43 protein-coding genes and 1 pseudogene are annotated in these 55,089 nt (G+C 43.0%); 20 read left to right on the top strand and 24 right to left on the bottom strand.

Translation table 11 applies throughout. The features are described from left to right. Positions 1 to 161: 161 nt before the first annotated feature. Both VB836_RS26370 and VB836_RS26365 read right to left on the bottom strand, forming a co-directional pair. Positions 162 to 1,688, bottom strand: coding sequence for a hypothetical protein (locus VB836_RS26370; RefSeq protein WP_323223993.1), 1,527 nt, complete (start codon positions 1,686 to 1,688; stop codon positions 162 to 164). Between the two features lie 205 nt (positions 1,689 to 1,893). Further along, complete coding sequence (locus VB836_RS26365) at positions 1,894 to 5,148, bottom strand: BamA/TamA family outer membrane protein (protein WP_323223991.1); 3,255 nt, start codon at positions 5,146 to 5,148, stop codon at positions 1,894 to 1,896. Between the two features lie 495 nt (positions 5,149 to 5,643). On the opposite strand from VB836_RS26365, the pseudogene VB836_RS30420 reads away from it, so the two are divergent. From VB836_RS30420 to VB836_RS26350, 4 genes and pseudogenes are all read left to right on the top strand, one after another. Then, positions 5,644 to 5,745: pseudogene (locus VB836_RS30420) on the top strand (BsuBI/PstI family type II restriction endonuclease); the annotation flags it as partial. A gap of 100 nt (positions 5,746 to 5,845) precedes the next feature. Further along, positions 5,846 to 6,640 (top strand): hypothetical protein, encoded by a 795-nt coding sequence (locus VB836_RS26360; protein ID WP_323223989.1) that lies wholly within the window; start codon positions 5,846 to 5,848, stop codon positions 6,638 to 6,640. Positions 6,641 to 6,644: 4 nt separating this feature from the next. Further along, positions 6,645 to 7,874, top strand: a complete 1,230-nt coding sequence (locus tag VB836_RS26355) for a TRM11 family methyltransferase (protein ID WP_323223987.1) — start codon at positions 6,645 to 6,647, stop codon at positions 7,872 to 7,874. A gap of 228 nt (positions 7,875 to 8,102) precedes the next feature. Further along, complete coding sequence (locus VB836_RS26350; RefSeq protein WP_323223985.1) at positions 8,103 to 10,178, top strand: hypothetical protein; 2,076 nt, start codon at positions 8,103 to 8,105, stop codon at positions 10,176 to 10,178. A 269-nt stretch (positions 10,179 to 10,447) separates the two neighbouring features. Here the strand turns inward: VB836_RS26350 and VB836_RS26345 are convergent, their stop codons facing one another. From VB836_RS26345 to VB836_RS26330, 4 genes are all read right to left on the bottom strand, one after another. Next, entirely contained in the window at positions 10,448 to 11,053 is a 606-nt protein-coding gene (locus VB836_RS26345; RefSeq protein ID WP_323223983.1) for a hypothetical protein, read from the bottom strand. 18 nt (positions 11,054 to 11,071) lie between these two features. Further along, positions 11,072 to 11,806 carry a phosphoribosylaminoimidazolesuccinocarboxamide synthase gene (purC, locus tag VB836_RS26340; protein ID WP_323223981.1) on the bottom strand — a complete coding sequence of 245 codons (735 nt, stop codon included), beginning with the start codon at positions 11,804 to 11,806 and terminating at the stop codon, positions 11,072 to 11,074. Between the two features lie 119 nt (positions 11,807 to 11,925). After that, the gene (glgX, locus tag VB836_RS26335; protein WP_323223979.1) at positions 11,926 to 13,983 is read right to left on the bottom strand and encodes a glycogen debranching protein GlgX; all 2,058 of its coding nucleotides are present in this window, start codon (positions 13,981 to 13,983) and stop codon (positions 11,926 to 11,928) included. A gap of 130 nt (positions 13,984 to 14,113) precedes the next feature. Continuing rightward, complete coding sequence (locus tag VB836_RS26330; RefSeq protein ID WP_323223977.1) at positions 14,114 to 14,536, bottom strand: NUDIX hydrolase; 423 nt, start codon at positions 14,534 to 14,536, stop codon at positions 14,114 to 14,116. A 56-nt stretch (positions 14,537 to 14,592) separates the two neighbouring features. Between VB836_RS26330 and VB836_RS26325 the strand changes: the two genes are divergently transcribed. Together VB836_RS26325 and VB836_RS26320 are read left to right on the top strand one after the other, a co-directional pair. Beyond that, positions 14,593 to 16,287: an FHA domain-containing protein gene (locus VB836_RS26325; RefSeq protein ID WP_323223976.1), complete on the top strand. Its 1,695-nt coding sequence runs from the start codon at positions 14,593 to 14,595 to the stop codon at positions 16,285 to 16,287. Between the two features lie 337 nt (positions 16,288 to 16,624). Beyond that, positions 16,625 to 17,209 carry a hypothetical protein gene (locus VB836_RS26320; RefSeq protein WP_323223974.1) on the top strand — a complete coding sequence of 195 codons (585 nt, stop codon included), beginning with the start codon at positions 16,625 to 16,627 and terminating at the stop codon, positions 17,207 to 17,209. A gap of 126 nt (positions 17,210 to 17,335) precedes the next feature. Here the strand turns inward: VB836_RS26320 and tnpA are convergent, their stop codons facing one another. Continuing rightward, on the bottom strand, positions 17,336 to 17,746 hold the full coding sequence (gene tnpA / locus VB836_RS26315; protein WP_323223972.1) for an IS200/IS605 family transposase: 411 nt from the start codon (positions 17,744 to 17,746) through the stop codon (positions 17,336 to 17,338). 29 nt (positions 17,747 to 17,775) lie between these two features. On the opposite strand from tnpA, the gene VB836_RS26310 reads away from it, so the two are divergent. The 4 genes from VB836_RS26310 to VB836_RS26295 all read left to right on the top strand — a co-directional run bounded on the left by VB836_RS26310 (position 17,776) and on the right by VB836_RS26295 (position 22,307). Beyond that, the gene (locus VB836_RS26310) at positions 17,776 to 19,038 is read left to right on the top strand and encodes an RNA-guided endonuclease InsQ/TnpB family protein (RefSeq protein WP_323223970.1); all 1,263 of its coding nucleotides are present in this window, start codon (positions 17,776 to 17,778) and stop codon (positions 19,036 to 19,038) included. 377 nt (positions 19,039 to 19,415) lie between these two features. Continuing rightward, positions 19,416 to 20,615: a sigma-70 family RNA polymerase sigma factor gene (locus VB836_RS26305; protein WP_323223968.1), complete on the top strand. Its 1,200-nt coding sequence runs from the start codon at positions 19,416 to 19,418 to the stop codon at positions 20,613 to 20,615. A 46-nt stretch (positions 20,616 to 20,661) separates the two neighbouring features. After that, positions 20,662 to 22,113, top strand: a complete 1,452-nt coding sequence (locus VB836_RS26300) for a glycoside hydrolase family 13 protein (protein WP_323223966.1) — start codon at positions 20,662 to 20,664, stop codon at positions 22,111 to 22,113. Beyond that, a complete protein-coding gene (locus VB836_RS26295) occupies positions 22,110 to 22,307 on the top strand; it encodes a hypothetical protein (protein ID WP_323223964.1) in 198 nt (65 codons plus the stop codon). The genes VB836_RS26300 and VB836_RS26295 overlap by 4 nt, the downstream gene beginning before the upstream one ends. A gap of 26 nt (positions 22,308 to 22,333) precedes the next feature. Here VB836_RS26295 and VB836_RS26290 read toward each other — a convergent pair whose 3' ends face one another. Beyond that, positions 22,334 to 24,013: an alkaline phosphatase family protein gene (locus VB836_RS26290; protein WP_046281034.1), complete on the bottom strand. Its 1,680-nt coding sequence runs from the start codon at positions 24,011 to 24,013 to the stop codon at positions 22,334 to 22,336. A 758-nt stretch (positions 24,014 to 24,771) separates the two neighbouring features. Here VB836_RS26290 and VB836_RS26285 point away from each other — a divergent pair. After that, a complete protein-coding gene (locus VB836_RS26285; protein ID WP_323223996.1) occupies positions 24,772 to 25,761 on the top strand; it encodes a glycosyltransferase in 990 nt (329 codons plus the stop codon). Between the two features lie 76 nt (positions 25,762 to 25,837). Then, positions 25,838 to 26,425 carry a serine acetyltransferase gene (locus VB836_RS26280; protein ID WP_323223961.1) on the top strand — a complete coding sequence of 196 codons (588 nt, stop codon included), beginning with the start codon at positions 25,838 to 25,840 and terminating at the stop codon, positions 26,423 to 26,425. Between the two features lie 44 nt (positions 26,426 to 26,469). Here the strand turns inward: VB836_RS26280 and VB836_RS26275 are convergent, their stop codons facing one another. Continuing rightward, a complete protein-coding gene (locus tag VB836_RS26275) occupies positions 26,470 to 28,110 on the bottom strand; it encodes a serine/threonine-protein kinase (protein WP_323223959.1) in 1,641 nt (546 codons plus the stop codon). 408 nt (positions 28,111 to 28,518) lie between these two features. Between VB836_RS26275 and pheT the strand changes: the two genes are divergently transcribed. From pheT to VB836_RS26260, 3 genes are all read left to right on the top strand, one after another. Further along, the gene (gene pheT / locus VB836_RS26270; RefSeq protein WP_323223958.1) at positions 28,519 to 30,975 is read left to right on the top strand and encodes a phenylalanine--tRNA ligase subunit beta; all 2,457 of its coding nucleotides are present in this window, start codon (positions 28,519 to 28,521) and stop codon (positions 30,973 to 30,975) included. A gap of 354 nt (positions 30,976 to 31,329) precedes the next feature. Continuing rightward, complete coding sequence (locus tag VB836_RS26265; RefSeq protein ID WP_323223956.1) at positions 31,330 to 31,689, top strand: hypothetical protein; 360 nt, start codon at positions 31,330 to 31,332, stop codon at positions 31,687 to 31,689. A 76-nt stretch (positions 31,690 to 31,765) separates the two neighbouring features. Next, positions 31,766 to 32,155, top strand: coding sequence for a DUF2780 domain-containing protein (locus tag VB836_RS26260; protein WP_323223955.1), 390 nt, complete (start codon positions 31,766 to 31,768; stop codon positions 32,153 to 32,155). Positions 32,156 to 32,407: 252 nt separating this feature from the next. Here the strand turns inward: VB836_RS26260 and pip are convergent, their stop codons facing one another. The 7 genes from pip to VB836_RS26225 all read right to left on the bottom strand — a co-directional run bounded on the left by pip (position 32,408) and on the right by VB836_RS26225 (position 41,760). Further along, positions 32,408 to 33,358: a prolyl aminopeptidase gene (gene pip / locus VB836_RS26255; RefSeq protein WP_323223953.1), complete on the bottom strand. Its 951-nt coding sequence runs from the start codon at positions 33,356 to 33,358 to the stop codon at positions 32,408 to 32,410. Positions 33,359 to 33,551: 193 nt separating this feature from the next. Beyond that, complete coding sequence (gene argH / locus VB836_RS26250; RefSeq protein WP_323223951.1) at positions 33,552 to 34,943, bottom strand: argininosuccinate lyase; 1,392 nt, start codon at positions 34,941 to 34,943, stop codon at positions 33,552 to 33,554. Positions 34,944 to 35,016: 73 nt separating this feature from the next. Then, positions 35,017 to 35,241 carry a hypothetical protein gene (locus tag VB836_RS26245; RefSeq protein ID WP_323223949.1) on the bottom strand — a complete coding sequence of 75 codons (225 nt, stop codon included), beginning with the start codon at positions 35,239 to 35,241 and terminating at the stop codon, positions 35,017 to 35,019. Then, positions 35,228 to 36,706: a GAF domain-containing SpoIIE family protein phosphatase gene (locus VB836_RS26240; protein ID WP_323223947.1), complete on the bottom strand. Its 1,479-nt coding sequence runs from the start codon at positions 36,704 to 36,706 to the stop codon at positions 35,228 to 35,230. Before VB836_RS26240 ends, VB836_RS26245 begins: the two co-directional genes overlap by 14 nt. A gap of 172 nt (positions 36,707 to 36,878) precedes the next feature. Continuing rightward, the gene (locus VB836_RS30530; protein WP_323223945.1) at positions 36,879 to 37,028 is read right to left on the bottom strand and encodes a zinc ribbon domain-containing protein; all 150 of its coding nucleotides are present in this window, start codon (positions 37,026 to 37,028) and stop codon (positions 36,879 to 36,881) included. Between the two features lie 21 nt (positions 37,029 to 37,049). Next, positions 37,050 to 38,630: a signal recognition particle-docking protein FtsY gene (gene ftsY, locus VB836_RS26230; protein ID WP_323223943.1), complete on the bottom strand. Its 1,581-nt coding sequence runs from the start codon at positions 38,628 to 38,630 to the stop codon at positions 37,050 to 37,052. A gap of 322 nt (positions 38,631 to 38,952) precedes the next feature. Beyond that, the gene (locus tag VB836_RS26225) at positions 38,953 to 41,760 is read right to left on the bottom strand and encodes a GAF domain-containing protein (protein ID WP_323223941.1); all 2,808 of its coding nucleotides are present in this window, start codon (positions 41,758 to 41,760) and stop codon (positions 38,953 to 38,955) included. Between the two features lie 155 nt (positions 41,761 to 41,915). Here VB836_RS26225 and VB836_RS26220 point away from each other — a divergent pair, with 155 nt between their 5' ends. Then, on the top strand, positions 41,916 to 43,046 hold the full coding sequence (locus VB836_RS26220) for a quinone-dependent dihydroorotate dehydrogenase (RefSeq protein WP_323223940.1): 1,131 nt from the start codon (positions 41,916 to 41,918) through the stop codon (positions 43,044 to 43,046). 8 nt (positions 43,047 to 43,054) lie between these two features. Here the strand turns inward: VB836_RS26220 and VB836_RS26215 are convergent, their stop codons facing one another. Further along, positions 43,055 to 43,393 (bottom strand): hypothetical protein, encoded by a 339-nt coding sequence (locus VB836_RS26215; RefSeq protein WP_046278377.1) that lies wholly within the window; start codon positions 43,391 to 43,393, stop codon positions 43,055 to 43,057. 199 nt (positions 43,394 to 43,592) lie between these two features. Between VB836_RS26215 and VB836_RS26210 the strand changes: the two genes are divergently transcribed. The 3 genes from VB836_RS26210 (at position 43,593) to VB836_RS26200 (ending at position 45,563) form a co-directional block, all read left to right on the top strand. Continuing rightward, a complete protein-coding gene (locus tag VB836_RS26210; protein ID WP_323223938.1) occupies positions 43,593 to 43,994 on the top strand; it encodes a COG3650 family protein in 402 nt (133 codons plus the stop codon). 162 nt (positions 43,995 to 44,156) lie between these two features. Continuing rightward, the gene (locus VB836_RS26205) at positions 44,157 to 44,528 is read left to right on the top strand and encodes a hypothetical protein (RefSeq protein ID WP_046278378.1); all 372 of its coding nucleotides are present in this window, start codon (positions 44,157 to 44,159) and stop codon (positions 44,526 to 44,528) included. A gap of 318 nt (positions 44,529 to 44,846) precedes the next feature. Further along, on the top strand, positions 44,847 to 45,563 hold the full coding sequence (locus VB836_RS26200) for a hypothetical protein (protein WP_323223936.1): 717 nt from the start codon (positions 44,847 to 44,849) through the stop codon (positions 45,561 to 45,563). Positions 45,564 to 45,649: 86 nt separating this feature from the next. Here VB836_RS26200 and VB836_RS26195 read toward each other — a convergent pair whose 3' ends face one another. Further along, positions 45,650 to 45,952 (bottom strand): RNA recognition motif domain-containing protein, encoded by a 303-nt coding sequence (locus tag VB836_RS26195; RefSeq protein WP_323223932.1) that lies wholly within the window; start codon positions 45,950 to 45,952, stop codon positions 45,650 to 45,652. A 304-nt stretch (positions 45,953 to 46,256) separates the two neighbouring features. On the opposite strand from VB836_RS26195, the gene VB836_RS26190 reads away from it, so the two are divergent. Beyond that, complete coding sequence (locus VB836_RS26190) at positions 46,257 to 47,537, top strand: NAD(P)/FAD-dependent oxidoreductase (RefSeq protein ID WP_323223929.1); 1,281 nt, start codon at positions 46,257 to 46,259, stop codon at positions 47,535 to 47,537. A gap of 336 nt (positions 47,538 to 47,873) precedes the next feature. Here the strand turns inward: VB836_RS26190 and VB836_RS26185 are convergent, their stop codons facing one another. The 6 genes from VB836_RS26185 to VB836_RS26160 form a co-directional block, all read right to left on the bottom strand. Next, the gene (locus VB836_RS26185) at positions 47,874 to 48,692 is read right to left on the bottom strand and encodes a tryptophan-rich sensory protein (RefSeq protein WP_046278381.1); all 819 of its coding nucleotides are present in this window, start codon (positions 48,690 to 48,692) and stop codon (positions 47,874 to 47,876) included. A gap of 165 nt (positions 48,693 to 48,857) precedes the next feature. Next, complete coding sequence (locus tag VB836_RS26180; protein WP_323223927.1) at positions 48,858 to 50,276, bottom strand: DEAD/DEAH box helicase; 1,419 nt, start codon at positions 50,274 to 50,276, stop codon at positions 48,858 to 48,860. Between the two features lie 396 nt (positions 50,277 to 50,672). Continuing rightward, positions 50,673 to 51,467 (bottom strand): CYTH domain-containing protein, encoded by a 795-nt coding sequence (locus tag VB836_RS26175; protein WP_323223925.1) that lies wholly within the window; start codon positions 51,465 to 51,467, stop codon positions 50,673 to 50,675. A gap of 192 nt (positions 51,468 to 51,659) precedes the next feature. Beyond that, the gene (gene rimO, locus VB836_RS26170; RefSeq protein ID WP_323223923.1) at positions 51,660 to 52,982 is read right to left on the bottom strand and encodes a 30S ribosomal protein S12 methylthiotransferase RimO; all 1,323 of its coding nucleotides are present in this window, start codon (positions 52,980 to 52,982) and stop codon (positions 51,660 to 51,662) included. A 53-nt stretch (positions 52,983 to 53,035) separates the two neighbouring features. Beyond that, positions 53,036 to 53,428, bottom strand: coding sequence for a ribosomal maturation YjgA family protein (locus VB836_RS26165; RefSeq protein WP_323223921.1), 393 nt, complete (start codon positions 53,426 to 53,428; stop codon positions 53,036 to 53,038). Positions 53,429 to 53,608: 180 nt separating this feature from the next. Next, positions 53,609 to 55,089, bottom strand: a 1,481-nt coding sequence (locus VB836_RS26160; protein ID WP_323223920.1) for a putative Ig domain-containing protein, incomplete at its 5' end; no start/stop codon positions are given.

The following is a 55,089-nucleotide window of genomic DNA, read 5'->3' as shown; positions in this document are numbered from 1 at the left end:
CGCCTCCCGAGAGACTGATCTCTGCTTAAGTGGGGAAACCCAGTTGAGTAAGTCAACTCATAGAAAGAGGAAACCCAAACAGTGATGTTTGGAATCTCCGTCGTTTACGGCGGAGAGGATGTCAAACGAACTAGATGAGTCAAAACAGAAGATTCCAATCATTATGTTTGGTTAGTCTTACGCTTTAAGGCAGAGACTAAGCCAAACACAGCAAAAATAACGATGCTTGACGTTGAGGCAGGTTCTGGAACCGATTTAATTGATGAATTACTTAGCTCAGTTAATCGATAAAAATCTCCAGTCGTTTCTAGCAAAACACCTGCGGTTCCATCAGAAAAGTTGAAGAAACGCGGATCAGCTCGTCCGCCTGCCAACTCTAATAAGGATGTTTGATTTAACATCGAATCGAAAAGATTGACCCGAAAAACCGGAACGTTCTTCTCTGTTAGTGATGCAGTTGTGGCAAATACTTCACTCCTGGAGAGATCGCCGAAGAGTGAAGAGATCACATTAAAAGATAATGAACTCACTACAGGACCACTAACAGCAGAAAAGTTTGCCCCTTCTCGGCTGTATTGAGCCAATGGTTGTATAAAACCTGATTCTGGCTCGGGAGCATTTCCAACAGCCATCGGCCCGGCGAGATCGAGAGCAACACCTGAGCCGATGTAGAAAGTACCTTCACGGGCTAACCCATCAGAATTGCGTCCCCAACCAAAATTCTCAATTTCGTCTGTATTGTACAAGTCCAACAAAGAGACAAAGTTAACTTCCTCAGCAGTAAAGCTGCCGATATCAGCAAAGCCAAGTAAATTGAGTTCATCTGACATCGAATCAACAATTTGGAAGTGCTGGACATTCCTCACACCTTTTGCCGCCACCTCAAACGATCCGTTGTCAGGATTTACAATCAGAATTTTGCTCAGGTGAGAGTTATCATCTTGTGGGGCGAATCTCCCATCCAAACCAAAGGGAAGCGCATCTCCAGTCGCAAACAACAAACGACCGTCAGGCAATACTTCCAATGCTCCCCCAATGTGACCGCCGATGATTTGCGTTTCAAAGGCAGCAATCGCTTTCGGGTTCAAAAGCTTCTCGCCGTCAAAATTGTATTCGTACATCACCTGGAAATGGCTCGGCATGAGCCGATACACATCAGGTACAGGCCCGTCAGGTGTTTCCCCTGGAAGCGGGTCTGGGAGGGTGTATGTAGAATTTTGGCCGACTAATTCGGCGGGGACCGTAGAGGATGTATAGACTACAAAAACTTTGTTACCTGCGGCATTGGAAGCGACGTTGAGAATTGATTGTCGATTATCGAGTGTTAATCCTGCTGGCGCGTCATCAATTGTAATAACCTCAGAGATGCTATTGTTATCAAAGCGATAAATGGCATTGTTCTGATCCAGCAAGAATAGCTGATCTCCCACCGATACTGGCGATCCTAAATTTGGAGCATCCCCAAAGAAACCAGGCCCAAGCACAAATGGCATCCTGCCGACATAATCTATTTTAACGTTCAATTGTGAGTCACGAACCGAGTCTGGAGCTAATTCCTGACCAATGGCTGCCGTACCTGAAACTAAAAAAGCCCCCGCAATGGCTAACGCATTCGGAAGAAATCTTTTGAGCATAGGAAACCTGAGAATTAATAACAAACATTTCAATTTTGTTAGATTGTTGCTCACCTCCTATTTCTGTGTCAATAATAAATAGTCAACTTCATCGAATCTTCATATATGATTGAATAATTACTGCTAAGTAATCCCTAGAGTACCTTAGTTATGAAAGACTCGGGCTTCTTTAATAAAGTCTAATTCGGCGCCGATTTTTTACCCGGCTCCTATACTCCAAAAACCCGGTTTCTTATGAGTTACCGGGTTTTTATGAATCTTAGAACCGTTCACCCACCCCAAAGTGAATCCGTCCTTCGCCTTCATCACTCACCCCGTAGTCAATCCGAATCGGCCCCAAGGGAGACTGAATTCTCAAACCCGCACCTACACCCAAACCACTTCCGGGTTTACCCCGAATTCCCCCAGGGTTTCCAGGAACGGTACTTTGAGTGCCTAAAGCGCTCGCCCCATCAATAAATACAGCTCCCCCAACGATGAAGTTACTAATTGCCAATACGGGGAAGCGATACTCAATAGACGCCAGCACAAAGCTCCGAGCCGCCCCTAAATGACCTTCACGCCAACCTCGGACTGTATTTGCACCCCCCAAAGCAAAGGCTTCATAGGGCGGAAAATCTCCGATCATCGTTCCGGCTTGGAAGTTGAATGCAATGGTTTGAGGTCCACCAGGAACTAATTCTAGAAACTGCACCGGGAGATAGTAGCTATAAGTCGCCCGCAGACGATTAAAGGAAATACTACCCGAACCAACGGGAACCGCTTGCTCAGTTCCAAATCGAAACGCATAGCCAGAGGTGGGAAATTGCTGATTATTCCGGCGATCTCGAGCAATTCCAAATTGTACAGTCAACAGATCATCCTCACCCGAGGAGCTTTCACTCAGCAGTTTTCCTGCGTCATCTCGAGGGGTTGTGGTTAAGTCTGCATCCGCAATTTGAACGTGTTGGTACTGAAGACCGACCGAAGCCACCCAGTCTGGGTTTGTAAAGACATTTTCCGCAAAGGGACGTGTAAATGTAATTCCGCCCCCTGTCCTCACAACCCGAGGGCGATCGCCATTCGGTAGTCGAACGTTATCATCCTCGTCATCTTGTTCAAAAATAACCGAAATGGCTTGACGTCGGAAAATATTAGCAGTGTAGGAAGTCCGATAAGGATCTCCATCAATCCAAGGATCAGTAAAGCTAATATCGAGCAGAACAATCCGTTCACCGAGTTGAACTTCTGATCCTAAGCGTTGATTTCTACCGTTAATATTGAGTTCTTGATAACTCACCGTACCAAACAAACCTGTCGCCGAACTTACCCCACCCCCAAGAACTAGAGAACCTGTACTGCGTTCAACAACATTAACAATCATCACCGCTTTTCGGGGGTCTTCTTCTCCCGGTTCGAGTTGGAGTCGTACATCTTCAAAAATACCTAAACCGAAGACACGAGATAAATCTTGTTGAGCAGTTCTTTGATTAAAAACATCTCCCGCTTCTAACTCAATTTCACGAGTGATAATGTAATCTTGAGTTTTACCTTCTATCGGGTTTCCTTCTTCGTCTGTTTGTTCTCCCTCACTACTTAAAAACCTCACCCGAATATTTTCAATTTCTCCTTCAGCAACAACCAGTGTAACTGTTCCATCGGGTGTTACTTCTGGTGCTTCGATGACTTGAGCCAATACATAACCATTCTCTTGATACCAGGTATTAATTTTTTGAATGGCTTCTTCAATTTCATTCAGGTTAATCGTTCTGTTAAACTGACCTGCGAAGCTTTCCTCGACAACAGTCGGCGGTAATACACTATCGCCTTCAATAATAATGGCTTCTAAAGATGGGTTAGCTTCGACTTCAAAGGTAATTCGTACACCTAACGGAGTATCTTCTGGAATTGCACGAACGTTTCTGAAAAAGCCTAACGCGAAAATCGCATTAATATCTTGTTGGAGTTGAGAACGAGTTGTTGTGCGTCCGGGTACGGTTGAAATCGCATTATAAACTCTTTCCTCCAAAACCGGATCATCGGTTCCTTCAATTACCACTTCAGCAACCAAAACTTGAGCTTCAGGTTGGGCGTTTTGAGAAGGTCTTGGCGTTGGAGAAGGTGGCGGTGGAACAGGAACTACTGGTTCTGGAACGCTTGTAGGAGGCGGTTCGGGTATGGTGTTTTCGGGTGCAATTTCCGGTTCTATTTCCGGTGTCATTTCCGGTTGGGGTTCACCTTCTGGGGATGCTTGAGCGAGTTCCAAGGATTGTTGTTCTAAAGGTTCTCCTAACTGACTAGATTGAGTTTGAGTTGAATCAGAAACGGCTTGAATTTCTGAGTCAAATAAGACGGGTTCTGTTTGTTCTGCTTCTATTTTGTATAAAGTAATTTCTGAGTTGCTTTCTAGAGCAGATTTTGACTTGTTTAAAGCCAATTCTTCGGCAGATTCAACAAACTCCAGCTTCTCTTCTTCTAACTTATTGAGAGCCATTTCATCGGAGAATTCCTCAGATTTTGACTTATTTAAAGCCAATTCTTCGGCGGGTTCAACAAACTCCGGCTTCTCTTCTTCTAACTTATTGAGAGCCATTTCATCGGAGAATTCCTCAGATTTTGACTTGGTTAAAGCCAATTCTTCGGCGGGTTCAACGAACTCCGGCTTCTCTTCTTCTAACTTATTGAGAGCCATTTCATCGGAGAATTCCTCAGATTTTGACTTATTTAAAGCCAATTCTTCGGCAGATTCAACGAACTCCGGCTTCTCTTCTTCTAACTTATTGAGAGCCATTTCATCGGAGAATTCCTCAGATTTTGACTTATTTAAAGCCAATTCTTCGGCGGGTTCAACGAACTCCGGTTTCTCCTCTTCTAACTTATTGAGAGCCATTTCATCGGAGAATTCCTCAGATTTTGACTTGGTTAAAGCCAATTCTTCGGCGAGTTCAACGAACTCCGGTTTCTCCTCTTCTAACTTATTGAGAGCCATTTCATCGGAGAATTCCTCAGATTTTGACTTGGTTAAAGCCAATTCTTCAGAATTTTCTAAACCAGCAAAAACAGACTCAAATTGAACAGACTGTAAATCTTGTGTATCTAAAGAAAAAAGTTTGAGCTGCAAAAAATCAGATTGATTAAAAGAAACCGGAAAAAGAGACGGAAAACTTGGCTTAATCTTGTTAAAGATAAGATATTCGGAAACTTCTTGTCCAACAAAGAGTGATTTAGGTTGAGTAACCTCAGCTTTGTTTAAAGAAATTTCTAGAGAAGTTTGTAGTGTAGGATTAATAGCACTAAAAAACCTATTCTCACAAAAGGTTATCTCCCCTTCAGTCTCGCTTAAACCTAAAACGGGAGAAAAGTTAGCCTGAGTTGCAGACTGCGGTAACAGCCAATCTAAATGGAAATCATATGATATGTTTAATGGTTCTTGAGAATTAGCACAAACGGGAGACGTTTGAGCATTTGCAGAATTAGATAGCCCCACAGTTGCAGTCAACCCAAAAACTGCAACGAAAACAGGAGATAAGCGCATGTTGTTCACACTTTTGGACATCCACACACCGGAAAATCACTCATCAGTCATCAGCCATTGGCCAAAAGCAAGGAGATTCAGGAATCTCCACTCTTTGACACCCGACATCTGACAAACTGTGAAATTTTACCATTATGTGGGTACCCTAAAATCGGGAATTCGCAAACAGTACCCTCAAACCCTTGCTAGTACAGTCGGTTCAGCGACTTCGTGTTACCCGAAAATTAACCCAAACCCTCGCTGTTTTCAGGCTTTTTCCCGATCAAGGTTGAACCCCTGGCACCCCTAACGCTTTGAGGATGCTGCCATGCAATCAACTGACTCATCTCCTACTGTGGCTATTAATAGCTGATTTACCCTCAGTTTGGCCGTTCCTCACGAACAGTTTGTCCAGTTAGCGATCAGTGATACAGTAAACCAGAACTCTGACATTTGGGGACAACTTTACTTCTGGAACCGTCAAACTCAACAAAGAAATGACCGTTATCTGGCAGTTGGGAAACAGAAGTCTGGATATCCGATCAACCTGATCACATGATTCATTTCAACGGTGAAAGATTTCTTGGCCCGTATGAAGATCTAAAAACCCATTCTTAAAACTCTAAATCAGCAAATTTTACAGCATTTACAATTTTAAAATATTTCTGTGTTTACAATTATATTATAATAAGTTAGCTGAAATTATCAATAATTAATTGTGGTAGACGAACAGTTATATCTCAATAAATTTCTTAATCCTCTGAATATCTGTAAACGATATAAACCTAAATTGGGTCAAGGCAATAAACAGGAAGGATTAAATCTCACCCAGTTTCTATCACTTTATGGAGCTGATCCATTTTACTCATGGATTGGTCTTGACTCAGATTTAATGTATGCGGCTCATAAAGCTGCGGGTGGTATGACTTCTATTTATCGTCAGATTGGTCGAGGATGTGAAAACTTATTTAGGCAAATATTAATGGACTCTACAGGTTATGAAGATATAAAATATTCTACGTGGTCTTATACAACAAAAACGAAAACTAATAAAGATAAAGTGTTAACATTGGATGGTCGATTGGAACTTGCCAAAATTCAGAATTTAGAGATTAAAGCAAAAGTTTTTCAATGGATCGTCGATTATAGTCGTTTTCTAAATGTTCCTGTTCCAGCAAATGGAGCAGTCTTTGAGGTTCGCCAGGGATACAAAAGCAAAGATAGCAAGAGACAAAATGCTGATATAGATAATGTTGCTGTTGCTTGGGCTAATGGATATTTACCTGTTTTTGCAATATTCTCTTCTCAAATTGATGCTGATCTAGTGTTACGTTATCGCAATAGCCGAGGTGGAGTAATTATTGGAAACGTCTCCGGTAGTAGTATAACCTCTCTTTTTGTTTTTTGTAAAGATGTTTTAGATTATGATTTAGCAGACTTCTTCCAGAGAAACTCTGAATTAATCAAGAAAGAAATGTTAACGACACTAGAAATTTTATTGAGTGCAAAGTAAATTGATGTCACCGACTCTCAAGCAACGAGCAGATTATACTTTCAAATACAACTGTAGTTATGGGCGACATGGATGGCTGCGCTTGACTCCAGCTTATAGCGTGAAACTGGTTGAAAAACTATTAATGAGTGCGGAGCAAAACTTAATTATTCTTGATCCTTTTTCTGGAACAGCAACAACTGCACTTGTTGCGGCTGAAAACGCATATAAAGCTTTTACTTTTGACATCAATCCCTTTTTAGTTTGGCTGGGAAATATTAAATGCAAAAATTATTCTGAGGAGCAAATCATAAAGATTCGTCATAGTGTTAATAATGCTATCGTTGAATTTCAAGGCTGTATAGGAGAAAAGCACTGGATACCTAACATATTTAATATTGAACGCTGGTGGTCTATTCAAACATTGAAAATTATTTCTGCACTCAGATATACTTTGGTTAAACAATTTGGTGAACCTGAAAATAGTGCAGATAATGGAATTGTTTGGATTGCCTTTTGTCGGCTAGTCATTGAGACTTCATCGGCAGCATTTAATCATGTTTCAATGTCATTTAGTGAAACAGTAAACTCTTTTGAAGTTGAGCAGATTGAACAACTTTTTATTAATATCCTTGATTTGATATTGAAGTCTACTTCAAAACCTATTAAAGGTAGTGCGAAGGTAATTAGGGCAGATTCTCGTTGTGTGATTAATCTAAATGGAGTAAAAGTAGATCGGGTAATTACTTCACCACCTTATCCAAATCGAATCAGTTATATTCGTGAACTACGTCCCTATATGTACTGGACTAAATTTCTAAATGAAGCAAAAGAAGCGGGTGAAATAGATTGGATGGCAATTGGTGGAACTTGGGGAATTGCAACCAGTAGACTAAAATCTTGGCAGATAGATGAAGTTAATTTACTACCAGAATCGGTTTATAATGCGGTAGAAAATATTAGAAAATCAGAGGGTAAAAATGCCCATATTTTATCAATTTATGTGTTAAAATACTTTTATGATATGCACCTACATTTAAGCTCGCTTCGATATCTTCTCAAGGATGGTGCTAAGATTGATTATATCGTTGGCAATTCGACCTTCTTTGGTAATAGAGTTGATACGGCTAGTCTACTTGCTGAGTCTATGAAAATGCTAGGCTATAAAAAAATTAGCTTTGAAATCATTAGGAAACGAAATTGTAAAAAGGAATTATACGAGTATTGTGTCTCTGCAACTTGGGAAGAAGCTTAATATTTTGTTATGAGTTAAAGACGAATTACTTGTATAATATTGTCCGTGAGATTATTCAGTTGATTTATATAAAAATGTAACAAATTTATTTGATATATTTGTCCGCGCCAAATTAATCTCAGTTTCAACTAGGGCAAAGAAGCAACAACCATGATAAACTAGATTTGGGAATCAAACTTTCACTCTCAATATTCCAATTTGCAGAACTAAATCTAGGAAGATTTAATCATGGATCAACCTCGTATTTTTACTCAGAGCCGTCGTCATTTTCTGGGTAGTCTAGCTTTGGGTACTCTTGGCTTGATGGCGAAGGACTGGCTTTATCCCTCCCGTGCATTTGCAGATTCTTCAGCTTCAGCAAATAACACTTCAACTCGCGAAATTTATCACATTTTTGTTCCCTATACTGAAGCTCGTAGCGGGGGACAACAGATCATTACCTTACGTTCAGGAGAGACTCAACTAATATCAATTCCAGCAAAACTTCAAGACAATGACGAGAAAATGATTTCCAGGGTTGGTTTAGAAGGTGAAGATATTGTCGTCGTTTTCCATACTTTGTATGATAAGATTACAAGAATAGACTCTAAAATTTATGAAGAAATTGAAAAGACAAAATTCATAGAACAATCAAGTCAAGAAAAATGTAAGTCCGTTTACGAAGACATTGAAGATTCTAAATATATCAGCGATATAGAAGCGCTGGAATTACTCGATTATATGATTTATTCTTCATCAAAGCTAGATCCTCAGATTCAACAACGGTATGAAATCGCCAGCAAAAACTCCCGTTTAGTTGGAATTGAACAAGCGATCGCATCTGCGCTAGCCGAATCAAATTTAACGCAGAAAGAGAAGAAAACAATACGAGGAACCTGGGAATACGTCCGAGCGGGTGAACCCGTTCCCGATTTTAAAGCCCTGACCGATCTTGATACGATTATTACCAACTCTACCCTTCCTCTCACGATTCAACAAATTTACTCTCTTTCCAGCGCTACTTCCAGGGCTTTAACAGTTGACTTTATTTTAGTTAATTTCATCAAAGAAAGTCAAAAATTGAGTCCGGGTCGCCAGGAAGAATATCTGGCAGTTTACGATCAAGTTCGTGATGGTGGAACGATATCTGAATCCGATGTGGCGACTTTAACATCTTTAGACTCATTTATTGAAAAAGCCAATATTCCAGAAAATGCTAAAGTTGTTTATTTCCTCACCAGACAGCAAGATTCCAACACGGAAGTAAACTTTACAGAAAAAGTAAATGCTTTTATCCAAGATGCGGATGCACTTCAAGATCAATTGGACGCTGCTAAAAGCAGAGGAGGTGCAGTTGTACCCCAAGCAACTAGACTGCTAACAACAATCGGAGCAGAAACCGCAACAGGAGTCAGTATCAGCAGTTTGTCGGGAGCCGCAGCAACGAACGCGACATTAGCTTTCCTCGGCGGAGGTTCCGTCGCCGCAGGGGGTTTGGGAATGTTGGGGGGGTTGGTCGTCGCAACCGGAGGCGCCGCGTTAATTGGTGCCGCAGGACTGGTCTCGGTGGCGTTAGTCTCGCAAATGGATAGCCAAGACTTGACCAATTTGGGAGTTGCAGTCACGACAGGAACTCTGGCGGGTGCGGCGACTGTGTTTGCGGCTTGGACTGCGGCGAGCGCTTTGGGCGTTGCAGGTTCATTATCGGGCGCTGCGGCTATCACTGCAACGATGTCCGCTCTAGGTGGGCTGAGTGTAATGACAGGCGGCGCCGCTCTGGTTGCTTCTGGAACTGCCTTTTTAATTTGGTCATTTTTGGAGGGAGGAAAGAAACGAGATGGAAATATACTGCACCAGTTGGAAACTCGTATCTACACTTTAACAAAAGATCCAACACCTGCTTCTTTAGCAGCATTTTTGCAAGGAAAGGTTCGGCAAAAATATGGTTTAGACGAAGGGTTTTCTGCTCCGAACATCCCCCTGGATAAGCTGTCAAATGCTTTGTCTAGCTGGCTATCTCTCAACTTTAATGAACAAGTCATCGCACTGATCGATACCAGCGTGTGGGATGATGCTAAAGCGGGGGTTGCGTTTACCGATCAAAGAATTGTCTGGAAAGGTCAATTGGTAGACACTCACTCGATTGAATATCCAGATTTAGCCAAATTTTTCAATATGGATTTAGCGCAAGCATTATCTAATGAGGATAAGAGAGAGCATCTAGCTCAACTGGAGGAGTTGGCAAAAATCTTGTACGAGGATAAATATGAGAATGATTGGGTTCAGGTACTCAAAGAGGTTGGTCAAAGATACAGTTTAGCTTAGGATATTGTTCCTGACAAATCTCGCGATCGCCTCTTTCAAAATACTCTATTAATTAAGTTATTCTAGAGTGCGATCGCGTAGCCTCTTTCAATAAAAATTCCTTTTTTTAAACTGTTCCACTCCAATTTATCATATGATATCCGGTTGATTAATGCCTGTTATGGTGGGGGTGGGGCGGGTTTAACTCAATCTCGGAGTGGTCGCCCTCGATCTTCGGCTGAGGAGCGCCCCTACATCACAATCATTGATTAGTCGGATATCATATCACTTTAACCTAACAGAGAAACACCCTGAACTAAAATCCCCATAATTTTTGTTAAATCTCGCAAATAATACTCAACTAAATCAATACTAATTACCTGTTGATTTAGCTTGAGAAACTTCCAAATATTACCCGAAGTCACCACACCATAAATACTTTGAATTTGATTTCCTTCTCGTTCATTAAACAGTTGAGCCGCGATCATTTCAGCAATACATTGACCCAAACCACTGTTAATATTTTCTTTCTTGGCTTCTACCAACGTCACAACGGGCGATCGCACAAACAAAATTTCTCGCTCTCGACTGATGAGAAAATCACAAGTTCCGTTTAAACCCAATTCAGGAGCGACATTAAATTCCGTTCCCGAAAATAAGCTGATTTGGTCTTGCAATTGTCGTCTGAGTTCGAGTAAAATGGGAGCAATAATCAACTCAGAACGAGCTTTTTCTGTGCTAATTGCCAGAGCGAGAGGAACATTGTATTCTAAAGTTTGCAGTAGAAAAGAACTACATTCAACTTCGGGAATCTCTACAAACAAGTTAACCTGTTCTGATAGGGTTAAGTTAAATGTTTTGACGACTCGCTCTAGAGTAAATTCACTGTAAGACATCGCTCCCTATGTTCTATTTTAACTCATTTTTGTTTGGGCTAACACTCGTTCTAGAACTTGTTGATAAGCCGACTCCACATTTCCTAAATCGTGGCGAAATCTATCTTTATCCATCACCCTTAAATTGGGGTCTGTTTCGCCTTTATTCCACAAACGGCAGGTATCTGGACTAATTTCATCGGCGAGTACGAGTTGACCCTCTGACGTGTAACCAAATTCCAGTTTAAAGTCTACTAACGTAATCCCACATTGATCAAAAAACTCCGACAAAACTTGATTGATTTTCAGCGATAATGTTTTAATTTCGTCGAGTTGTTCGGGTGTGGCTAACTTCAGTAAAAATAAGCGATCGCCTGTTAGTAACGGATCACCCAATTCATCATTTTTGTAGCAATATTCGACTAAAGTGGGTTCTAAAACAGTCCCCACTGCAATTCCCGTTTGTTTACATAAACTTCCGGCGGCGATATTACGAACAATCACCTCTATCGGTACAATTTTAACTCGTTTGACTCTCATTTCATTCGGAGCAACCGTATCAATAAAATGAGTCGGAACTCCTTCAGCTTCTAAGAGTTTAAACAAGTGAGTCGAGATGGTATTGTTAATTTCACCCTTGCCTTGAATTGTCCCTCGTTTTTGAGCATTAAAAGCTGTCGCGTCATCTTTAAAATAGGCAAGCAATATTTCGGGATCATCTGTTGTGTAGACAATCTTCGCTTTCCCTTCGTATAGTTTTTGAGGAGCAGACATAGAAATTGATTAACTCTAGAGATGTGTTTACTGTTGAAATTATAAACAGAGAGAGGCTCCAATGGAACATCCAATTTGATTGGAGTTTGTCAACTGAGTTTTCACGGACAAACCCTTGTCTATTTTGCCATTAAAACAACCGATGAACGAGGATTAACTCGATAGCGAAGGGCTTTAACAGCCGGCGCCACTTTCACATCATAAAGATCATGGGGGGCTGCTAGCCCTGTATCGACAATTCTGTGCCAATATTGTCCAGAGGGCAAGTTAGGTAGCTCAAATGTTAAAGGTTCCCAATAAGAACTCAACATAATATGAAGATATTCTCCTGTATCGGGATGACGCAAACTAAAGGCTAAATAACGAGAACTTTCTCCCCAATTCGGTTTATCTAAACGCAGTCCATGCCAAGTAATATAGGGTAAATGTTTACCTTCAGCTTGCAAAATGGTGTTAATCCGGAACATATGTCGTTCTTGAGTAAAACGAATAATTCCCTTCATAAAACGCAGAATGTCAGCTTGTTTACCAATATCACTCCAGTCAAACCAACTCAGTTCATTATCTTGACAATAGGCGTTATTATTTCCGTGCTGGGTGCGTCGAACTTCATCTCCCATTAAAATCATCGGTGTTCCTTGAGAGACAAATAAAATTGTAAGAAAATTCTTAATTTGTTGTAGACGTAAAGCTTCTACCACTGGATTATCGCTTAACCCCTCTTCTCCACAGTTCCAACTCACATTATAATTACATCCATCCCGATTTTTTTCTCCGTTTGCTTCATTATGTTTCCCATTATAAGATACCAAATCATTAATCGTAAATCCATCATGGCAGGTAATAAAATTAATACTACAATGGGGTTCACGATCCGGTTGAGGATAAATATCAGGACTCCCCATGATTCTCGCCGCAAGCTGTTGAACTTTGCCTGGATCACTTTTAACAAAACTACGAACATCATCCCGATATTTTCCATTCCATTCGGTAAAGCGATCGCCTGCAAAAGAACCAACTTGATACAATCCTCCCGCATCCCAAGCTTCTGCAATCAGTTTCGTTCCGGCTAAAACGGGATCGGATTTAATAATCCATAAAATCGGTGCATCATCTATCGGATAACCATTTTTATCACGAGAAAAAATTGATGCCAAATCAAACCGAAAGCCATCGACGTGCATTTCTGAAACCCAATACCGCAAGCAATCTACAATCAACTGACCCGCAATTTCATAGTTAGCTTTAACTGTATTTCCACAACCACTATAGTTGCTATAATACTGCCCATCGTATTCCTCTAAAATATAATACAAGGCATTATCTAAGCCTCTAAAAGATAGCGTCGGGCCGTTGTGATTTCCTTCGGCTGTATGGTTAAATACAACATCCAGAATCACTTCTAATCCCGCTTTATGAAATGCTTTGACCATATCTTTAAATTCTTCGACTGGCCCAAGCGGATCACGACGGGAACTGTAACCCCGATGGGGAGCAAAAAAGGCAACAGTGCTATACCCCCAATAGTTTCTTAAAGGAAGAACAGCATCCTGTTCATCAAATTGGTGAACGGGCATTAATTCAACCGCCGTAATTCCTAAGTCTTTTAAATAAGGAATTTTTTCGACTAAACCTGCATAAGTGCCTCGTTTTTCTGGGGGAAGTCCCGAACTCGGATGGCGAGTAAAACCTCCAACATGAAGTTCATAAATAATCGTTTCTGAGTAGGGAATTCTTAGCGGTAAATCCCCTTCCCAGTCGTAAGCTTTCGGATCAACAACGACACTTTTAAACGCTTTAGCACAATTATCTCCGGGTTGCGATGCGGCACCCCGACTATAATTTTCATCATTAACAACAGCTTTAGCGTAGGGGTCAACTAATACTTTATCGGGATCAAAACGATACCCAGCTTCTGGAAAGAATAAGCCATCAGCCCGATATCCATAAATTTGTCCAGCTTGCATCCCCTCAATAAAAACGTGCCAATAATAAAACGTTCGATTAATATTGGGATCTAGGGGAATAACCTTATAAGGTTGAGCTGCATCTGGGGTATCAAATAGAAGTAACTCTAGAGATTTACAAGTTTTAGAGAAAATGCAAAAATTAACTCCATCCGGGTAAACTGTTGCACCCAAAGGATAGCTCATACCAGTCAGAACATTCATACTCATAAGCGTAGACTCCGTGATTAATTCTTGATTTCGATGACTCAACTGTTGTCTCAAAATAACCCTATTATAAAATGATCAATAAAAATAGACGATATTCAATTTTCCCGAAACTCAATGAACTGCTAACGCTCTAAAAATTGGCATCAAGGTTAGCCACCCGAACCTCAGCCTGAAAAAAATCTTCTAAAATTTGATTACACTCAAATGCTAGCTGAGTCTGCTGAATTTGAGAGCGACTAAAATAAGCCAAGCGTTGTCCTTCATTCAGTTTAACTTGATTTAGGTCTAAATTTAGAGATTGCCAAAAAACATATTCATCACAATCAACCCAGTGATATTTTCGCCAAAAGTAGACTTCCCCCACATCAACTTCTATTTCTTCTAACAGTTCTCGATGAATACAGTCTTTTGGAGATTCGCCATCTTCCTTAAATCCCCCTAACAAATTCCATGTATTGGGAAAGGGAATAGCACTTTTTTGATCCCGCAAAACCAGTAGAACTTGATGCAGATCGTTGAGTATAATGATTACACAACCAATCGGCTTTTTCATGTTAGACTAACAAAGAAATTCACTTTGCCTCTTAATTGAACATTGGTTTAAACTGAATGTCGCGTTCTGACAGTCCCTGCCTCAGTCTTGCAATCGCTCGCCTAAACACACGTGAAGCCAACCATTTCGCCACCTGGGTTGTACAGTCACCCTACCCGAGTGGGTATGTTCATCACGACTGCATTTTGCCAGAAACCCTCTCCCAGGCTTGGCAAGCTTGGTTAGAGATGTTTTCCCCCCAAAGTTTAGCGCAGATTTCCCCCCTTTCTTCTCCTCAACCGATGATTTCCCTGGCCTCCACAGACTCCAGCCAAAAGTTGAGTTACAGCAGTCGCCTGATGCAACATTTAGGCATTCATCTGTGGCAGTGGTTGTTCCAAGGCGCAATACAAAACAGTCTGCATCGCAGTCAAGGCATTGCCATCGGACAAGATCAACCCTTGCGAGTTCGACTCGATGTGCGAGAAGCTGACCTGATCCCTTTACCTTGGGAAATTATGCAACCCCAAGCAGGTCAACCCGCTATTTCTCTGAGTCAACAACTCCTGTTTAGCCGAACAACCAGTGATGTTAATCCTTTACCACAATATCAACCCGCTCAGTTGTTAAATATTTTACTGGTATTAGGACAGCCAGAAGCTGAAAGCAAAAACAGTCCAGGCTTACAACCCCTAGAAAAATCTTCTCAAATTCAACAATTGCAGTTAGAACAAGAAGCCCAACAATTAAGTCAAATTTTCACCACCTGTAGTTCCTCAACAGAAGACCCCTACCCAGACAACCCCGCCCCCTGTCGCGTCACCACCTTAATACAACCCAGCATCTCCCAACTGATCGCCCAACTGGAAACCGGAGAACATAACGTTTTATTTTACGGAGGTCACTGCATCCCCGCTCCCGATGGCGGCTTGTTATTTTTGCAACCCGATGTCACCCTCAACGGGACTGAACTCGCTCAAGTCCTCGTGCGCTGCGGTGTGGTCATGGCCGTGTTTAACGCCTGTTGGGGCGCTCATCCAGCCTTCGATCTGACACCCTCCCCAGAAGCCATTTTCCAAGCCATCCCCAGTAGCAGTTTAGCCAAAGTCTTAATTCATCATGGGGTTCCGGCTGTCTTGGGAATGCGAGACTCGATCACCGATCAAGAAGCCCTCAGCTTCATTCAAGCCTTCGCTCAAGCCCTCGTCGCCCGTAAACCCATCGATCAAGCCGTTGCGATCGCCAGACAGCATTTATTAACCCTTTATAAATTTAATCAACCCGCCTGGACGCTTCCGGTGTTGTATATGCACCCGGAATTTAGCGGAGAATTAATGCAACCCCTCGAAGAAATCAGAACAGAACTCCCCGTCAATTCTCCCACTTGGTTGGGCTATGTCTCTCCAAGGGCTTGGTTACGTCTACCCAGTCGCTTAGACAACGGGGAGACAGTCGCCCCGCAAATCTGGCCGCTCGAAGCCGGAAGTGTTCGAGTCGGGCGAGGAGAAGATAATGATATCGTGATTTCTGAACAATGGGTATCGAGTAAACACGCAGAAATCTTTTCTCGCAATAGTAACGATGATCGCAGCCAACCCAGCTTCTTTCTGCGCGATTTTTCCCGCTATGGCACCCTAGTCTTAGCAGAAACCGGATGGCTGCGAGTTCATCACCAAGAAGTTGCCTTAAAATCAGGAACTCAGTTAAAATTCGGCAGCTCCCAAGGTCAAGCATTAGAGTTTATGATCGACCCAGCCCAGCCCTCAATATAAGTCCAGCCAGATTCCGTAATCTGAGAAAATGTTATTGTAGCTAGGGAAGTAATTTTTCATCAAGCTGGAAAACTTGCTAAAGACAATGGAGAGTTAGCCGAAGAACCGATTAAACTGACGCTGAGGATCAACAAATCTATATAGCCCAGAAGAAAGTAAATCTGTGCCGGGTAATATCTGTTTGAACATTGACTCATCTGACGCTCTCAATTTTAAATATTGACTAAACCGGGGTAAACTAGAGACTTTCATCCAGTGGATATCCAAACGTTCTCAGCCCCATCTATTCCCAAAATCATCAAGACGACTCTCATTTGAACATCAAGGACAAAGACTCATGAAAAACTCTTCCCCCTCCCCCAAAATTCAAGCTGAGATGGATTTACTGGATGCACTGTTTGATAGCGATCAGCCCTATGCTTGGAACTTCTCTGAATTTGACTCAGAACTCGATCTTTGTGAACTCGACGAACAACTCGCCCTCTGTGATTGTTTAACCGACGAAGATGTACAACAGAGGTTACAAACCCTACTGACTCAAGTCGAAGATTTATGGTCTGTCACCACTCTAGAAAAATCTCTCCTGCGAAAATTTGCTGACTGCGTTCCTCAACAGCTACTCCAACAACTCGCGAAAAACGCTATCCGCCTCAAGCAACAAGTCGGTCATGTGTCAGCTAGCTTCGCCGAGCAACTGGTACAGTGTACCCAAGAGATCTTACCGCACTGGCAAGAAGAAGACTTACAGGTTTTAGCCCGTCCCTTTGCCTACGCGATGCGGGGAGGAGAAACCGAACGACTGGAATCTACCCTAAATACTGCAACCGTAGTACAATGGCAAGACTTATCTGACCTCGAACAAGCAAGAATGGGTTTAGCGATCGCCCGTTATGCCTTAGCAGAATTAGAACAAAATTCTTAACCGTCTTCAGCATCACAACAGTCAACTCCAGAATCTTTGAAGTCGAGCAAGCCCATCGGAATCTGTCCAACTTTCTGCCGATAAGGGGTCGCCCGTTATAATGGGAAGCATTTAGCGGGTGGGGAATTATCGGATAGGGTCTTGGTTTTCCACATACTTTTTTAACTGTTCGACAGTCACGCCCCCACAAGAAGCGAGGAAATAAGAGCCAGTCCAGAACGTAGGCTTACTATAATATTTAGCTAGATATTCAGAATACTCTTTTCTGATTAACCGACTAGATACTGTTTTCAGATTGGCAATCAATTTACTGAGTTGAACTTGTGGAGGATAGGCAAACAGCAAATGAACATGATCGCTCTCTCCATTGAACTCGACAAGCTTACAATTCCACTTGTGACAGGTTTCATCAAATATCGTTCCTAGTCTATCTAGCATCTGTTTAGATATGATCTTTTTACGATATTTCGTTACCAGTACCAGGTGAGCAGTAAGTGAGTAAACAGATCTAAAACCCTTCTCATAAGTGCTTGTCATAAAAAGCGGTAAGTGATATAATCAGACCTATGATAATCACTCATTGCTATAAAATCAAGCCAAGTCAACAGCAGATAGCCCAAATGGAGGACTGGTTGGATCTGTTAAGACGACACTGGAATTATGCACTCGGTCAACGTCTCGACTGGTTAATGAGAACTCGTTGTTATATTGACCGATGTTCGTTAATTTCATGCCCGATTGGTGAAATACCTGCAAAAGTTGATTATTACTCACAACAATCAGAACTTAAGGAAACCAAGCGATTATTTCCCAATTATAAAGAGATTTATTCAGAAGTTCAGCAGATTAATTTGCAACGACTAAAGATCGCTTGGGAGCGTTGGCTAATTCCCGAGCAATCAGGTAAACGTTGCGGAAAGCCAAGATTCAAAAAAGTTGGGTCTTTAAGGTCTTTCAGTTTCAGTCGAGTTAATCACCCGAAAGCAGCTATCAAATTTGATGGTAAAAACATCATTACAACTCGAATTGGTATTATTCCTGTTGTTGTTCATCGTCCTATCCCTGATGGATTTGTAATTCAGACAGCAACAATCGTTAAAAAAGCCGATGGGTGGTATGTTTGCTTTAGCTTAAAAGATGATTCTGTGCCGGAATTATTGCCCGTTTATCGGATAAAAACTGGTGTAGGCGTCGATGTTGGACTGAAAGAGCTTTGTGTTACTTCAACGGGTGAAACCTTTCCGTTTAAACGCTTCTACCGAAAAGCTCAAACTCAATTAGCTAGAGGGCAACGGAAATTATCAAGAAAGCAAAAACGGTCTAATAACTACCTGAAACAACTCAATCGAGTTCAACGAATTCACCAGAAAATACAACGACAACGTAAACAGCAACATTATAAAATTGCTCACTCACTGGTCAACCGATATGACCTGATTGCTGTAGAGGATTTAAACATTAAAGGATTAGCTCGGACACCTTTAAGCAAGTCGATTCTTGATGCGGGTTGGGGTGGGTTTTTAACAAGATTGGAAGCAGTAGCGGTAAAACGCGGCATTCAATTTGTTAAAGTTTCAGCCTATGGGACAACTCAAGAATGCTCTAGTTGTGGTACGAATGTACCAAAAGATTTGTCTGTTAGAACCCATGAATGTCCGAAATGTCAGGTGGTTTTAGATCGCGATGAAAATGCTGCGCTTAACATTTTCAACCGAGCATTAAACGAGGTGGGTATCATCTTGTCTGCCTGTGCAGGCTTAGTCAGTAGACAGCCTTTGAAGCAGGAAACTTCTAGAACAGAGGAATACATTCAACTTTCTGTATCTTAGAAGCCCCCGTTATAATCCGCAGGATTTAACGGAGGGAGAACTTCACTATCTTGGCTCTCACACCGAACTCAGACCCGCTCATCAAGCTCGAAGTCTGAATTCTTCCTGAAATACAAGCCTCTAAAACGCCTGTCTCACTCCTCAAGCGCAATGCTTGACCGTTTTCTCGAAAAAACTTCTCCTCCATTCCTGACATCTTACTCAAAAGGTTGAAGTTAAACCTGATACCGATTGAATGTCAGATTTTTTCTAGATAGACCGTTAGGATAGAAAGATAGCTAAAACCCTCGCTAAAATGAATAGAGCTAGCGTTCTAGCGTGCATCTGGCTCCTTGTTTGAGGAAAAATCCAGTTGTACATCTTTTCAAACCCCCGAAATGGATGGATTCATGCGTCCTCGTCAAGGCTTGATTGAGACTTTTTCCACGTTCGTACAGTTTACAGAGGATTATTTTAACAGTTGGGTGACTGACCCTAAACTGCGTCGCAGTATGGATCGCTGTCTAAAGACACAGCCCCAATCTCCCGGATCAGAAAAGTTTTGGGTGCATTACTGGCATAAACAGTGGCAAACGGCATCCTCAACCGCCCAAGCCCATTTACTGGCTTACCTGCAAGAAGCTTGCTATTGGAGCGCTCGTAAAACGGTGAAAGCCGGCTTTGCCGGGATGAATTTGAGTATCGCTGATTTATTTCAAATCGCCCTCACCCAAGCTGAACGCATTCTCAATGGATTTAACCCTGATCGCGGTTCAACGCTCAAAGATTACGCCAGCGTTGCTTTTAAGTCAATCATTCGCGATATTCTTCGCCAACGCCGAGAAACCGATATTTGTAGCGACTGGGCGCTCTTACGAAAACTTAGTCAGAAGCGACTGCGAGAATCTCTACAAAACGCCGGAATTAGCTCTGAAAATCAACTAGAAGAGTATATTTTGGCTTGGACTTGCTTCAAAACCCTCTATGTCCCCGCTCAAGCCACTGGAAGCCGTCAACTGACGAAACCTGATCCGGCAACCTGGGAAGCGATCGCCCAACTGTATAATCAACACAAACAAACGCAATTATCGCAACACATCCCATCCGGTTCTCCCGCCACTCTCGAACGTTTGCTGACTCAATCAGCAAAATGGGCCAGACTCTATCTTTATCCGGCTGTCAGTTCCTTGAATATGCCCAAAGCAGAGGGAGAAACGCGAGAAATTGTTGAGGACATCCCCGATCCCAGTCAGCCCATGTTAGCGGAATTAATCGCCCAAGAAGAAGCCCAAGATCGACAAACCCAACAAACCCAACTCAAGCAAATTCTAACGGACGCTCTCGAACGCCTCAAGCCTGACGTTTTACAAATTCTGCAACTTTACTACGCTCAAGAGTTAACCCAGCAGCAAATCGCCCAACAACTGGAGATCCAGCAATATACTGTTTCCAGGCGCCTCAGCAAAGCCAGAGAAGCCCTCCTCAAAGCCCTCGCCCAATGGAAACAAAACACTTTAGGCGGAGATTTAACCTCAGAAGCGATCGCTGAGATTAGTATACTTCTAGAAGAATGGTTACACAGTTACTCGTGGGAATAGCCGCTTCCTCGATTACCATAAAAACTGAAAATTATCAAGGTGATTAATGAATATTCAAACTCCAGATTGGGTTAAACAGGCCGTATTCTACCAAATATTCCCTGATCGTTTTGCCAAAAGTGAAAAATCCCGCTCTGAATTTCTAATGATGCCCAACTGGGAAGAATGGGATACACCCCCCACTGTCCAGGGCTACAAAGGCGGTGACTTGTGGGCTGTTATCGAAAAATTAGATTATATCCAAGATCTCGGCATTAATGCCATCTACTTTACACCGATTTTTCAGTCAGCTTGCAATCACCGTTATCATACTCACGACTACTATCAAGTTGACCCAATTTTAGGCGGAAATAAAGCGCTCAAAGCACTCCTTGATGCGGCTCACGAACGCCATATTAAAATAGTCTTAGATGGAGTCTTTAACCACGCTAGTCGCGGTTTTTTCTTCTTTAACGATATCTTAGAAAACGGTCCTTATTCTCCTTGGTTAAATTGGTTTAAAATCGAAGGCTGGCCTTTATCGCCCTATGATGGCAGCCAACCTGCAAATTATGTTGGTTGGGCAGGAAATCGGGCTTTACCTGCATTTAACCATGATAATCCCGAAGTGCGAGAATATATCATGCGGATTGCAGAATATTGGCTGGAATTTGGCATTGATGGTTGGCGGCTAGATGTTCCCTTTGAAATCAAAACTCCGGGTTTTTGGCAAGAATTTCGTCAACGAGTCAAAGCCGTTAACCCGGAAGCTTATATTGTCGGGGAAGTATGGATAGACTCTCGTCCTTGGTTGGATGGAACCCAATTTGACGGTGTGATGAATTATTTATTTACAGCACCCACAATTGCGTTTACAGCCGGAGAACGAGTCCGAATGGATTTAGTAGAAGGGCTTTCTTATTATCCCTATCCAGCGCTTTCTGCGGCTGAATATGCGGTCAAAATTAACGAGTTGTTAAACCTTTATCCTTGGGAAATTCAACTCACCCAATTGAACCTACTCGATAGCCATGATACTGCTCGTTTACTCTCTGTTGCTAATGGAGATAAAGCTAGTGTAGAACTCGCGACTTTATTATTACTGACATTTCCCGGTGCGCCGAGCATTTATTATGGAGATGAAGTGGGTTTAGCCGGAGAACTTGATCCAGACAGTCGGCGAGGATTTCCTTTTCAAAAGGCGTGGGATGAACACACGCTGAATTATCATAAACAATTAATTGCTCTTCGTCATCAATATCGGGCTTTAAAAATCGGCGGTTATCAAATCTTGTTTGCTGAAGGTTTAGTTTATGGGTTTGCTCGGATTTTCGAGGATGAAGAAGTGATTGTTGTCGTTAATAGTGCCACTCAATCTGTTAATATAACGATGCAAGCAGGTTCCCTCAAATCTCGTCCTGAAAAAGTTTTATATGGTCATGCTGAACTCTCTTGGGAAGGAGAAAACTTAACGTTAAATCTGCCTGAACGTAGCGGTTGTATTTTAGCAGTTGCGTGACTCTGTTCACTGTTACCATTTTATTAATCAGAAGCCAACTTTTCCGATCTCGTTTAGGTGGAAAATATCATGGGGCGTTGAACGGTGAAGAACAGCGCGATCGCCAAAAACCCCTAAACGCAAAGAGCGATAGTATTAGCCCTGGACTAACCTCTATCGCTGTTGATCATAAACACAAATTACGGGGTTACTGAAATTGACGAATGTCGCGATCGCTCAATTAAGCCGTAACAACCGGTTGATTCGTTCGCAAAGGCAAGGGTTTACCCTCCATATGTTCTGGGATGGGTGCGCCCATTAAATCTAGAATAGAAGGGGCTAAATCCAGAGCATGACCGGAAGATAAGGTAGACCCAGGTGCAATATCGGGGCCTGTCGCTAAGATAAACCCTTCAGCCCGATGGCTGGCGGCGCGATAGGGAGGGAATGGGCCAAAACGACCGTATTCTGGACTTTCTATCACATCAGTTGCATATTCTTCTTGCCAAACCACAATCAAGTCGGGATCGGGTAATTTGGGATTGCGATCGGCGGCGTTTTTGCGGGTGCGAACGATATGACTGACCATTGGAATACCCTTGCGAGCATCTTTGAGGGCGTAAAGCTTCTCACAGAGTTCGTCACAAACCGCATCGTACTCCGTAGGATCGACAATTCCGTTGGGTTCACGACCTTTGAGGTTAATCCGTACATAACCCTCAGCAAAACTGGGAATCGCAAAAGCTTTCATCTTCGGCCAGAGCGGTTTGTACCACTGAGCCGGGTTCCAAGGAACAACGGTTTCTCCCTGACGTTTGAGTTGGAACGGAGAAATTAAATCAAATTCGCCCCGAGCATCAATATAAGGCTCAATCAGCTTAAAAATCCGAGTGGGTGTTTCTCGTCTGAGGAAGCGGCGAATTGGGTTAGGATCGGACTTCTCACCCCACAAATGCCGTTCCCAGTAGTTCCACTTCATCTTGGTAATCGGTGGCGGTAAGGGTTCAGAGGTTTTGCCATCGCCAATCCCGCATTTCCCAGGGAAACTGTAGCGATAGAGAAACTCAGGTAAGAAAATAAAACTTGGTAAGTCAATCACTGCCGCCCCAGTACCATGACCTGAGAAAATCACCACATGAGCATTTTCTGGAGCCTGGGTTAAGATCTCACCAATCGCTTTATCCATCGCTTGGTAAACCGCTAACAGAGGGTCGTGGGACACCTGGGGTCGCAGTTTTTCATAGAGGGGATGGTCGGGTTGGCTGAGATGCCAGAAGACGTGACCACCACCATGAGATTCACTGAATACGGTTAAGAATAAATCCCAAGGCTTACGCTGGAGCAAATCTTGACAAATTGCCGATCGCCGTTCAATCCCGGTGAGAAATCTTTCTTCAAGTTGCATGGTGGTTTTCACATCGAGGCAAACCGCATAATCCTTGTGAAGACCCGGATGGGGGCCATGCTTGTCAATGATCTCTTGGTAGAGGGATTCTGGTATAGAGTCACTGGGAATTTGAGGAGAGTGAGCCCCCCAAGCTCCGATTTGCAAGCCCTGGGTTTGAGGGTTGAGTCGCAGTTGGGGAACATCAAAGGTGATCACTCGGTAATCTTCTCCCAAAGCGGTGAAAGGAAGATATTCTTTGTAGTCGTAAGCGGCACGAGTTTCGGTCTCATAAGTCCCTTCGCGAAACCCCATTGCTGCCCAATACCCGGTTTTTTCAGGACGACAACCTGTGGAAAAAGTTGTCCAAGCTGTTTCAACGTTAGAGTCTTTGAAGTTCTGTAAACGGCTATAGATGCCTTGCTCACGTAAACGGCTTAGATTTTTTAAATATCCCTTAGACATCCACTCTTCGAGTAAAGGAGGTTGAGCAGAATCTAATCCAATAGCAATAACAGGATTCTTCGAGTTTTGCATAAAATCAGCCTCAGTTAATTCAGGATTGCGCTTCTGTACAGAAGCTTCTCAGTCAATTTTTACCAGAGCTTTTAACTGCTTTATAAAACTGATATAACGCGGTACAAACCGTGTTAATGTTTACTTCCTGTCTTGCAAAGTTCCTTCTCGAGCGGTTTCCGCCGAGATCGGACTTTGCGCTGCATCACCCCGGACTGTCAGCAGCACCCGGTCAGACAGGCATTTCACCAAGAAGCCCTCGGCATAACCTTCTAAATTCAGGCTCTCGACAATTCCAGGGACGCCTCTGCTTCCTGGCTTCTAGGGGGTCAATATCCCAAGACTTCGATCACCCTTTCCCCAGTCTTTCTGAAGTTCACCAGATGGATAGTTAAAACTTTTGTCAATAACTAGAAGTAGACCCAAGCTTCTTTGAGCAAGCAACCCTTTCTGCACAACGGTTGAACATTCACAATTGACGGGTTACAGAAGTCAAGACTTCTGTATTTCCACCACTTCAATGGTGAGTCTGTGTTTTGATAAGATGCACGTGTTGATTATACTCTAGTTCTTCAGAGAACGTCCATAACTCAATCTCCAACTTACAAGATCTTTAAAATCCCATGAGGTTCAAAGCAATAGGACTTCTAATTTGCTAAAGCCCCAAAATTTCTCCTGAAAATTTCTTGAAGATTAGAGAGAGTATGCTAACCTAATACTTAATGGTGCAACCTGTTAACTTGTTAACCTCCTCAAGTCAATAATAATTAGTGAATAGATTGAATCAAGTCGGACTAATTGCTATCGGACGCAATGAAGGTCAACGCTTGCGTCAATGTCTACTTTCCGGGCTAGGGAAAGTAGATTGTATCGTTTACGTCGATTCCGGTTCAACAGATGGTAGCGTAGATATGGCGCGATCGCTAGGCGTTGAGGTGATCGAACTTGACCTTTCAATTCCCTTTACTGCCGCTCGCGCTCGCAATGCCGGATTTATTCATCTCCGACAAACTCACCCTCAGATTGAATTTGTCCAATTTGTTGATGGTGACTGTGAAGTTGTTGACGGTTGGCTGGAAAAGGCTCTACAAGAACTTGTAGACAAATCTGATGTTGGGGTGGTTTGTGGACGCCGCCGAGAACGTTTCCCTGAATCCACAGTTTACAATCAGTTGTGTGATATTGAATGGAATACTCCGGTTGGGGAAGCTGAAGCCTGTGGGGGTGACTCGATGATGCGAGTCAAAGCCTTTGAACAAGTCGGGGGATTTAATGATTCTATTATTGCCGGAGAGGAACCGGAACTCTGTGTGCGGCTACGTCAACAGGACTGGAAAATTCTTCGCCTAGATGCCGAAATGACCCTCCATGATGCTCAGATGAGCCGTTGGAATCAGTGGTGGAAACGGATGCTCAGAGCGGGTCATGCCTACGCAGAAGGCGCTTGGATACATGGTCAATCTCCCCAACGACATTGGGTGAAAGAAAGCCAGAGTATTTGGTTATGGGGGTTGTTTATTCCTCTGTTGACATTGGCACTCGCTTTTCCGACCCATGAATTCAGTCTATTGTTCCTGGTCGGCTATCCAGTTCTGACCTACCGAATTTATAAATATTATACCCAACAACGGGGTTATTCTAGCCGGGACTCTGCTCTCTACGCGGTATCCTGTGTCCTGGGTAAATTTCCGCAACTTCAAGGCCAGATGCAATTTCATATTAATCGATTACTGGGTCGTCGGCGAACATTAGTCGAATACAAAACATAGCAGAATTTCCCAGTAAACTGTATGAATTGCATTAACATGAGCTACATTAGAAGACTGTTAATGTATTAATTAAAGTATGGAAAATTCTCTAGAATCTGCCCAAATGTCTGAAAAAAGAAAGCCTGTAATTTCGGCAACAGATCCCGATTGGAATCGAGAAAAAATGGAGCGTTGGTGGTCTCCTGGTAAACAACTTCTCAAGTCAATTCGTCAATACCAAAAAGTGCAAAAACGCGGGGATATTGTCGCTAAGTTGTTCAAGAATATACACACCCTTGAGCATCGATTTTGGAGTGCTGTATCCGGTGCAGATATTCCCTTAAACTGTCAGCTAGGGGGCGGATTGGTGATTACTCATCCCAACGGAATTGTGATTCATCCTCAAGCTTCTATCGGCCCTAATTGTCTAATTTTACAACAAGTTACAATTACGCGAGATGTTCAAATTGGGGGCCATGTGGACATCGGAGCAGGTGCTAAAATTCTGAAGAAAGCAAAGGTTGGAGATCATGCTAAAATTGGGGCAAATGCTGTTGTCATCTGTGATATTCCGCCAGGAGCAACAGCAGTCGGTGTTCCGGCTAGAGTTATTCCGGCTAAGAAGACTCACTTAGAAGAGGATTCCTCGCCCTCTCTCGACGAGAATTCAGAAGATCTTGATTAAGCAGAACACCCTTGAATATTGGGGAAATCAGAACGGGATTTAGTTTATAACCCAAATTTCCGCTTTCCCTTGGGTAAAACAGTACGCCAGTTTGTTTTAGCGAAAGCCAGTTGTTGGTCAGACACTAAAGCATGAGTTAGGTTAGCTCCACAGAGATTAACACCTCGCAGGTTAGCATAGCTCAAATTGGCGTAGGTGAGATTTGCACCGCGTAAATCGGCATTTTCTAAGTTGGCATAACTGAAACGAGCATGAGTTAAATTAGCATCTTTGAAAATGGCATCGCTGAGGGATGCTCGACTCAAATCAACTTTGGATAAATCGGCATTTTGAAAATTGGTCTGTTGTAAGCGAGATTCGGTAAAATAAGCACCGGAAAACTTTTCGTTTCGCAAGTCTAAACCCTGGAGATCACAATCGGTAAAATAGCGCTCACCTCTAGCATAAGCATTGCGTAAGCTTGTTTCATCCCAACGATTTGAGTTATTTCTAGCCCGAGTATGAGCTGCTGAGGTAAACAGACTTACAGTTGGAGCGCCCTGAGTCGCGCTCAAACCCGCATCTACAGAAGCAAAGTTTTCTCCGAGTTGAGTATAGTCTTTTTTCAGACGACGTGCTTTTTGTTCTCGAATCTGTTGAGCCTGAGCCGCGAACGGTCGCAATGCAGTATGCTCATCATCATTGTAGACGGTCGTTTGATCGTCGGCGGCCTCTAATTGAGTCGGTGCTTCCGGGGCGCGAGGTGCAGGCTGAACCGCCAGTCCATGAGAAAAATCGGTGTAAAACTCTGTTTCATGATCCAACGCACCTAAAACGTCTTCGGCGGACTGGTAACGTTGATAAACAGACATCTCCAACATTTTTTGTAAAATATAGGCAAACGAATCACTCACCGAAATCAGCGATCGCCATAACACTTCCCCCGTCATGGGATTATGATCGAGAGAACTTGGAGATTTTCCGGTCATTAGATAAACACAAGTCATCCCCACCGCATAAATATCACTGGCATAAACCGGGCGCAGAGCCATCTGTTCAGGCGGTGCAAAACCAGATGTCCCGATCGCAAAATTAGTAAACGCCGTCTGTCCGGTTCCAAATTCCGTCACCTGTTTGACTTCATCTTTAACCGCTCCAAAATCAATCAAAACTAATCGCCGATCTTGAACGCGCCTTAAAATATTAGCCGGTTTAATATCGCGGTGAATGACTTCATTGGAGTGAATATAGCTGAGAATCGGCAGGATTTCCCGTAAAAACGCTTTAATCTCTTCTTCTGTATATAAACCCAATTGCTGAACTTCTTCTTTTAAATTACAGCCTTCAACGTATTCTTGAACTAAATAAAATTGCTGTTTACCTGAAAAATAATCAAGTAGTCGGGGAATTTGAGGATGATCGCCAATTTTGCCCAAGGTTTTCGCTTCCCGTTGGAAAAGCTGGCGTGCCATCTCCAATATTTTAGAGGATTTTGCCGCCGGACGGAGTTGTTTAACGACACATTTGGGAGAACCGGGCAAAGACAAGTCCTCAGCTAAAAACGTTGCTCCAAACCCACCCTTACCCAGAGGTTTCATCACATGATAGCGATTTTGCAAGACCAATTTTGACCGACAGGCCTGACATTGTGAGGCATCCTCCGGGTTTTCAGGATGGGGACAATCTGGATTGATACAGTAACTCATAGTCTTTGAGAATGCTTCAACTTCAAGTTTAGCGGAGATAGACAATACAGCCATTCACCCAGAATCATTCGGAATTTGAGACACTGATTATGACCGACAATGGGTTGAACTTTACTTGCTTTGTATAATGACAGCCAGCAATGGCAGCAATATCCTGTCAATAGATAGTTTCCCCCTATTACTATTATTCACCAGATCAATAAGAAATTCCTGAAATTTTAACGCAGTCAGCCCAATTTTCACTAGGTGCTGAACTTTCCGCTTTCCTCTATGATGAGAACTGGACAATCAAACCGCCTGAACTCAAGCTAAACACCGATAGCAGAGTTGATCAGTCCATTTTGACGATAGACCTGCTGCTAGGTCTGAAAACCTCCTAAGTACGAACACTGAACCCCTGATAAAAGAATGCGTATCTCTCTAAATTGGCTGCGAGAATTAGTAGATATTAACATGACTCCCGAACAGTTAGCCGAAACTCTAACTGTAGCTGGCTTTGAAGTCGAAGACATCGAAGATCGCAGCAGTTGGGCGTCGGGAGTTGTTTTGGGCAAAATTCTAGAAGCCACTCAACACCCCAATGCGGACAAACTGAGAGTCTGTCAAGTTGATATTGGTGCTGCTGAACCCTTAAATATAGTCTGTGGCGCACCCAATGCCAAGACTGATTTAATTGTCGCTGTAGCCACAATTGGGACTTATTTACCCAAAGTTGATCTCAAACTGAAAAAAACCAAACTGCGGGGCGTTCCTTCTGAGGGAATGATCTGTTCTTTATCGGAATTAGGGTTAGAAAAAGAATCCCCAGGAATTCACTCTTTCAATCTGGAAAACCCTGAACTGGGCAGTGATGTTAGACCTTTACTCGGTTTAGATGATGTGATCTTAGATGTCACCGCTACTGCTAACCGAGCCGATGGTTTAAGCATGGTGGGAATTGCTCGAGAAATCGCTGCTTTAACGGCTGCACCTTTACGCATTCCTGAAGCCGCAGGCGTTTTGATCAAAGCTGAAAAAGCCGCTAGAGAATTAAGCGTTAATATTAGCGAACCTCAAGCCTGTTCTATTTATACAGGTACGATCATCGAAGGAATTCAAATCGCCCCTTCTCCCCAATGGCTGAAACAGCGTTTACAAGCGGCGGGTGTTCGACCGATTAATAATGTGGTCGATATTACGAATTATATTCTGTTGGAATGGGGACAACCGCTTCACGCTTTTGATCGCGATCGGCTACAAAAGATGACCGCTTCTGATCACTTAACAATGGGAGTCCGTTTTGGAAAATCGGGCGAATCCCTGAAAACCTTAGACAGTCAAACTCGCTCATTGAAAGACGAAACCCTAGTAATTACAGCGAATGATCAACCCGTCGCCCTGGCTGGAATTATGGGCGGTGAGGAGTCAGAAGTCCATGAAGGAACCCAGAACTTAATGTTAGAAGCGGCAGTTTTTAGTTCTGTAGCCATTCGACGTTCGGCTCGTAGCCAAGGCTTGCGAACAGAAGCTTCTACCCGTTTTGAACGAGGCGTTAATCCGGCTGAATTAGTTCTCGCTTGTCGTCGGGCGATTTCGTTAATCACTGAACTCGCAGGCGGTATTCCCACGCAACAGGAGTCTGCTAGTAATCTGATTGATGATGTGACTTCCTCTCAAGTTTCTCTGCGTTTAAGTCGGACAAATGAGATTTTAGGTTCTCTCAAACGCGGTGAAAATACCTTAGTTGAATCTTTCCTACAACCGGAAGAAGTAGAAGCAATTCTAACAGCATTAGGATGTGGTTTGGTGCGTCAAACTGAGGAAAAAGAGGTTGCTTGGACAGTCACAGTTCCCGCTTATCGAGCGCGAGATTTAGAACGAGAAATTGATCTCATTGAAGAAGTCGCCCGTCTGTATGGTTATGATAATTTTTCTGATACTTTACCCGCTCAAAGTGTACCCGGTTATCTGCCAGCAGATCAGTTAGCCTTGCGACAGATCCGAACTGTATTTCGAGCGGCTGGATTAACCGAATTAATGCACTATTCCTTAGTGAAACAAGAAGGGGAAAATCAAGTTTTGATTGCTAACCCTTTGTTTGTGGAATATTCCGCTTTGAGAACCGAAATGTTATCGGGATTAATTGATGCGTTTGCATTCAATTTAGAAAACGGAAATGGGCCGTTAAATGGCTTTGAAATTGGGCGAGTTTTCTGGAAAGAAGGCGAAATCTATAAAGAAAAAGATGCGCTTGCTGGTATAATAGGAGGTGATCCGATGCAAGGACATTGGACGCAAGGGGGACGAGAACAACCGATCTCTTGGTTTGAAGCCAAAGGAATCCTTGAAGCCATTTTTAAACGGTTGTATTTGTCAGTAGATTATCAACAAGAAAGTCAAATTGAACAATTACACCCTGGAAGAACAGCGTCTTTGTGGTTAAACGGAAATCGTTTAGGAATTTTTGGTCAACTGCATCCTCAACTGCAAGAAAAACGAGAATTACCGAAAGAAGTTTATCTGTTTGAGTTCAATTTATCGCTGTTAATAGAAGCGATGACTCAAGGGGAAAATTCAATCCGAAAATTCAGTTCTTTCTCAACTTTTCCCCCTTCTGATCGGGATATTGCATTTTTTGTTCCCGTGGAAGTTTCAGTTGCCGACTTAGAACAATGTATGATCAAAGCGGCAGGAAATTTGCTAGAATCAATTAAACTATTTGATGAATATCGCGGCGAACACGTTCCTGAAGGTCAACGCAGTTTAGCGTTTCGCCTCGTTTATCGGGCTAGCGATCGCACGTTAACGGATGCAGAAATTGAACCCAAACAGCAAAAAGTTCGTGAGGCGTTAGTCAAGGAGTTTAACGTTGATCTGCGAAGTTAACTGATTTGAGATTGTTGTATAAAAACTAACCACAAAGACACCAAGACACTAAGATTTTTTCCTTTGTGTTCTCTGTGTCTTTGTGTTTTTTATTCTTTGATGAGTAATTTTGCTCAACTGAGCCAGATGAACATAGACAAAAACTCAACAATTTTTTTTATACCCGACGATTGTGGCGATCGCTGATCTTTCCTTGGTACAATAGATTAAACAAATCTTAAAAGTTTTCATTCTGTTCAGAGTGTACATTTTTTTGTATCTTAAGGTTTACTTCATAAACTTTCTCGGAGAGAATGAAGACAGCAGAGAATGATCTCTGTTGTGTTTGCAGTTTAATATGAGGATATTGTCACAATGTTATTTAAATGTGAACTTTGGCCCGGTAGCATCTGTAAATCTGATGTAGCCATTCATTCTAAGCCCGATGGGGGTAAAGTGATCACCGTTACAGAGTTACCCTGGAACACGGGAATCAGTATCGGTCGAGCTTTTGAGATTTTACTCGATCAAATTTGTCAAAAATACTACATCGATCCCGAACGAGTTATGTATTTTGAACGCATACTCGAACGGGGGAGTTTAGTAGATCGTTGGTTTTTAGTTCATTTCGATGTCGTAGAAGGTCAAGTCTGTAACCCCCGTTGGCAAAATGTTAGTTATAGTTTTGTCCGCTCGGCGATGACGCTCTCATTGACAACTCAGGATCGATATTAAACTCAAAACCGAGGAACCTAGTTGAGCAACTTCATACAGTTATGATAAAAGTTGTATGTCGTACTGGTAAAACAAGATGGAACTGGTTGAGATCTTGATCGGTCAACTCGGGGTGCAGGAACAGCAAGCCAAAGGAGGAGCTGGACTCCTCTTTCAATTGGCTCAGGAAAAATTACAAGATGAACAGTTTTCTCAAGTTGCTCAATATGTTCCGGGTATCGGTGAACTTCTGAAAGCCGCTCCTCAAGGGGGAGGAATGATGGGTGCTTTGGGTGACTTGGCCTCAGCAATGGGAGCGCCTGCATCCATTGGAAATTTGGCGACTTTAGCCGCAGGTTTTTCTAAACTGGGCTTAAATACCAGCATGATAAACAAGTTTGTACCGATTATTCTGTCCTATATTCAAGGAAAGGGTGGCATCGGAGCCAGTCAGTTACTTGAACAAATTTTGAAAGAGTTCCTTTAAATGTATAGCAGTTCGCGCTGGTATACTTACAAATTCCAGGCACGAAGAAAAGCCAAAAGCCTGACTATACCGAACTTTCCCCCCAAGAGTGCCTTTTGCCTTTTGCCTTTTGCCTAGCGCTTCGCGCTATAGTTAAGATTGAATCTTTTTAGGGGCGCACTCAGACGGGCGCCCTGTATTCTTTATAATTAAGAAGAAAGACCACGAAGACACGAAGACACAAAGAGATGATTTTTGTTCCGCTACTTTAACTTAATTGGACTCGACAAAGCGATCGCTTGCTTCTATTAATGCTGAACGAATTCCGGGTTCACTCATCGAATGTCCCGCATCAGGAACGACAATTAATTCTGCTTCTGGCCAAGCTTGATGGAGTTCCCAAGCCGTTTTCATCGGACAAACCACATCATAACGTCCTTGAACAATCACTCCCGGAATTTGACGAATTCGATCTATATTTTTTAAGAGTTGATCTTCGGGTTGAAAGAAGCCTCCATTCACAAAATAATGACATTCAATGCGAGCAAATGCTATGGCAAATTCATCTTGACCAAACTTTTGCTTTAAATTGGCATCAACATATAGTTTACTGGTACTTCCTTCCCATATTGACCAAGCTTTTGCGGCTTCTAAACGAATATTGGGATCATCACTATTGAGGCGTTTAGAATAAGCTTGCAGTAAATTATCTCGTTCTTCTAGGGGAATGGGTTTGAGATATTCTTCCCAAGCATCGGGGAAAATATAACTTGCTCCTTCTTGATAAAACCAACGAATTTCAGGCGATCGCAATAGGAATATTCCCCGTAAAATTAAACCCTGACAACGTTCTGGGTGAGTTTCACTATAAGCTAAAGATAAGGTACTTCCCCAACTTCCCCCAAAAACCACCCATTTTTCAACACCTAAACAGGTTCGTAATTTTTCAATATCTCTAACCAGATCCCAGGTTGTATTTTCTCTGAGTTCAGCGTGAGGGGTACTGCGTCCACAACCTCGTTGATCAAACATAATAATACGCCATTTTTCGGGATTGAAATATTGACGATATTCGGGTAAACAACCGCCTCCTGGCCCACCATGTAAAACAACGACGGGTTTTCCTTTTGGGTTTCCCGACTGTTCAAAATAAATGGTGTGCAGATCGCTAACTTTTAAGGTGCCTTGAATATAAGGTTCAATGGGGGGATAAAGTTCTCGCATAGAAGTCGTTTACAGTTTACAGTTTACAGTTTACAGTGACCAGCTTTTACAGTTTACAGTTTACAGTTTACAGTGACCAGTTTTTACAGTTTACAGTTATTAGTTATTAGTTGTCACTGTTGTCTGTTTACTGGTTACTGTTCACTGGTTACTGTTCACTATTTACTGTTCCCTGTTCCCTGTTCCCTGTTCCCTACTGAACTGAATTTAAGCGATCGCGTGCAGCTTTTAGGGCTTTTTTCACTTGTTCAAACCCGGTGCCTCCATAGCTATTTCGGGCTGAAATAACTTGCTTTGGCGTGATCGCATGGTAGATATCATTTTCAAACGCTGGATGTAAACTTTTCCATTCTTCTAAGGTTAAATCTTTCAGTAGTTTTCCGGCTTCTAAACAAGTAATAACCACTTTTCCCACTAAGTTATAAGCTTCGCGGAACGGTACCCCTTTTGTGGCTAAATAGTCAGCTACATCGGTGGCGTTTGAGAAGTCTTCGCTGACGGCTTGAGTTAAACGTTCAGTCTTAAATTCGATGCCTTCTCTTAACAAAATGGTCATCGCTTCTAGACTGCCTTTGACGGTTTTTACGCTATCAAATAAGCCTTCTTTGTCTTCTTGCAGGTCTTTGTTGTAAGCCAAGGGTAACGCTTTCATTATGACTAGCATTGCCTGCAAATGCCCAAAGACTCGCCCTGTTTTTCCGCGTACTAATTCGGGAATATCGGGGTTTTTCTTTTGAGGCATGATACTCGAACCCGTCGAACAGTTGTCTTTGAGGCTAATAAAACTAAATTCCTGAGATGCCCATAGGATCATTTCCTCTGATAAACGGCTCAGATGAACCATGATCAAACTGGCTGCTGCCAGAAATTCTATCGCCCAGTCGCGATCGCTAACCCCGTCTAAGCTATTAGCATAAACTTTGCCGAATGTCAAGAGTTCTGCGCTGTAATGGCGATCAATGGGAAAAGTCGTTCCCGCCAACGCCCCACAACCGAGGGGGGAGATATCCACCCGTTTATAGACATCTCCCAGGCGTTCCCAGTCGCGTTGAGTCATTTCCACATAAGCTAAGAGGTGATGGGCTAAACTGACAGGTTGAGCGCGTTGGAGGTGCGTATAACCGGGGATAGGCGTTTCAACGTGAACTTCCGCCAGATCGAGTAAAACCCGTTGAAAGTCTAGAAGTTGAGTGCGAATTTGTTGAATTTGATCTCGCAGATAGAGGCGAGTATCGGTGCCGACTTGATCATTGCGAGAACGTCCCGTGTGGAGTTTTTTACCGACATCTCCGGTAATTTCCGTTAAACGACGTTCAACCGCGAAATGAATGTCTTCGGCTTCTACTCCGGGATGAAAGTTTCCCTGACGGTATTCTTGGCGAATTTGTTCTAAACCTGCAACGAGTTTTTCACCTTCATCGGGGGAAATAATCCCGGTTTTTGCCAACATTTTCGCATGAGCAATTGAACCTGTGAGATCATACTCGATCAGTTCAATATCAAAGCCAATACTTGCATTGAAAGTCGCGATCGCCGGATGCAAAGCGGTTTTAAACCGATCACTCCATGTTTTTGGATTGGTCATCAGAAATAAGAAATAAGAATTAAGAATTAATCAGGCTCAGGGTGACAGAAAAGCTAGAGTTTTCCCCTTTTATTTAAGGTAAAACACTCCGAATCCACCACCCGACACCGACACCGATCAAAAACGCCCAAAGCTGTCCAGTTTGAATCAAATTATTCCAGACTTTTTGGACGTTTACCAACAGATCTAAATCGCTTTGTTGAGCGATCAGGGTGCAGTTTGATGAGGATTGGCATAACAGGTGAGAAAGAGTATTCACCGATGTCGTCCCATCAAATCCTACATTAAGAAGCATCATCGTCATTATCCTTTGGCAACGGTTGAATCTGCATGACAACTAAGGTCATATCATCAACATTGTGACTACCGGGGCCGACAAATTGTTGAACCTGCTCAAAAATATAATCCAAAATCGCTTGCGATCCCTGGTAATTTTGGCAAGCCCACTCAAAAGCCGCTTGTAAGTTTTCCTCATCAAAGCGTTCACCTTTGTTATTGGCTGCATCCGTCAGTCCATCGGTGTAATAGACAATGATATCTCCAGGGTTCAGTTGAACTTCTGCCTCCGAATAACGAGTATCGGCATCTAAACCAATCAACATTCCCAAAGTATCGAGTTGTTGAATGGAACGAGTAGCCGCTTGCCATAACAATGGCGGATGATGAGCCGCATTGCTGTAAGACAGGATACGAGTTGCTGGATCGTACTCTGAATAAAACAGAGTCACAAAGCGATTAGAGGTTTCCAAATCAGCGTACATGACGCGATTGAGGTGTTGGAGAATTTTAGCAGGGGTGTGGCGGTTGAGGACTTCCGCGCGTAACATTCCCCTGGTCATGGTCATAATTAACCCAGCCGGAACACCTTTTCCCATGACATCGCCGATGACAATACTCCAATTTTCATCTGTTGCTTGAGGATTAGCAGCCCCGGCCTGAGTAGAGCGACTGTCCCGTTGATCGAAATTAGAGGGAATAAAGTCATAGTAATCGCCACCGACTCGGTTAGCGGTTTGACAGTGGGCAGCGACATCGACGCCGGGAATTTTCGGACATTTACGGGGTAATAGACGGACTTGAATTTCGGCGCCTATCTCCAACTCGCGATCGAGGCGTTCTTTTTCCCGTAGAGAAACGGCCAGTTCATCATTGGCGATCGCAACTGCGGTTTGATCGGCGACTAAACGCATCAATTTCTGGCGTGTCGGTGTCCAATGATAGTTCGGGTCATGGCTAAACACGTATAGCCGTCCTCGTTCGGTATTATTGACGAGAATCGCTGTACCGAACACCTGCACCTCTGTCCCTAAAAAGTTGCTGACTTGGTAATCCAGATTAGCAATATAGGATTTGAGCATATTTTTGGGCATCCGATCCACTGAATTGAGGGGCTGGACGCTGACTTGACGAGTTGCGGTTTCTAGGGCTTGACGAATATCGTGACACTGACGGCCTTCTTGACAATGAAGCCGTTGAAAACGCACTTGGCCGTTCGGTTTAAACAAAACGAGGGCGCCGCCATCGGCATCGGTAACACGACTTGCAACGAGGGGAGTGAGTTCTAGAAATTGGTTAAGATTTTTAAAACTCCGTAGAGCAAATCCCAAAGAACTTAATAACTCATTAACATTCTGTTGTTCTCGATGCAAACGAGCGACCAGTTCTTTCAACGTCCTAACGGGGCTAATATCCGTTGGTGTTGATGAACTGGTAAAGGACTCAGTTGAGCGATCAGAATGCTGTGGGAGGGGCAGAGCAGTCATATCTGGTTCAGATAAAGGGTTAGAAAAATATGGGACATACTGACAGTCTGGGTTGGGCCGATTACTCCAGAGCTAGAGAAGATCATCAATGGATCGCTTGAAGATTTCTGAATCTGTGGAAAGCTGTATTTTTTTGACACACTCCCCCGTTTTAAAATGGGGGATTCTAGGCTCAAACAACAGTTGCAGGGAAACCCTGTCTTACACCATCTAACCCAAGAGTCGATGCCCAGACTCTTTTAATATTTAGAGAGGCATTTTCGTCACGTCCATTAACGTTTGAACAGGACGGACAGCGCCATTCTCTAGCATTTAATTCCAATGATCAAACAATGAATGGGATTTAGCCACTCAGTAAAGCTTCAATAAACTCATAACTGGAAAAAGGTCTTAGGTCTTCGATACTTTCCCCAACTCCAATAAAACGAATGGGCAAACCCAACTGCTGGACAATGGCTAGAGCAATACCCCCTTTAGCCGTTCCATCTAACTTGGTCAAGACGACACCACTGAGTTGAGCTGCTTCTGCGAAAACTTCTGCCTGACGCAGACCATTTTGACCGAGAGTTGCGTCTAAAACGAGTAGGGATTCTACGATAGCATCTGGTGCTTTTTTGGCAATCACCCGACGAATTTTACTGAGTTCCTCCATCAAGTTTTTTTTGTTTTGCAGACGTCCGGCGGTATCAACCAAGAGCAATTCGGCGTTTCTGGCACGGGCTGCTTCGATCGCATCAAAGACAACGGCGGCTGGATCGGTATTTTTGCCGGGATTGGCAATGATTTCCACCCCACTCCGTTCACCCCAGATTTTCACCTGTTCAACGGCGGCGGCTCGGAATGTATCTGCTGCGGCAATCAAGCAATTATAGTCAGATTTTTTGGCAATGTGACTCAGTTTACCGATTGTTGTGGTTTTACCTGCACCATTGACCCCTGTAATTAGCCAAATATTTAAAGCCTCCTTGGAAGGAGCAAATCCTGGACTGTAGCCATTTTGATAGGGACGTTCGAGAAGTTCTCGAAGAATTTGCTTGAGGTAGGCGATCGCTTGTTCGGGGGGCAGAACCTCCTGGCGAATTTTATTTTGGAGCGTGGCGACAATGCTATCGGTTGCTTCTACACCCACATCAGCTTGTAAGAGCAAGGATTCGATTTCATCGACAGCCTCCTGATTCAGTGGCCCTTGGCCAACAATCGCTTTGAGTTGGTTGAGTAAACTGCGGCGGGTACGTCCCAACCCTCGCCAGAGTTTTTGCAGCCAGGTAATTTCTTCAAGAGTTACATCTTCGGGACGACGACCCTGATTGGCCAGAACTTCCGCCGACCAGATAAACATCTCATCAAATGTCATCGCTGACTGTTCAGCTTGAACAGGTGCCGTTGCCGTTGTCACGGGTGAGGGTTCTTCTTGGGCGGTTTCTTTTAAACGTTCTATTCGGGCTTGACGTTCGGCTTGAGATTGCGCCCAGATGGGTAATGGGGCGGAGGTTAGGGGCGTTTCCTCGACTTCCTCTACCTCGGAAGCTTCCTCGACTTCCTCGACTTCCCCGGCTTCGATTTCGGGTTCAATTAAAGTTGCAGGTTCAGCCACCGCTTCCACTTCAGCTTCTTCAACAGAAGTCAAGATATCTTCTGAGGCTGAGGGAATGGCTTGAGAGTCTAACTCGTCATCGGGTTGCTGAGTCGCATCTTGCACCTGTGACTGTTGTTTCTGTTGGGTTTGCAGATTTTGGTAAGCTGCTTTTGCCCATTGCAGATAATCATCGGCGGATGCGGCTTGAGTTGCTGTTGTTGCTTGAGATTGTTCCGACTCAGACGGTTGAGGTTCGGCTTGGCCTTCCTCAGATGGACTTTCGGCTTCTGCCGATTTGGATGTTGCTCCGCTCGTGTCAAACTGACGACGAAACCAATTGAAAACCATTGGACTGACTCGCTCTCGATTTGAGACTATTCCTAAATTATTAATAGTTTGTCAGAATATTGCCAAATAATGAATCAATTTTCGAGTAAAATTCAACTAAAGAGCTATGCGGATCACCGATCCCCATACAATAGTCGTCAGCGTTTGCCGATCAAACATCTAGAGCCAAGATTGAATTCTCGCAATTTTTGAGTCAATATTCTGAAAATTGGCTGAGGATTGAGTTTTCCTCTGATTGATAGAAATCCCAGACATCCCATAAAGAACAGTTAACTTTACAAAATCTTTACCTTTTCAGCAATATTCTTGAAAAAATCTTGATCTAGGAAAAATTCACAGGCAAAATCAAACGACTGCTCATTTCACCGCTATCGAGTTGTTGCAGTTGAAACTGACCTCCCATCTGTTCAATAATACGCGCTACAATCATCAAATGTTGACCGGGTGGACGGTCTAAGCTAGAAGGTTTCAACACATCAGCAGAGGTACCCGCCTCTAAATCCCGAATCAGTTGAGGATTAACAATACCCCGATCACTAATCACTAATTCGAGTTTTTGTTCATCTAAAGGTTGAACGGTAATCTTAATGACTCCCTTTGATGGCGATCGATAACAAGCGATCAACAACAGTTCATACAAAACCAGTTCCAGTTTGACACTATCTGCAATTAAGGTTAAGTTTCTCTGTTGCTGAATTTCTAGTAAAAGCTGGCGATGGATCATCAAGGGTTGAAGGCGCTCGCTCATCCGCCGCAGTAAGCTTGAAACAACAACTAAATCTTGTCGGTTATGCAGTTGCCACTGTTCCCGTTTGAGTAATGATGAGGTAGAAGCGAGAGTCTGACTAATTTGGCGTAAAAGCTGTTGATAGCGTAAATTTGTTAATTGATGTTTGTTTTCCTCAACGGTGAGAAAGGGTGATTGCTTCAATTCATGCAGTTGTTTGACTCGACTGCCCACCACCCGATAGAGTTCTTCTAAACGACGTTGTTTGTACCAGTTGAGCCATTGGAGTTCTTCTCGTTCCTGGTAGAGTGTGGAAACCACTCTCAGATAACGCCGCATCCAAGCCAGTTGACTCACCAACCCTTCTAAAAGCTGAAAGGTTTGTTCCGATTCGGGTTGAAGATAGGGATCGGCTAGAATTAAAATGCCTGTCGATTGATGATCAGGGTGTGTTCGTAATGCGATCGCCCAAATTTGATCACTATCATCTTGAGGGTTAAGCCATTGGCGGGTTGAAATGGGTAGATCGTTGATGTCTTGATGATAAACTCCCTCTGTTAGCAAGGTTTGTTGAATTAAAAGATCGCGATCAATGTCTATCGTAATATCCGTATCCAGTCTGATGGGCTGTTGGTGTTCGTAACGCTGGATGATTTGACCTTGTTTTTGGCTTTCTGTCCAAGTGACAAGAAGCACTAAAGGACTGGACAAAGCTTGAGAAATTTCTTCGGTAAAGCAACGTTCCAACTCATGAACTTGATCGGTTTGCTGGACAATTTGCCAACCTGTTGTGATCATCTCACCGAGTCGCTGCTGAACCTCTACTTGATGATCAAGCTGCCACTGATGCAAGATTAAACCCAATTGTTGAGCGACGATTTTGACTAACTCTTGTTCGGCTTGCGTCCAGGTGCGAGGATTGATATGTCCGATCACCAATAGGCAATGGCTGTCGGTTGTCATGTTTAAGGCGGGATGCTGGCTCATCAAGCCTAACAAAACACTTTTAACTCCAATTTCGCTTAACGGTTCATTCCAAGCGGACAGAGTGGAATAAAAATCCCACTGTTCAAGGCTGATCACTCCGGTTTCCTCAAGTTGATCTTGATCGCTGGGAGTTAGGGAAGCTAGAGGAGTCGTCAGCAAACGATGATGAGAAAGCGGGTTTTGATAGAGAACCTCAAATTGTTGCTGTGTGGGTTGTTTTTGCAGGATGAAACAATAGTCTGTATTGAGACGATCGCAGAGACGTTTGACGGTGGTTGTTAACAGCATTTGCCAGTCTTGATCGCTGACAATAGCACGGGTAATTTCTGCGGTTAAGGCGCGATCTTGCTGAATTTCCTGGATCGTGTCGTTCATGTTGGTTAGCGGTGCAATCACGCCTAAAAGTTGAGCCATTCCTCGCACAAAGGTTTTATCGCCTGTTTGCCAGATCCGAGGATGTTTCCCTTCTAGTGCTAAAAATCCTAAAAGTTCATGGTTAAAAATAATCGGTGCGGCTAATAATGACCTCACTCGCATTCGCCGCATTAAACGTTGCGTCATCTCGGCTTTGAGGGTACTGTGAGATTGACCAATCACCACCAGTTGATCGGAGGCTAACGCCTGATAAAACTCGGTCAAATCCTGGACGTTAATTCCTGAAGCCGCGCGGGTAATCACGGGTTCTGGTGTTTTTTTGAGGTTACTGCTACGCCGCCAAAAATAATGTCCGTCTTGATGATACCAGTAGATATTGGTGCGGGCGGGTTGAATAAATCGATGACTTTCTTTGACGACGGCTTCGAGATAGTGATCCAAACGCGCAAAACTGCGAAACTCAGACAATAACTTGAGAATGGATGAACTTGGATGTTTGCTTTGCTGACGTTGCCATTCGGTTTCGATATGATTGAGTGCAGTTGCTAATCCGCCTAAAACGATGGAAAGTTCTTCTGTTTCGTTAGATTCTGGGGTTCGCCCCCACTGACTTGACCCCAGCAACACTAACCCCAAGCAGCGATCTTTATGTCGGAGGGGATAAAACAGGGTTGAGCGAATATTATAGGTTTTGGCAAATTTGCACCAGTCCCCCGCCCGGGTTTCGGTTTGTAAGTCGGCGATGATCATCGGGCGCAATTGAATCACGACTTGTTCGAGTAAGTCTCCGGCTTTGAGGGGAAAGCGTTTTTTGAGAAAGCTACTTTCCTCTTCTTGGCTAATTCCCCCTTTACCGACTAATTGATGATCGAGGCGATCATATAAGCCCACCCAAATTAAACGATAGTTGTATTTCGCCTGGAGATAGGATAAGCTGATCTGCAATAGAATATCGACATTTTCCTCTTCTCGAAGCGTTTGGAGGACTTGACTAAGGGTAGTCCCTTCCACTTGACCTGCTGAATCTAAATGCTGCCCCATAGGAATTAAAGCTCAAAAAAATTTGAAATGGATTAAAATCTCACAACCGTGAGTGGGGATTAGAGGAATTTTAGCGGTTCTGTTGCAATTAGGATCATGTTGAGCAGTCTGCTTTGATTTGGATGATGCCGTTAAGAAGATTTTAGGAGAGATTGTTGAATATTTATCGTTCTGCAATACGGCCAATTTTATTTTCGGGGTTGAATGTCGATCCTGAGTGGGCGCACCATCAAACTTTACAACTTTTGAGTTGGCTTGATCGCGCTCGAGTTTCCCCTGCTTTTTCTTGGATCGAATCAAAAATCCAATCTTCATTCTGTTTGAGTGATCACCGCCTAAGTCAATCCCTGTGGGGGTTACAGTTTCCCAATCCGATTGGTTTAGCAGCCGGATTTGATAAAGATGGACTCGCCCCTGGAATTTGGGAAGGTTTGGGGTTTGGTTTTGCTGAATTAGGGACTGTTACCCTTCATCCTCAACTCGGTAATCCTCAACCGCGATTATTTCGTTTGCTATCAGATGAAGCGGTTTTAAACCGTATGGGGTTTAATAATCAGGGGGCAAAAGCCCTGGCGATGCGTTTACAAAGTCGAGAAGCGAGTCTAAAACCTTCTATTCCTATTGGGATTAATTTAGGGAAGTCAAAAGTGACTCCATTAGAAGCTGCTGCTGATGATTATTTAGGCAGTTTTCAAGCGTTAAAAGATTGCGGTGACTACTTTGTGGTTAATGTCTCCTCTCCCAATACGCCGGGATTGCGATCGCTCCAAGATACTGAACAACTTAGCAAAATTCTAGATCGTTTACAACAGGAAAATCAAGGCCAAAAACCGTTGTTGGTGAAAATTGCACCGGATTTAGAAGATGAGGCGATTTGTGAGATTCTCTTACTCGCCCAAACTTATCAGCTTGCTGGAATCATTGCCACGAATACAACGATTCGCCGTGATGGATTAAACACTCAAATGATTGCTAAAACGGGAAAATCGGTGACTGAAGAAGCGGGCGGAATTAGTGGTAAACCGCTACAAAAACGATCTACAGAAGTGATTCGTTTGATTTGGCAAAAAACTCAAGGACAGTTACCGATTATTGGTGTCGGTGGAGTATTTACGGCTGAGGATGCTTGGGAAAAAATTCTCGCTGGGGCGAGTCTGATTCAAATTTACACGGGTTGGGTTTATGAAGGGCCGGAAATGGTTCGTAATATTTTAACCGGATTATTACACAAGTTAGAACAACGAGGACTCGCATCAATTTCTGAAGCAGTTGGCTTGCAAAATTAACGCTCTTATTAAGACCCAAAAACCCATAAACCTGTCATTATAAATAAGATAATATTAATCCAAGGAATAAAACTCATATAAATCGCTGATTGTCTGGCTCTGATCTTATACAAACTCCAAGCAGAAGCAATAGACAGGGCTGCGACAATGGGAAAAGTTGCCATTGAGTAAAACCAAATCTTGCTGAGAAAGAAGTTGAACCCCGTGTTCACCTCAACTTCTAGCAAGTCTTCGGGTTGGGAAACCGGATCAAAACCCAGAGAAAAGATAGCCCCCATCAAAGCGGGGTAGAGAGCGACTAAATACACTCCAGCATTGGTAATGATAACTGCCTTTGGTTTCAACATAAAGGATGCAGCCGATAAAAAGCGCAGTAATTTTAAATCAATCTATCACTAACAGGGCGATCGTTGACAGTCATAGCCCTAACGGACTGTTGGGAGTAACCCCAGCTTCCTCGGTTGCTAAATATTATCAATTGTAAAATTCGTCAGAATTGCAGCTTGAGTGCTTGTAAATAAATTAAGGCTACAAAGAATGATTGAAATGAACACAAAATCTTTTTTCTTGGCTGTCGTTTTATTGGGGTTGTCTGTTGCTGGGTTCGGTTGGAGTCAACAAGACAGTTATGCTGATAATCCTCCTGCTGATGGGTTGATCGCTCGGGGTACTGAACCGTTTTGGAGTGTTAGCGTCAGTGGTAATGGAATTGTGTTCTCATCACCGACAACGAATGAGCAGAAATATCCCTACAGTAAACCGATGAGCGCATCTGGACGCCCGGCTGATTTAGTTCAAGTCTACCGACTAAATGGAAATCCTAACGGTTTTCTAATTTTGAGAAAAGACACGGCTTGTAATGATGGAATGTCTGATAACATCTATCCCTACAATGCTACTCTGATTTTAGGGAGTAACGTGTTTGAAGGCTGTGCGGGAAACCAATAAATTGAGCAGTGGTTATTGTCAGTTCATGTCGCCTCAACCCCAGACAAACAAGCCTGTAAAATTTTTAAATGATTTACAGGAGAAACATTGCAGTTTAAAATTATCTCTCAGAGAAATTTTCGGTTTTTGACTCAAAAACCCTCTAACCTTTGTAAAAATATCATGGACTCTATACAGATGATCGGCAACTCAACTCCAGCACCTTTTAAGTTTAAACCCGGACAAGCTCTTTTGCTGAAAAACTTTCAGGACTCCGGGGTGATTGAAAATGCGCCTTTACTTTATATTGATGATGATGCAGAGATTTTGATTGTGATTAAGTTTATTATTTATACCGAAAGTCATACAGAAATTGGCTTTGATCCTTTGGAAGTTTCCTATGTTAGCAATATGGGTTACATGATGTTGAAAAAGATTTTTATTGATAATCACACCCAAGAAGCGACTGTTGATTGTGTCTATATGGAAGAATATGTTCCAGATTCTATAGAAATCGAAAGTGCGATGAAAGTTGATTTGTTGGTGATTGAGTAAAGGGTTTAGTTATCTAGTCTGGAGTTGGTGAACGGTTCTAATATGGAATACTTCAATGTTTGCTACAGATGATTAATTGCGAGACGGTTATCAGTCTTGTAGGGGCGGGTTTCGCAAAAATCTATTTTCCCACGAATACTTGTATAAACTCGCCCTTAAGCGTTAACAGTGACTCTCTTGCATGAGCGCCTGTTAAAACTTGCACGATCATTTCTGAGATTTTGCTTTGTAAAGTTAAGGTAATTTTTTAGGATTTTGCAGGAATCGATTATCCAGGAAATGTAAGAGCTTAATAAGACCCTGAACCAACAAACATTTATGCGATTACTGAAAATTATAATTTTAGTTTTGCTCCTTTTTAGTAGTGTTAAGAGTTCACCCTCTCTGGCATCTACTTTTAGCCAACGCATGGCAACTTTAATCGCTCAAAACTCAAGCAATAATCAATTAACCGGATCTTGTTTTACCTTGGAAAATGAAACGATGTCTTCGACGGCTCGGATTTATATTGAAAAGGGAAATCAGGTTACAGGTCGTGTAAATGCAACGATTCATAATGAAAAAGAAGGCTACTATACTTCTTATTTTCAACGTTTACAAGGAACAAAGCAAGGAACACAATTAAAGTTAAATATTACGACAAAAATTGAACTAGATACTCAAAAAAGTCAAGAAACCTGGGTGTTAAATTCCAATTCTTTGAATACGGGAAGAGAGGTTTATGAAAAAGTCGCCTGTTCAGTTTCAAGAATTCGATTTGCGCGAGGTGCTGACTCTGCAACGGTGCAAAATTCAGTGGTTAGAGGAAGTCGAGATGTTTATTTACTGGATGCGAAAGGCGCTCAGAAAATGGAAGTTAATATTAGCGCGTTAGAAAATAATGCAGCTTTTGAAGTGATCGCTCCGAATGGAGAAGCTTTGACGTCTGAAGAAACTCGCTCATCTCTGACGTTACCCGCAACAGGTCGTTATGAAATTGTCGTGGGTGGAACTCGGGGAAATGCGACTTATAAATTGAATGTGAGAATTCGATAATTATTCAGAATAAAAAATAAAAAAAGACAGGAAAGAACCCTGTCTTTTCTAGTTTAAATATGGAAACTCAAGGAAAAATTTAAACCTTAGTAACCACCGGAACGACCACCACGACGACCACCGCCTCCTCCAAAGGAGCCATTGTCTTCGCGAGGTTTGGCTTTATTAACCTTAAGATCGCGTCCCATCCATTCAGCCCCATCGAGATCTCCGATAGCGGCATCTTCTTCAGAATCGGTGTTCATTTCTACAAAAGCGAAGCCGCGAGAGCGACCTGTTTCGCGATCTGTTGGGATATGGACTCGTTTAACTGAACCGTAATCTACAAATACAGATTTGAGATCCTCTTCTGTAACCTCGTAGGAAAGATTACCAACGTAAACTGACATATGTTACCTCCATCACTCAGAACTTGTAAAGATAGAGATTTCGGAGGCAAGATTGGCAAAATGAAGCAGAAAAAAACCTGTCAACACTGAAAACAAAAGCTGCAACCGATACTTATTCTCTTTTTCTATAATAGCACAGATTCCTGCAATTGTGATTAAATCGGGCGATCGCTGATTTCATTGACTTTGAAGGGAATTTTAGAGCAATTGTTAAAAATTGTGGACAGGTTCGCGGAATTGACGGAGCAGACGACTAAACTAAAAATTTCAGTTGAATGAGAGAAATAAAATCATTAAAATGCCTATGTCTAGCTCAACAGTGCAGCCAGCTTCTTACACTGCGGGAGTTACCGATAGCAGTCATCACCAAATTGTGATTATCGGGGGGGGAGCCGGAGGAATAACAGTTGCTTCTCAACTCTTGAAAAAAGATCGCGCTCTTGATATTGCAATTATTGAACCCTCAGACAAACATTATTATCAACCTGCGTGGACGTTGGTAGGTGCGGGTGCTTTTGACTTAAAAGAGACTATCAGAGAGGAAAAAGATTGTATTCCTGATGGGGCGACTTGGATACAAGCCTATGCAGAAAGCTTTGAACCTGAAAATAATCTTGTGATCACCCGAGAGGGGAGAAAAATTCACTATGATTATCTGGTTGTTTGTCCGGGAATTCAAATTAACTGGCATGAAGTTGAGGGATTACGAGAAGCTTTAGGTCGAGATGGAGTCACGAGCAATTATTCTCAAGATTATGCTCCTTACACTTGGGAATTACTGAAAAATTTTTCGGGTGGAACGGCTATTTTTACCTATCCTGCGACTCCAATTAAATGTGGGGGTGCGCCGCAAAAAATTATGTATTTGGCTGATGATGCTTTTCGTAAAAATGGGGTGAGAAATCAGTCAAAGGTGATTTATTGTACGGCGGGGGCTGCTATGTTTCCGGTACCCGATTATTGTAAATCCCTAGATGAAATTGTAGAAAAACGAGGGATTGATGTTAAGTTTAAACATAATCTCAAACAAATCAAACCAGAAACCCGTGAAGCTATTTTTGAGGTCACGACTAATACAGGGGTGGAACTGGTGAGCCTCAAGTATGATATGATTCACGTTGCTCCCCCGATGAGCGCCCCGAATTTTATTAAAAATAGTCCCTTGGCGGCAGCGAGTTCGGGTTGGGTTGATGTTGATAAAAATACCTTACAACACAATCGCTATCCGAATGTTTTTAGTCTTGGGGATGCTTCTTCGTTACCGACTTCTCGAACGGCTGCGGCGATTCGTAAACAGGCTCCGGTTGTCGTCGAAAATCTTTATTCGTTGATTGCTTCTGAATCTTTTAAAGGTTCTTATGGAGGCTATACTTGCTGTCCTTTAGTAACAGGATATGGCAAGACGATTATGGCAGAGTTTGATTATGAAAACAAGCCTAAATCGAGTTTTCCAATGAACCCCGCCAAAGAACGATATAGTATGTGGTTGATGAAGCGGTATGTTTTACCTTGGTTGTATTGGAACCGAATGTTAAAAGGAGAGCCTTTTGAGGGTGATTTGCTGAAGTTTTTACAAAGTCAGTAATTGCGTTTAGTGTTGAGTATTGGGTGGGTTTATATCAGTGACCCTTCGGGTTCAGCAGTCGCTCTCTTGCGAACTTTGCTCTCGACGGAAACCGCCGGGCCGCAAGTTCGCGCTCATGGGGGAAACCCCCAAGACCGCGCTGCTTCACCAGTTTTTACAGTTTACAGTTTACAGTAACCAGTGACCAGTTTTTACAGTTTACAGTTATTAGTTATTAGTTGTCACTGTTGTCTGTTTACTCTCTTACGAAGTTGCTCTACGCAGGCGTAACCCCAAGATCGCACTTCGCGCTGGTTACTGTTCACTGTTTACTGGTCACTGGTTACTGTTCACTGGTTACTGTTTACTGGTCACGGGTGACTCTTTTTGCTGGGTTGGGGAATGGCTAGAAACTGTTGAACCTAAACCGACTAATGAAATTGTTAAAGAGACTGCCAATGCAGTTAAAACAATTAAAGGTTCGTTAAATTGTCGAATAGCAATGGCAATAATCGCCCAAAGAAAAACGAGAGGAAAAGCAGTTTCTTGATGCTTAATTCGCATCAAAACAGCCACAACTCCAGCTACAATTAATAACAGAACAGTCCAGACTTCCGGCGGAATTCCCCAACCGTTCCAATTTAAACTCTCTAAGCAAATCGCCACATTAACAATAGTCGCGACAGTAATCCAAGCTAAATAGATACTAATTGGAGCATTAACAAACCATCTTTCACGTTCTGGAACTCGTTCTTTACCTATATTGAGTTCTAAATAGGCTGCAATTAAAGCTAATAAAATCCCGATCATTGCAATTAAAGAAGCTAGAAATAATCGAGAGAGAAACACCCAAACCCAAAAAGTTTGAGCGACACAAGCCATCACTAAAAAGTATCCCATATTTTTGAGACGATGATTGTCTCGTTGGGAGGGAAGTAACTGATAAATTCCTAAGCTAAATAATCCTAAATAAATCAATCCCCAAATCGCAAAGGCATAGTTAGCCGGGATAATTTTGACTCCGGCAAACAGTGAATTAGAGATTTCACCAATGGTTAATCCATTCAGAGGAACAATATTTGAAAAGACATTCACTCCAAATGCAGTTAAAATGGCAATAAAAGTAAGCCATTGTCTGAATAGATCTCGATTAAAAGAGAGAGAGTTGGAATTCATGTTGAACAGTTTACTGGGGAAGTTTGACAATCTGATCTCAATTTTATATTGTGATCTTCCCCTAAAAAGAATTTAGAGACACGAAGGATCGCGTCTCCAAATCAGATTGACATTCTGTTTATTTTACCAGATTATGAAATCTGGCAACCTGCCTTGAGCGGGAGTTTAATTACCACTACCGACTGAGGACTTATTGGTATGGGGTTCGGGAGTGCGAGACCGACGTTTCGACAACTTGGGTTTGGGAACTGACTTGAGATCTTCCTCTTGGGGATAATCTGTTTCTTCCCAATTTGGACGGGTTTGATCGTAAGCCATTTGCAAGGCCGCTGCCGCGATCGCATGAGGTTCGTATTCTTCGCCTAACTGAGCGACAATCGGCAAGAATGAGGCCATGCGTTCCCCTGTTAAAGCTTCTAACACTTTACCTTTCAAGCGATCGATATAACGGGCTTCAATTTGCGATCGCTTGGGAATCGAAAGCGTTGTAAAGTCATGACGCAGATGACGCTCAATCAACTTCAATTTGCGGCGATCCATCGGTTGCAACAAGGTAATCGCCTTTCCTTCGCGTCCTGCGCGACCTGTACGACCAATCCGGTGAACATAGCTTTCGGCATTATCCGGTAAATCGTAGTTAATCACATGGGTCAAATGATCGACATCTAAGCCCCGCGCTGCAATATCAGTCGCGACAATCCAGCGAACCTGACGTCGGCGAAAACGCAATAGGAGGCGTTCCCGTTGAGACTGATTCAAGTTGCCGTGATATTCATCAACGCTGTGACCCGCCCCTTGTAAGTAGCTGGTTAATTCAGCCGCCGCTTGTTTGGTGCGGACAAAAATAATTGCTGATTCGGGGTCTTCGAGTTCGAGAATCGGTTGCAAGGCTCGGGCTTTCGTCCAACCCCGAGGCACCGTGTAAACCTCTTGTGAGATACGCTTCGGCGTGGTTTTTAGCTGTTCGACTTTAACGGTAACGGGAGATTTGAGAAACTTCCGTACCAATTTCCAAATCGAAGGCTCTATCGTTGCAGAGAAGAAAGCCGTTTGGCGGTTTTCAGAAGCCGCTTCTAGGATTTTCTCTACATCTTGAATAAAGCCCATACTCAACATCTCGTCAGCTTCGTCAAGAACCAACCATTTGATGTTATTGATCTTGAGATCACCTCGATTGAGTAAATCTAATACTCGTCCAGGTGTACCCACCACAATCTGCACACCGCGTTCTAACCGTTGGATTTGTCGGTCGATAGACTGACCTCCATACACGGTCAACACGTACAATGAGCGTTCATTGCTCATGTTGCGAATGGCATCTTTAACCTGCATCGCCAACTCTCGGGTTGGAGTTAAAATCAGAGCCTGAACTTCTGTGGCTTGGGGATCGATTTGTTCAAGGATTGGCAATGAAAAAGCAGCTGTTTTTCCGGTTCCAGTTTGCGCTTGTCCCACAATGTCTCGACCTGATAGGATTTGGGGGATAGCTTGAATCTGGATCGGAGTCGGTTCTGTAAAACCGATTGATTCGAGATGTTGAGCGCGGGCTTCTGAAATACCTAATTCAACAAAGGATAGACTCATTAATTCTCCTAAATCACAAGTTTTCGCTTGGTTCCTTCCATTGCCCTCCTCAGATTCAGGTCTCAGCTCTACTCCAACACCTTATTAACAAGAGCGTCGCTCCAGCGATACACCGTTCTAAGGGCATTGCGGAACCATTTTAGATTTTTGCAGGTTTGTCTCGACTCTCTACTCACTCAATTGCTCCCTTTAGGGGATCTCGCTTTTTAGAGCCAACTCAACCTTATTTATTTATAGGATAACGCTTAACAATCAGAAACAAAACCACAAACTGCTTAAAATTATATCCAAATTCCCGTACCAATACCGTCAAACCCTTTTGTAGATTCACTTTGGGGGATTTTGAAATTTTTTCAGCCTGTTTCTGCTAACTGGCTTTTCTGTAATCCTACATTACTACTTTGAGATTGTCTGATTCTGAGTAGTCAGACAAATTGCCGTTTTTGAGGACTTGGAGAGATCATAAACAATTCCCTGACGCTCTAGCCATTTATGTAATTGCTTTTGAGCGATTTCAGCTTGAGCCGGAGTTACCTTAATAGATAACTCTAGCAGAGGTTTCTGACTCGGAAGAAACCATTGCTCTAAGGTCAGGCGGTAGGGAAAGGTTTTCTCATACCACTTCCAGATTCTCGCCTCCACCATAGTAAACAATTTCAGTTGATCTAGTATTTCTACTGAACCCATGTATTGCCTAAACAGTTGCTTTTGAACTGGGTTGAGAGCTTCTTGGATCTTTTTTTTACCCTGAACCACTTGCTTCAACCGACCGTTTGAGGTGCGCGTTTCTACTTTGGCAATCTGGGTTTGGTGCGCTCCCGTTCGATTGATTTTTAACCGAAAGCGACTCTCGGACAATAATTCTGGGCGAATTAGGTTAGAGTCGAAGTCTCGCAGCTTAAGCGTTAGGGAATCCTTAGCATCCCGATGAAGACGAATTCGCAGAATCACTCCTGCTTTAAACAATTGTAACGCTTCTGTATCAAAAAAGCAACTAGCCCGTTCTAGGTTGGGTCTTTCGTGAAGCTGAAATCTTTTCGCCAGAAGAGGAAACTGACGGGGGTCAAAAAAAACTTTGACTTCTACCTGATCAACAGCTTTCGGTGCTAAGGTCTGAAAACTCATCTCCGCAACTGAACCCCCAACCGCAACTCGAGGAAGTTGGGGTTGAGAACATTCTGAAGGTAGCATAGGCTTAAAAACGGCAGTTCTCAATCAACTTCGAGCAACTGTTCACCGATTCAGTCAATACCCGAATTGAGAATCTGACACCACCCTGAAACAATACAATTAACGCTCTAGAGTTGATTGCAATTTTACCTTCACTATAGCATTCCCTACGCTTTACTTAAAGCGTTGCGGCTTTATCTTTATACTCTTTTGCTACCGTATTTCTACGGTATGACCATACAAATCATAAACATCCGCATCCGTAATTTCCACCGGAACAATTGACCCTAAACGGGCCATTCCTTCGACATAAACCACTCCATCAACATCGGGTGCAAACCGTTTTGAACGTCCGATTAATTTCCCGGTACTCGGATGTTCTTGTTCAACTAAAACCTCAACGATTTCTCCCACACACTGTTTATTTTGCTTCAAGGAAATGGGTTGTTGTACCTGCATTAACGCATCCCGACGCGCATCCATCACTGCTTGCGGAACTTGATTGGGTAAATCATAGGCGGGGGTGCCTTCTTCAGCCGAGAAGGTAAAGACACCGACATGATCAAATTGATGACGCTTGACAAATTGTAGCAAATGTTCAAAATGATGATTCGTTTCCCCCGGAAAACCCACAATAAATGTTGTTCTCAAAACGGCATTGGGAAGTGCCAGTTTAATCTTCTCAATAATCTCATCATTCACCCGACCTTGCCAGGGTCGATTCATAGCGCGTAAAATTTCAGGATGAGAATGTTGTAACGGTAAATCTAAATAAGGTAAAATATTGGGGGTTTCTTGGATGGCTGCCATCACGTTTGGCGTTAATCCCGTTGGATAGGCATAGTGCATTCTCACCCAAGGAATATCGACTTTTCCGAGCGCTCGTAACAGTTCCGCCAATTTCGGTTCACCGTAGAGATCCGTCCCGTAATTTGTGGTAATCTGAGAAATCAGAACAATTTCTTTAACGCCTTGATCCGCGAGTTGCTGCGCTTCGGTGACAATAGACTCAATACTGCGCGATCGCTGATTTCCCCGCAAATGAGGGATAATACAAAAAGCACAGCGATAATTGCAGCCTTCCGCGACTCGTAGATAAGCGACTCCCTCGGTTGTGGTGCGATAACGAGGAACCGTCTCATCGGCGATGTAGGTGGGTTCAGCCGAAATTTCTCGAACTCGTTCCCCCCGTTGGGTGCGTTGAATGACATCGACAATTTTGTGATAATCTCCCGTTCCCACAACCGCCACCGCTTCCGGTAATTCTTCCAGGAGTGCGTCTTGGAAATGCTGCGCCATGCAACCTGTAATCACAACTTTCTTCTTGGCTTCCGCAAGGTCTACAATCGTTTGAACAGACTCTTCCCGTGCGGCTTCAATAAAACTACAAGTGTTAACAATAACGTAATCTGCTGACTCTTCGTTAGAATCAACTTGATAGCCTGCCTGTACGAGCAAGCCTAACATATGTTCGGTATCAATGCGATTTTTCTCACACCCTAAATGAGAAATTGCGATCGTCGGCTGAGTTGCCATTATAAAAATTTATCATAAAATTGAACTACGAATTTATTAGTCTACCATATAATCTAGCTTTTGACATATTTTGACCTTAAACCGCGCAAAATTAACCAACCCACAACACATCCCAGGACATAATACAGAAAATCCCCCCAAACAAAAGTCGTCCCCAGGAGTAAACGTCCCATTAAAGTCGCTCGAATGGCTTGTAAAAAAGGCGGTTTCCACAACTGCATAAACTCCAACACCGCAGTCACAATAAACACCCAAAAGGCCACCCATCCCGGCGAGAGTCGCGGCTGAATGAACACCACTAAAAAAATCCAAAACAGTTCATAGAAAATACTACTAAAAGAGTTATTCACCCAAAACTGTAAAGGGCCTTGATAGTATTTACTCGCCAACCCAATGGGAATTAAAGCAATTAAAATCCCAAAAACAATCCAGCGATAAGTTTTCATAATTTAGACCCAGAAAAATCATCAGTCTCAGAAACCCGGTTTCTTGCGATCGCGATCGGTTGAGATCATATATTTTGGGTTGAGAAACCGGGTTTCTTGCGATCGCACCCTAGAACTAAAATCAAAAAAAGTAGGATGAGCATTACCCATCCTACAGGGTTTTAAAGAATTATCAAAATCTTAGAACAAACTGACGAAATCATCAGCAGTAATGAGACTGGCGTTAACATTCTCAAGGGTTGCTAACAGTTCCTCTCCAAACTTAATCAGAGTCGAACCATTTTCATCTAGAATATTTAACTGAGCAAACGTTAAGCCACCATCAAGAACAAAAGCATCTTCACTATCAACAAAATCCGTAATCAAGTCAGAACCATCGCCACTACGGAGTAAAAAGCGATCGCTGCCCTGATTTCCTGTTAAAGTATCAGTACCCTCGGAGCCGATAAGTAAATCATTTCCCTGACCACCTTCTAACAGGTCATTACCTTCATCACCATCAATGATGTCATTCCCCATGTCACCGTAAAGGGTATCATTGCCTTGATTACCGGAAACGGTGTCGTTATCCTTGCCGCCATAGATCAGGTCGTTTCCGTCGTTTCCTGCAATTAAATCATTGCCAATGTTACCAAATAGCGTATCATTTCCGGTGCCACCTGTGAGAGTATCACCATCTTGACCGCCATAAACTATATCATTTCCCTCGCCACCCTCAACGAAGTCGAAACCTAAGTTTCCGTTTAACCAGTCGTCTCCGCTTCCACCTGTGAGGGTATCATTATCTTGACCGCCAAACAGGGTATCTTTACCCTCGCCGCCATTAAGGAAGTCATCACCCAAGTTTCCGTTTAACCAGTCGTCGCCAGCCGAACCGAAAACCAGGTCGTTATCTTTTCCACCGTAAATGGTATCGTTACCATTACCCCCATCAACGGTATCATTACCTTGGTTGCCGCTGATCCAGTCGTTACCATCACCCATGTTAATGATATCATCGCCTGCGAAAGCACTAACTTGGTTATCGGTGGCATCACCCACTAAAACATCTGCGGCCGAACTGCTTTCACTGCTAGAATTATTAGAACTAATATTAGCGGCAGTGTTAGACGGTATTACAGGCTGAATGATAGTAGGAATCAAGTTTGTTGGGTCATCTATAACTGTTCCTGAGTCGGTTTCTGAATCGGTATTCGTATTATTTACCGTCAGTTTAAAAGTGTTTTCAACGGTTGCCTCATTACCATCTTTGGCGGTAACTTTGATATCAATTACACCGACATCATCGTTAGCGGGAGTGCCACTAAATACTCCTGTTGTTGGGTTTAAATTTAACCAACTCGGTAAGGCTTCACCGTTGGCTAATGTTGCCGTGTAATTGAGGTTATCACCCGCATCAACATCGCTGAAATTGCCGGAAATATCCAAGCTGAAATTGCTGTCCTCATCAACGAATTGAGAGGTGATCGCATTGTTGATAATGGGGCCATCGTTGATGTTGTTAACGGTCAGTTGGAAGGTGTTTTCAACGGTTGCCTCACTACCATCTTTGGCGGTAACTTTGATATCAATTACACCGACATCATCGTTAGCGGGAGTGCCACTAAATACGCCTGTTGTTGTGTCGAAACCTAACCAACTCGGTAAGGCTTCACCGTTGG

The sequence above is a fragment of the Limnoraphis robusta BA-68 BA1 genome, from assembly GCF_034932365.1.
GTDB lineage: Bacteria > Cyanobacteriota > Cyanobacteriia > Cyanobacteriales > Microcoleaceae > Capilliphycus > Capilliphycus robustus.
Note: the sequence above shows the minus strand (reverse complement) of the source record. Positions and strands in the feature narration are given on the sequence as shown.

Coding starts and splice junctions, on each gene's coding strand:
- VB836_RS26180 (WP_323223927.1), bottom strand. CDS start 50,276: ATGAGTCTATCCTTTGTTGAATTAGGTATTTCAGAAGCCCGCGCTCAA.
- argH (WP_323223951.1), bottom strand. CDS start 34,943: ATGACCAATCCAAAAACATGGAGTGATCGGTTTAAAACCGCTTTGCAT.
- VB836_RS26225 (WP_323223941.1), bottom strand. CDS start 41,760: ATGGGGCAGCATTTAGATTCAGCAGGTCAAGTGGAAGGGACTACCCTT.
- VB836_RS26240 (WP_323223947.1), bottom strand. CDS start 36,706: ATGACTGCTCTGCCCCTCCCACAGCATTCTGATCGCTCAACTGAGTCC.
- VB836_RS26165 (WP_323223921.1), bottom strand. CDS start 53,428: ATGAAAACTTATCGCTGGATTGTTTTTGGGATTTTAATTGCTTTAATT.
- VB836_RS26355 (WP_323223987.1), top strand. CDS start 6,645: ATGTCACCGACTCTCAAGCAACGAGCAGATTATACTTTCAAATACAAC.
- VB836_RS26265 (WP_323223956.1), top strand. CDS start 31,330: ATGTTATTTAAATGTGAACTTTGGCCCGGTAGCATCTGTAAATCTGAT.
- VB836_RS26330 (WP_323223977.1), bottom strand. CDS start 14,536: ATGAAAAAGCCGATTGGTTGTGTAATCATTATACTCAACGATCTGCAT.
- glgX (WP_323223979.1), bottom strand. CDS start 13,983: ATGAGTATGAATGTTCTGACTGGTATGAGCTATCCTTTGGGTGCAACA.
- rimO (WP_323223923.1), bottom strand. CDS start 52,982: ATGGCAACTCAGCCGACGATCGCAATTTCTCATTTAGGGTGTGAGAAA.
- VB836_RS26290 (WP_046281034.1), bottom strand. CDS start 24,013: ATGCAAAACTCGAAGAATCCTGTTATTGCTATTGGATTAGATTCTGCT.
- VB836_RS26245 (WP_323223949.1), bottom strand. CDS start 35,241: ATGATGCTTCTTAATGTAGGATTTGATGGGACGACATCGGTGAATACT.
- VB836_RS26300 (WP_323223966.1), top strand. CDS start 20,662: ATGAATATTCAAACTCCAGATTGGGTTAAACAGGCCGTATTCTACCAA.
- pheT (WP_323223958.1), top strand. CDS start 28,519: ATGCGTATCTCTCTAAATTGGCTGCGAGAATTAGTAGATATTAACATG.
- VB836_RS26215 (WP_046278377.1), bottom strand. CDS start 43,393: ATGTTGAAACCAAAGGCAGTTATCATTACCAATGCTGGAGTGTATTTA.
- VB836_RS26210 (WP_323223938.1), top strand. CDS start 43,593: ATGAACACAAAATCTTTTTTCTTGGCTGTCGTTTTATTGGGGTTGTCT.
- VB836_RS26310 (WP_323223970.1), top strand. CDS start 17,776: ATGATAATCACTCATTGCTATAAAATCAAGCCAAGTCAACAGCAGATA.
- VB836_RS26280 (WP_323223961.1), top strand. CDS start 25,838: ATGGAAAATTCTCTAGAATCTGCCCAAATGTCTGAAAAAAGAAAGCCT.
- VB836_RS26200 (WP_323223936.1), top strand. CDS start 44,847: ATGCGATTACTGAAAATTATAATTTTAGTTTTGCTCCTTTTTAGTAGT.
- purC (WP_323223981.1), bottom strand. CDS start 11,806: ATGTCTGCTCCTCAAAAACTATACGAAGGGAAAGCGAAGATTGTCTAC.
- VB836_RS26325 (WP_323223976.1), top strand. CDS start 14,593: ATGTCGCGTTCTGACAGTCCCTGCCTCAGTCTTGCAATCGCTCGCCTA.
- VB836_RS26195 (WP_323223932.1), bottom strand. CDS start 45,952: ATGTCAGTTTACGTTGGTAATCTTTCCTACGAGGTTACAGAAGAGGAT.
- VB836_RS26305 (WP_323223968.1), top strand. CDS start 19,416: ATGGATGGATTCATGCGTCCTCGTCAAGGCTTGATTGAGACTTTTTCC.
- VB836_RS26205 (WP_046278378.1), top strand. CDS start 44,157: ATGGACTCTATACAGATGATCGGCAACTCAACTCCAGCACCTTTTAAG.
- VB836_RS26350 (WP_323223985.1), top strand. CDS start 8,103: ATGGATCAACCTCGTATTTTTACTCAGAGCCGTCGTCATTTTCTGGGT.
- VB836_RS26345 (WP_323223983.1), bottom strand. CDS start 11,053: ATGTCTTACAGTGAATTTACTCTAGAGCGAGTCGTCAAAACATTTAAC.
- VB836_RS26260 (WP_323223955.1), top strand. CDS start 31,766: ATGGAACTGGTTGAGATCTTGATCGGTCAACTCGGGGTGCAGGAACAG.
- VB836_RS26320 (WP_323223974.1), top strand. CDS start 16,625: ATGAAAAACTCTTCCCCCTCCCCCAAAATTCAAGCTGAGATGGATTTA.
- VB836_RS26175 (WP_323223925.1), bottom strand. CDS start 51,467: ATGCTACCTTCAGAATGTTCTCAACCCCAACTTCCTCGAGTTGCGGTT.
- VB836_RS26365 (WP_323223991.1), bottom strand. CDS start 5,148: ATGCGCTTATCTCCTGTTTTCGTTGCAGTTTTTGGGTTGACTGCAACT.
- tnpA (WP_323223972.1), bottom strand. CDS start 17,746: ATGACAAGCACTTATGAGAAGGGTTTTAGATCTGTTTACTCACTTACT.
- pip (WP_323223953.1), bottom strand. CDS start 33,358: ATGCGAGAACTTTATCCCCCCATTGAACCTTATATTCAAGGCACCTTA.
- VB836_RS26190 (WP_323223929.1), top strand. CDS start 46,257: ATGTCTAGCTCAACAGTGCAGCCAGCTTCTTACACTGCGGGAGTTACC.
- ftsY (WP_323223943.1), bottom strand. CDS start 38,630: ATGGTTTTCAATTGGTTTCGTCGTCAGTTTGACACGAGCGGAGCAACA.
- VB836_RS26185 (WP_046278381.1), bottom strand. CDS start 48,692: ATGAATTCCAACTCTCTCTCTTTTAATCGAGATCTATTCAGACAATGG.
- VB836_RS26275 (WP_323223959.1), bottom strand. CDS start 28,110: ATGAGTTACTGTATCAATCCAGATTGTCCCCATCCTGAAAACCCGGAG.